The sequence below is a fragment of the Lysinibacillus sp. NPDC094177 genome (assembly GCF_050279145.1).
Taxonomy (GTDB): domain Bacteria; phylum Bacillota; class Bacilli; order Bacillales_A; family Planococcaceae; genus Lysinibacillus.
In genome coordinates this window covers 346029-403699 of the sequence record NZ_JBNNTW010000002.1, presented here as the reverse complement: position 1 = coordinate 403699, position 57671 = coordinate 346029, and the positions used below count along the sequence as shown (strand labels likewise).

The following is a 57671-nucleotide window of genomic DNA, read 5'->3' as shown; positions in this document are numbered from 1 at the left end:
GCATATTTACAACTAACTGCACTGCCTCATCAAATAATTCATCCGTTTCTTCTAAAATTGTATCTTCCTCAGTCGGAATCATTTCCTCCTGATACTGTGCCTTTTGCTGTTCTATAACAAAGTTTACAACTGACTCAACTTCTTGATCTGATAAAAAAGCACCTTGCACACGTTTTGGTTTAGATGCACCGGCAGGTAAAAACAGCATATCTCCTCGACCGAGTAAACGTTCTGCTCCACCCATATCTAATATCGTTCTAGAATCGATTGCTGACGACACTGCAAAGGCAATGCGCGAAGGAATATTCGCTTTAATAACACCTGTCAACACATCTACACTTGGTCGTTGAGTTGCGATTATTAAATGAATCCCTGCTGCACGTGCCATTTGTGCTAAACGTGTAATAGAATCCTCTACATCACTTGAGGCTACCATCATTAAGTCCGCTAACTCGTCTACAATTACCACAATATAAGGTAATTTAGGATGTTTTTCATCCGTCTGCTCATTGACTTTTTGTACATGACCATTGTAGCCTTCGATATTACGAGTACCTGTATGAGAAAATAGATCATAGCGGCGTTCCATTTCTGCCACAACTTTCTTCAGTGCTTGAGACGCTTTACGTGCATCCGTAACAACTGGTGCTAGTAGATGAGGAATCCCGTTGTAAACATTTAATTCCACCATTTTCGGGTCGATCATCATCAACTTTACCTCATGTGGTTTTGTACGCATTAGGATAGATACGACAATACCATTTATACACACACTTTTCCCACTACCTGTTGAACCTGCAACAAGTAAATGCGGCATTTTATTGAGCTCAGCAAGTACTGCCTGCCCAGTAATATCACGACCAAATGCGACTTGCAATAATGCTTCTGGTTTTGCACCGTCTTTAGCCTCTAACACTTCCCGTAGTGTAACAATAGCTACTTCACTATTCGGTACCTCAATGCCAATCGCTGACTTTCCAGGAATAGGTGCTTCCATACGAATATCCTTCGCAGCAAGTGCTAAGGCAAGATCATCCTGTAAGTTTACAATTTTACTTACTTTCACACCTATATCTGGTAGTATTTCATATTTCGTTACAGCTGGGCCTAAATGAACCTGCGTTACTTTTGCCTTTACACCAAAGCTTTGCAAAGTTTGCTCTAGCTTTTTCGCATTTGCCTGTATTACAGAATATTCGCCACTTTGGTCATGCTGTGGAGGTAATTGTAATAGATTGAAAGAAGGAAGTTGATAATCTGCATTTTCTACAGCATCTGTGCCTTCAATATAGACATCATCAACAATCTCGCCATGTTCAATATCTTCATTTTCAACAGCTGCAAATGCTTCTCGTTCATGAGACACATTTTGAGTAAAGGCAGAGATGATTGGTTCATGAGAAACCTCTTCTTCCTCTTGTACCTCAGGCTCCTGATCGACAGCTGCAATTTCATCTTTGCTTTCTACTTTTGAACGACGATTTTTAGCTTTCTTTGGCATACTCTTTTTCTTATCACGATGTTTCTTTTGCCATTTGCCAAAAAGGTCGGGCATTTTTTCCGCTAAATATGGAACAAGCGCCTTTCCTGTTACTAAAATTAATCCGATAAAGAAAATAACCCATGCAACAACCTTTGCACCCGTTGCCTCAAATAATACATGAAGAGCACTAAATAACAGTGCACCTATCATACCGCCGCCAAGTGCATTACTTCTATTGATGATACCATCAGTACTAATTAAAATTCTCCAAGATTCTCGCAAAACAGAGTCTGATAATAAACCACCGGATTTTGACAATTGCTCAAAAAGAATGCCATGACTAAAAATTGTTAAACTCATAACAATTAGGAGCATACCTAATATTAGACGATCATAAATGCTTACTTTTTTCCGACCAATCATCAGTAACAACGCAACAAATATAAGCATAAATGGCACAGCAAAATGTAAATTTCCTAAAAGAAACATTGCTATTGTTTCTAGAATACGGCCTATCATACCATATTCAAAAATCATAATAACCGCAAACGCAATTAAGATAAGCCCTAATATTTCATACATAAGCGGATGCATTTCTTTCTTTTCTGTAGTCGTTTTTCCTTTAGTGACTTTTCTTTTTTTACTAGTCGCCATCTATTTCACCTTCTTTTGTAATCCATTCTTTATATGTAGCGAATAATAACATGTAGAACTTGATTATTTCAAAAAAAGACTCCTCACCAAAACGTGGGGTTGATTTCCGTTCCGACTGGGCGCTTTCCTGGGGGCGTCCAGCCTCCACTCCAATCAACTTATTATACATGGCATATGTTTTACCAAATGACATCCACAACTTTTGGTGATGAGCCTACACACGGCGTATATCACAATAAGTGTCATCTCTAACTTTCTGGATTGAGCTAAAAAAGGATTTTCCACCGTTTACATTCGGTTAGAAAATCCTTTTTCATTCAACGATGTTCTTTCGTTTTTAATATTCCATAATGATTGGGATAATCATTGGGCGGCGCTTCGTTTTTTGGAATAAATAAGTATTCAGTGTATCTCGAATTTCTTGTTTAATATTTGTCCATTCAAATGTATCTTTACCAACGTATTTTTCAATAACATTTTTTGCAATATCAGAAGCTTCCACCATTAATTCTTCTGATTCGCGTACATATACGAAACCACGCGATAAAATTTCTGGACCAGATGCAATTTTCTTTTGAGCACGGTTTAATGTTACGACAACAATGAAAATACCATCTTGCGATAATAGCTTACGATCGCGAAGTACTATGTTACCTACATCGCCAACACCAATGCCGTCTATTAATACATTACCAGCTTGTACACGGCCACTCATTCGCATTTTACCATTTTTATATTCTACAATATCCCCTTTATCGGCGATAAAAATTTGTGATTTTTGCATACCTAGCTGTTGAGCAAGTTTAGAGTGAGCAATAAGCATGCGGTACTCACCTTGCACTGGGATAAAGTACTTTGGTTGCATTAAGTTTAGCATTAACTTTAAGTCCTCTTGGCTACCGTGACCCGACACATGTACATTTTTGCTAGATGTTAGAATCTCAGCTCCCGCTTTTGCGATAGAGTTCATCGTATTAGCCATCTGCACTTCCATACCAGGAGACGGTGTAAAAGTAATTAATACTGTGTCGTTTTTCTTAATTTTAATGTCTCGGTGATGTTTGCGGACGATTTTTTCTAACGCATCAAGTGGCTCCCCTTTATTACCTGTAGTAATAATAATAATCTCATCATCTTGATACTTTTGCATTTCTGAAATAGGGATGATTGAATCTTCATCTACTGTTAAGTAACCTAGCTGTACACCTAAATCCACAGCTTTTTCTAAAGGTTTTCCTACAATGACTACTTTACGGAATGACTTTTGAGCTTGTGAAAATACTTGTTGAATACGAATAAAATTCGATGCATATACAGCAACTAAAATACGACCTGGTGCTGAATGGAATGTTTTTGATAATTGCTCTTCAATCACAATCTCAGATGTCGTATAACCTGGTCGCTCAGCTTCACACGACTCAGATAACAGCATAAATACGCCTTCTTCCCCTAGCTGAGCCATCTTTGCTAAATCAGGTTTAAATTTTCCTGTCGCTGATTGATCGAATTTAAACTCACCCGTATGAACAATTGCTCCTTCAGATGTATGGAACACTACCCCTAACGAATCGGGAATACTATGTGTTGTATGGAAGAATGTCACATACGTTGAGTTGAAATTCATACGACTACGGTTCGTAACCTCAAAGAATTTCACCTGATGTGGTGCAGGCAATTCCTTTAAATGTTCCTTTGCAAGTGCAATTGTTAATTTTGATCCGTACACTGGTGCTTTCACTTTTTGTAATACATAGGCTATCGAGCCAATTGCATCTTCATGACCATGTGTTAAGAAAATCCCTTTTACACGATCTTTATTTTCTTCTAAATACGCAATATCTGGAATTACAATATCAATGCCCAGCATTTCATCTTCTGGGAACATTAATCCACTATCCACCACAAATAGCTCATCGTCAATTTCTACTACGTACATTGCTTTTCCAATTTCGCCCACGCCACCAAGTGGGATGATGCGAATTAATTCATTTTTCTTTTTCGTCAATTTGTTTCCTCCTAAAAAATATCCCGAACAGCAACCACTTAAGATTTATTATACGGTTTGCAAAGCTTTTGCACAAATTAAAAATACATCTTTCATGATGGAAACAGAAATTTATTTCTAATTTTATTACTAATAGATGGAAAGAAGGTTGAGTATGTGGCATTGTAAAAGGTCTAATTTTTGTCTTTTATTAAGCGACGTAGCTTTTTGGGATTGGATATATCGCCTTTTGTAATCCATTCTCTGTAAGGTTGTTCTAGCGCCTGAGCGGATTTCCGCCTTACCTGATCAGCTTTTTTCCTACCCGAGGGGGCCTCCTTCCAGGGCAACGGTCTTATTCTTCTATATTTCTTACAAAAGAAAAAAGACCGTAAACAAACTAAAATTTCTCACGTTTGTTTACGGTCTGAGGATTTAACTAAAGGTACTTATTTTTCTAAAGCTTCTCGCTTTTTCTTGATACGTATCCCAAATTCGGTCAAAGTTTGCTTTTTCTTCATCTGTCATTTCCATCATTGGCAGACGAACATTAAGTGTATCAAAGCCTAATTTGGTCATCGCGTATTTTACAGGCGATGGATTTGGCTGAGCGAACAGCGCACGTACAAGTGGTAATAATGCTCGGTGAATTTTGGCCGCTAGCTCGTGATTTCCTTCTTCAAACGCTTTAATCATTAATTGCATATCATTACCAACAACATGGGCAGCCACAGAAATAACACCTGCTCCGCCGATTGCTAGTAGTGGAAGTGTTAAACCATCATCCCCACTATATACTAAGAAATTATCTTCTGAATCAACATTCTCAATAACATCGCCCATTTGATCTAAATTGCCGCTCGCTTCTTTAATCCATGCAATATTAGGAATTTTACTTAAAGCGACGGAAGTTTCATAGGCAACATTGACACCTGTACGTCCTGGCACATTATAAAGCATGACAGGTAAACTTGTTTCTTTAGCAATTGTTTCAAAGTGCGCAAAAATACCGCGTTGATTTGGCTTATTATAATACGGTGCTACAAGCATGATACCATCTGCACCATTTTCTTCAGCCTTGTGCGTCATTGCAATAGAGTAAGCAGTTTCGTTATCCCCAGTACCTGCAATTACGGGTACACGACCTGCTACTTTTTCTACTGTAAAGCGTACAACTTCAATTTTTTCTTCTGTGGACATAGTTGGGTTTTCAGAGGTTGTGCCACATGCGACAATACAATCTGTACCATTATCAATCAAATGATTAATAATACGTTCTAGTTCTGGATAATTAATCGTGCCATCTTCTTTGAACGGCGTAATCATTGCCGTTCCAATTCGACCTAAATTCATCCTTACACCCCTCTTATAGTAAGTTATCCTCCAGCATTGCTTCTGCAATTTGAATAGAGTTTAATGCAGCGCCTTTTAAAAGATTGTCAGAAACGATCCATAGGTGGAATCCTTTTTTATTGTCTAAATCTTGACGGATACGTCCTACATAAGTAGCATCTTCCCCTTCTGCATAGATAGGCATTGGGTAAGTTTGTGTTGCGATATCATCTTGTAATACTACACCTGGTGCACTGCGTAATACTTCAAAAATCTCTTGTACCGTTGCATCTTTTTTTACTTCAATATAAACAGATTCAGAGTGTCCTGAAACGACTGGCACGCGAACACAAGTTGCCGCTACGTTTAGCTCTGGTGCATGCATGATTTTTTTCGTTTCATTAATCATTTTCATTTCTTCGTATGTAAAGCCATTGTCTGTAAATTTATCAATTTGTGGAATGACATTACGTGCGATTGGGTAATGACGTTTGTCGCTACCAGAAGGTAATATATTTGCTTCTACATCCTTACCTGCATCCCAGTTTACACTTTGTGCCTTTAATTCCTGAATAGCAGAAATACCTGCACCTGAAACGGCTTGGTATGTTGATACAATAATTTTAGTTAAGCCAAATGCGTTACGAATAGGTTCAAGTGCAGCCATCATTTGAATCGTAGAGCAGTTTGGATTCGCAATGATCCCTTTATGCTTAGCAAGATCGCCACGATTTACTTCAGGAACAACTAGCGGTACGTCTGGATCCATGCGGAAATGGCTCGTATTATCGATAACTACTGCACCGCGTTTTGCCGCTTCTGGCGCCAGCACCGCTGATACCGAACCACCCGCTGAGAATAAAGCGACATTGACGCCTTCAAAAGCTTCAGGTGTCGCTTCTTCAATTGTATATGTTTTACCATTAAATTCGATTGGTTTTCCTGCTGAACGTGCAGAAGCTAAAAACTTAATATCTCCGATTGGAAAATTCCGCTTAATTAGTTGCTCCATCATTTTTGTGCCAACTGCTCCTGTTGCTCCAACAACCGCAACTGTTAACTGCTTTGTCATCTGTCATCTCTCCTTGAATACAAGTTCCATAATGTGTGCTATTGTATCATAAAAATACTGAAAATTGTGTGTAATTCATGAATTATTTAAAATATTGTACTAACAGCGGTTGTAATTGCTTTTTCTCAGTAATTGCTTCATGAACAGTTGCGACCATTTGATCGAAATCAGCAATCAAAGAATTTGGCTTTGAATGTGGTGAGTCCTGCCCAAATGGAATAAAATAAATGTTTTTAGCATTAAGCAACCTCATAATATTCATACCATTTAAGCCAAGAGCATCATTTGTTGATATGCCTAAGACAACAGGTGAACCGTTACGTAATGTTGCCTTAGCAGCCATTAATACCGGACTATCGGTTGCTGCATTAGCAAATTTACTTATACTATTACCTGTCATCGGTGCTATTACCATCGCATCCAGTGGATTGGATGGTCCGAATGGTTCTGCCTCTTTAATAGAAGAAATAACCTTTTCTCCTGTTAATTCCTCTATTTTTGCAATCCACTCCTCCCCCGTACCAAAACGCGTAGCCGCATGTAAAACGGAGTGCGTAATTATTGGAATAACTGTTGCTCCTGCATCTATAAAGTTTTGAATTTTAGGTACTACATCCTCATACGTACAGTGGGAGGCTGTAATACCTAAACCAATTCGTTTCCCCGTTAGCAATTTTCTTCCTCCTCTATTGCCTTGCACAATATTGTAGCTGCATCATGTGCAAAGTATTTCCCAGGTAATGATGGTAATAGCACATATGTTTGTAATTGTTCAGCGTCTATATCTAAACAGCCAGGTTCTGAAGCCAAATCATAAAGTACTGCTGGGACATGCTCTTGGAATGATTCTGTAATCCATTTAGCTGGAATCGTATTGATAAAAATCCCATCATTAATTGACCATTGGCGATCATCTAAATTCGTTGCTTTATAACCATATGCCTTTGCTTCACTCACTTGTACAACCGAACGCGCTACTATATGGACATTAGCGCCCATCTTGACGAGTAAAGATGCGAGCATTTTGGCTGTGCGTCCAAAACCTGCGATAGTAAAGTTTTGTCCGTAAATACATTTTTGCTCGAGTCCGTAAAACGTGGCGATAAATCCCTCCGCTGTTAATCTCGCGTTTTGCCAAATGAAAGATTCTTGTTGTAAATAGCAATTCGTTTCATTTCTCTCAAGCAATTGCTTCCAATGCATAGTCAAACGCCCTGTATAAAACTTAACTTGAGATATCCCATAAAGCTGTTCCACTTCAATTTTTAGTGGAAGAATAGGAAGAATAATTCTATTTGGTTGGAATTCCAATACAAGCTTATTTAACTCTTCATTCCAAACAGATGTTCTTTTATAAAATACTGTTCTCGATGGGCTTCTTAGCATAGTAGCTAATTCCTTTAACCTTAGATCCTCACCGATAACAAGCCATTTTTCATTTTCCAAAAGCTCACCTCACTGTAAAAATTCTGACTGTACCGTAGTTGTTTTGTTAAATAAAATCCGATCTTCACCAATTAGTATAATTTCATGCCAAGGTATCATTTCACTAACTTTCACTTTCTTTTTTTGGAATGGCAATTTATCTTTAACAATCTCAAAACCATGAATCTTTCCTGTTTGCACATCTAATAGACATTCCGTATGTGCCAATATACCAAAATGTACGCCACCCTCAACTTGAATTAACTCTTTATCCACCATCTCTGATAGTAGCATGCCTCATCTCCCTCCTTGAACCGTTACCCCAATATATGCCGAGTTTTTGCAATTCGTGACCCTTACCCAAAGTATGAAAATATTGCATTTAACAACCCAACCGTATATAGTGTATATATACAGTTGTGCGAGGTGAGAAATTTATGCATATCCATTTAAGCAACGCCAGTGATAAACCCATTTATGAGCAAATAACCGTACAGCTTAAGGAAGCGATACTAGCCAATAAGTTACAGGCAGGCGACGCACTACCATCTATTCGTGCACTTGCAAAGGATTTAAAAATTAGCGTTATGACAACAAAACGTGCTTATGCTGATTTAGAGAGGGATGGATTTATTGAAACGGTAGCTGGGAAAGGAAGCTTTGTTACAGAACGAAATCAAGATTTTCTACGCGAGGAATTATTGCGTCAAGTTGAAGAACATATGCAAAAAGCAGTGAAAACGGCCAAAACTGCGAGAATGACAAAAGAGGATTTACAGGAGTTACTTTCATTAATTTTGGAGGAGGACAACTAAATGAATGCTATTGAAGTTCATGATTTACAGAAAAGCTTTGAAGGGTTTTCTCTTAATGATGTAAGTTTTTCAGTACCTCAAGGCACTGTCATGGGTTTTGTAGGAGAAAACGGTGCTGGGAAGTCTACTACAATTAAATGCATACTTAATTTACTCAAAAAAGAATATGGCGAAATTTTGCTATTTGGTAAGGATGTTGTCGAACATGAATTATCGATAAAAAACGACATCGGTGTGGTTTTTGACGATTTACATGTGCCTGAAACACTTAATGCGACGCAACTCGACAAAATTATGAAAAAAGTTTTTAAAACATGGGACTCAGGCTATTATTTTGAGCGATTAGCACAATTTAAAGTTCCGGAGAGGAAGAAGGTTAAAGAGTTATCCCGAGGAATGAGGATGAAGCTGTCCATTGCATTAGCCATGTCGCATCATCCAAAGCTGTTAATTTTAGACGAACCAACGAGTGGACTAGATCCGATTATACGTGATGAAATTCTTGATTTATTTTTAACGTTTATGCATGATGAAACACATAGCATTCTATTTTCTTCTCATATAACAAGTGATTTAGAAAAGATAGCTGACTATATAACATTCATTCATAATGGGGAAATTTTATTTAGTGAAGGTAAAGACGTGCTGCTCTATGAGTACGGAATATTTAAAGGCAATAAAGAGGAAGTAAGTGCAATACCAGAACATGCCATTATAAGAAAACGTAATGGAGCCTTTGGTATAGAAGCCTTAGTTCTAAAAAATGAAGTAAATGAGGTATTTCCCGTTGAGAAGCCTTCTATAGAGGATATTATGCTATTTTATGTGAAAGGTAGTGTTTGATTATGGCAGGTCTCATCTTAAAAGATTTAATGTCGATTCAACGTCAAATAAAAGCACAGGCATTCCTGTTGATTTTCTTCCTATTTATATCAATTTTTATGCAACAAAGTTTAATACTCTTTACACTTATTATATTTATCGTGACCTTTCAAGCTATAACTGCTCTTACTTATGATGAACAAAGCGACTGGGATAAATATGCAAATACTTTGCCCATTTCAAAAGGGGACATAATACTTAGTAAATATGTACTTAGTGTCCTTCTTATGCTTTTTGGGCTTATCCTCGCACTACCGATTGTATTTATCATTCATCGTTTTACGAATACCTGGGCATCAGCAGAGTTTTTTCTAACATTTAATCTCCTTGTGACATTAGCCTTTTGTATGCTAGCACTATTATTACCGATCTACATTAAATTTGGTTCTATAAAGGGCAGAATGTTTCTTATTGCTATTTGCTTCATACCTAGTATCTTATTTAATCTTCTAAAAGAGTATTTACCAGATATCACATTAACATTATCTAACTTAAAACAGTATATGTTTTTTGCTCCTTTTGCCGGACTTTTAATCTTATGGCTGTCCTCTCTCATTTCAATCGCAATATATCAACGTAAAGAATTCTAGTAGGGACGGAGACAATGCAGGATTTACTTTTACAAAGAATAATGGTGCAAAAATGGTCCGTTCTTTGTATATAGCAAGAGAGGTCATTTGAATAGGGAAAGTATTATGTCAATGAGATTAAGGTGTCCTAATCAATTATACCTCGGCATAATTGCGTCTGGAATCAGCTTTGTGCTCGCACAAAGCACTCCTTTCCGATTCCGTGACATCCGCCGGAGGCTTTAACTTCTTTCAGCGGATGTTCGGACACTAGCTGAGCATTTATCTCACACCTATAGAGGTGGGGGATAAATGATGAAAGAAGTTAAATTTCGATAAAACGAGCGGGGAAATTCTCTTGTTTTTTCCAAGTTCATTGATTTGGCGAAGCATATTATCTTTTGGCACAACAATATCGTAAATCGCCATATATGGACTTAAATTAAGGGTTTCTTGAATTGAAATCATCGGGGGCACCACCTGCACATTAATTCTTTTATTATAAAGGAAAGCGTGACTAAAATAATAGTATGATACATTGCGTTGTTTGGAGAAGCATCGCTCGACTCCTGCGGGAAAGCGAGACAGACGAGACCCCGCACGAAGCGAAGGAGGAGGCTCGGCGCTCGCCCGCGGAAAGCGAGCGTAATGCTTCGGAAAACAACAGTAGAGTCACAGTGCCAAATGAAAAAAGCGAGGTATTCAACGATTTAATCGTTGAATACCTCGCAATGTGAGAAGATATGGACTTTTTCAGTGCCCTCCCTATTTAGGGCAACCTTTTTTAAGCTTCTGGGCCGATAATTGAAATGGCTGGCTCAGCTTTCATGATTTTTGCTATTAAGCGATCGATGGATTCCATTGATACTGCATCGATTGACGCTAATACTTCATCAACTGAACGATGTTTACGATGCACTAACTCACTTGTACCGTTGCGATTCATACGAGCGCCTGTCCCTTCTAGACCGAGTACAAAACTACCCTTAAGCTGTTCCTTCGCATTTATAAGTTCTTCCTCTGTCACGCCACCTGCTACGATATCAAGTAATGTCGCATCAATTGTATGTTGAAGCTGTGATAATTGCTGACGACTTGTACTACCATAAATCGTAAATGCTCCAACATCAGCATAACAAGATTGGTAAGAAAATATTGAATATGCTAAACCACGTTCTTCGCGTACTTCTTGGAACAAACGAGAGCTCATATTACCACCAATAATATTATTAAGTGCAATAAAGCTATACATATCCGGATCCTTTACACCAATTGCTGGATAAGACATGGCTAAATGCGCTTGCTCTGTATCGCGAGTTTTTGAAATCTCTCCTGGATAAAAATGAGGTTTCGAAAGCACAGGCTCAACTGCAAGTGGAGATGGCTGATATTGGCCAAATAAGTCTTCAATTGTTTGCATGAGCTTTGCAGAAATATTTCCCGCTATTGAAATAACAACTGATTCTGGACCATAATGTTTAGCCATATAGTTACGTATCATATCTGCTGTAAATGTTTTTAAAGTAGCCGCAGTTCCTAGTATTGGGCGACCAAGTGCATCGTTTGGATACATGACTCCCCATAGCTTTTCATGAACATCGTCATCAGGTGCGTCTTCACTCATTAATATTTCCTCTAGTACAACTTGTCTTTCTTTCTCTAATTCTTCTTTTGCAAACGTAGAATTAAAGAACATATCTGCTAATATTGTGACTGCAAGCTCAGCATGATGGTCTAAAACCTTTGCATAATAACAAGTGTTTTCCTTAGATGTAAAGGCATTTAACTCTCCACCAATTCGGTCAAATTCTTCAGCAATTTGGCGAGCTGTTCGAGTTTTTGTCCCTTTAAAAAGCATATGTTCTATAAAATGAGTAATGCCATTTTCCTCAGGTAACTCATAACGAGATCCTGCATTAACAAAAATGCCTAGCGCAACCGATCTTACATGATCGATTTGCTCAGACACAATACGCACACCATTCTGACATGTATGTACTTGTACCAAAAAATCTCCCCCAATTTTTTCTCTGGTTCTACAACAAAGATGGATATTCCACAAATACTATAGAACTAGATTCCTTATATTTGATTTAAAAAAGGCTGCGCATTATACGCAGCCTTTTCTACAATTTATTATTTATCTTGCTCAGCGCGTTCTTTTTCCTCTTGGATCACTACTTTACGAGATAAATTCACACGACCTTGCTTGTCAATTTCAATAACTTTTACAAGTAATTGATCGCCAAGTTTTAATACATCTTCAACTTGTTTTGTACGTTCCTCTTGAATTTCAGAGATGTGAAGTAAGCCATCTTTACCTGGGAATATTTCACAGAACGCACCGAATTTTTCAATACGTTTAACTGTTGATAAGTAATACTCGCCAACTTTTGCTTCACGTACGATGTCTTCGATAATTTGTTTTGCACGAGCATTCATTTCTTCATCTGCAGAAGAGATGTAAATTGTACCATCTTGCTCAGTATCAATTTTTACGCCAGTTTCTTCAATAATTTTGTTAATTTGTTTACCGCCTGGTCCGATAACATCGCGAATTTTATCAGGATTAATTTTCACGATTACAATTTTCGGTGCAAATGCAGATAATTTTTCACGTGGTTCTGCAAGAGTAGCAAGCATTGATTCTAAAATGTGCATACGGCCAATTTTAGCTTGTGTTAATGCTTCTTCTAAAATATTGCGTGATAAACCATCAATTTTAATGTCCATTTGTAGTGCTGTTACACCTTTAGCTGTACCTGCAACTTTAAAGTCCATATCTCCAAGGTGGTCTTCCATACCTTGAATATCAGTTAAAATAGAGTAATGTTCGCCTTTTTTAATAAGACCCATTGCAATACCTGCTACAGGTGCCTTTAATGGAACACCAGCATCCATCATCGCTAACGTTGAAGCACAGATAGAAGCTTGAGATGTAGAACCGTTTGATTCAAGTACTTCCGATACACAACGGATTGTATATGGGAATACAGATTCATCCGGAATAACCGCGTCAAGAGCACGCTCTCCTAGTGCACCATGACCGATTTCACGACGACCTGGTCCACGAATTGGGCCTGTTTCCCCTACAGAGAATTGCGGGAAGTTATAGTGATGCATAAAACGTTTTGATTCTTCTACACCTAAACCGTCGATAATTTGTACATCACCAAGTGCACCTAATGTACAAATAGAAAGGGCTTGTGTTTGTCCACGCGTAAATAATGCTGAACCGTGAGTACGTTGTAATAAGCCTGTTTCAGAAGAAAGTGGACGGATTTCGTCTAATTTACGACCATCTGGACGAACTTTATCTTCTGTAATCTGACGACGTACTTCGTCTTTAACCATTTTATCTAGAATTGTATAAACTTGCTTCATTGTTACTTCATCCGCTTCTTGCTCTTCATAAGAAGCAATAACACGGTCTTTTACCGCTTGAATAGCCTCATCACGTGCATGTTTTTCTGCAGTTTGAATGGCATCATGCATGTCTGACTCACAAGCTGCTTTTATATCTGCTTGAATCGCTTCATCAATTTCAAATAATGTTACTGGTAATTTTTCTTTCCCTACTTCTGCAACAATTTGCTCTTGGAAAGCAATAATTTTTTTGATTTCTTCATGACCGAACATAATGGCTTCTAGCATTACTTCTTCAGGCACTTCTAGAGCACCTGCTTCAACCATGTTGATAGCATCTTTGTTACCTGCTACAGATAAATGGATTGTTGATTGTTTGGATTGTTCGACTGTTGGGTTCACGATAAATTCACCGTCAATATAGCCAACTTGTACACCTGCAATCGGTCCGTCGAATGGAATATCCGAAATAGCTAACGCTAATGAAGAACCAACCATTGCAGCCATTTCAGACGTGCAATCCGGATCGTTAGACATAACCATCGAAATCACTTGTACTTCATTACGGAACCCGTCTGGGAACATCGGACGAATTGGACGGTCAATTAAGCGGCTTGCTAGTATTGCTTTTTCAGATGGACGTCCTTCACGTTTAATAAAGCCACCAGGAATTTTACCTGCTGCATATAAACGTTCTTCATAGTTTACTGTTAATGGGAAGAAATCAAGTGGTTTCGGTGATTTTGACATTGTTGCTGTTGAGAGCACAGAAGTATCACCATAGCGTACTAATACGGCTCCATTTGCTTGTTTTGCTAACTGTCCAACTTCAATTACAAGTTGACGGCCAGCCCATTCATAGGAATAGACTTTCTTTTCGTTCATTCAATGAACCCCTCTCTATTATAAAAACACTTACTTCGTCTGTATGTACTAATAGTAAGTGTACCAAAAATGCTTGTTCTATGCTAAATATTTCATGAAATAATAATACATTTAAATTCAGTTATTGCCAATTTATTTAGGATTTATTTCTGTATTTTATTGAAACAGTGTTTTTTAACTTGAATTAATAATAGAACTATTAAATGCTTGTTTTCTCAACAGTAAAGCTTACTGTCTTCTTTAATGTTTATAAACATAAAGAAAAAGCGGGATTAATCCCGCTTTTCGATTGACAATTAGCGACGTAAGCCTAAACGAGTGATTAGTTCACGGTAACGTTGTACGTCAGTTTCACGAAGATATTTTAATAAGTGACGACGACGACCTACCATTTTAAGAAGACCACGCTCAGAGTGGAAATCTTTTTTGTGTGTACGTAAGTGAGCATTTAGAGCGTTAATTTCCTCTGTTAATACTGCAACTTGTACTTCTGGAGAACCAGTGTCACTTTCGTGAGTACGGTACTCAGCAATAATTTCGTTTTTACGTTCTTTTGAAATAGCCATTTGTATGGACCTCCTAAATAATTGTTAATCCCCATTAGCACAGTAAACGTTGGAGTCATCGATATACCGAGCTAAGGTTAAGCATATTATGCACTTATGAATGTTACCATAAATCAAAAGCTCAAGCAAGCGTTAACGTAAGTGCCTATTCATAGGTTAAAGCAGATTTAGGCTCATCACTAAAACTTGGGGTTGATTCCGTTCCGACTGGGGAGCGACCGATGGGGCAACAGGATGTTTGTCACGAAGGCGTTATCACAGGACGTGATGCTCTTAGCCTTCGTTCCTCTATAGCGCTCCAGGGTCTTATCTGTGACGCTGATTCCCAAGGAATCGCCCAGCCTCCACTCCAATCAACCTATGTCTGTGGAAAAGCGTAACGTCAGCAACAACATAATGTTGCTCACTCAGTCGTTGCCACAAAACTTTACTTTATCTGAATTTAACATTGCTTCATTTGAGATTTACTGTTGAAACATTTTAAAATATTCAATTGCTTCTTGTTTATCCTTTTCGATTTGTGCTTTCAATGCTTCAATACCATCGAATTTTCGTTCACTTCTTATACGTTTATACCAAGCGACATGCACTTCTTCACCGTAGATATTTTTTTCGAAGTTTAGTATATGGACTTCGATGGATAATTGCTTGTCATTTGGATCTTTAAATGTTGGTTTATAACCTACATTACAAACTCCATCATACCAGTTATTTTGAACAAGTAATCGAACCGCATACACACCGCTCGCGGGGATATAAGTACCCTCTAACGCTTGGACATTTGCAGTTGGGAAACCTATTGTACGTCCTCGTTTATCACCATGTACAACGATACCAGTAATTTCAAATGGTCGTCCTAGAAGGAGTCTTGCTTCTTCCATATCTCCCTCTTGCAAAAGCTTACGGATACGTGTAGAGCTAATTTTTTCGATATCGTCGGTTTTCTTTTCAACAACCGTTACACCGTAATCTCCATTACTCAATGCACGCATATCTTCCATTGTACCTTTACCAAATGCACCAAAAGAATAATCAAAGCCAGCTGTAACATGCTGAATGTTCAACTCACGAATAAATGTATCAATAAATGCATCCGGTGAAAGCTTTGCAAAATCAGATGTGAAATGTACAACAAATGCTGTATCAACACCCTGTTCTTCAAAAAGCTGCAATTTTTGCTGTAATAACGTTATATAAAATACCTTTTCGTTACGTCCGCCAAGCACTAATGAAGGATGTGGATCGAATGTCATAACAGCTGTTGGAATTTGACGCTTGTCTCCTTCTTCCTTCGCTGCCTTAATAACCGCCTGATGCCCTCTATGTACACCATCAAAAAAGCCAAGTGCTAATGAATACGGCTGCATGCTTTCTCGTTGCTGTAGTTGGTGTGGGTATTTTAAATGAATGACCTCCATACAAAAAATCCTCCTACTCTATCGTCGGAAACATCTTATGTGGCTTCATAAACCCTTCCTTTGTAGGATGGGCATGATAGACCGCAATTGCTTTCCCACTGATTCCAAAAACAATTTTATCATGTATCTTTAATAATGCATCTGCGGGAAGCACTTGTCCATTGAAAATTTCTTTTTCATTAGCAGAAGTTATCTCAATATATGGATAATCTGTTAGTGCATACTCAACTGGTAAAATGCATGTATCAATTTGTTCAGCTTCCATCAGCTCAGCAACTTGTGCCAACGTAAAGCAATTTTCTTGTGTAAATGTACCTGAAGCTGTGCGTACGAGCTCTTTCATATGCGCAGGATAGCCAAGTGCCGCTCCGATTTGCACAGCTAGTGTTCGAATATACGTCCCTTTACTACATGCTATACGTACAGGGAATGTAATTTCTTGTCCTTCATATATTTCTACATCATCTAGTAGCTCTAATGCATAAATAGTAACTTGACGTGTAGGTCTTTCGACAAATTCGCCTTTTCGAGCATATTCATAGAGACGTTTACCATTTACTTTGACAGCTGAAAACATCGGTGGCGTTTGCTGAATAACACCTGTTAACGAGGCTAAAACTTCTTGCAATTGAGTACGTGTGAACTTTTTATTTGTACTATCTTGCTCAACCGTTTCTCCTTCTGCGTCCTCAGTTGTCGTTGTACGGCCAATCGAAATAACAGCTTCATAGGTTTTTCCTGCATCGGTTAAATATTCTGCGATGCGTGTTGCTTGACCAATACAAATGGGAAGAACCCCCTCAACACCTGGATCAAGTGTCCCTGTATGCCCAACTTTTTTGGTACGTAAAATTTTTCGTAATTTAAAGACGCAATCATGACTTGTCATGCCACGTTCCTTCCAAAGCGGTAAAATACCGTTCATAAATTTCCTCCTAAAATCAATTCATTTTTAGCATCATAACCAATTTTGCCTCGGCATAATTGCGTCCGGAATCAGCTTTGTGCTTAGGCTTGCATGACCGTTGCACTTACGTTACAAAAGACATTTTGATAGATTTACATAATCTTCTGTTGCGTTTCCTATGAATGTAAAAAGTCTGCCTGCATGAACATGCATATGGCAGACTTTTTTAGTTAAGCTTATTCTTCGTGTAAACCACGTAGCAATGAATCAATACGGTTCCCATATTCAATCGATGAATCAAATTCAAAGATTAATTCTGGTGTACGACGTAAACGGATTCGTGAACCGATTTCTGAGCGAATGAAACCAGAAGCCTTTAATAAAGCTTTTAGTGTTTCCTCTTTTTCACGTTCATTGCCTAGAGTTGTAATATAAATTGTCGCTTGCTGTAAATCACCTGTTACCTCAACACCAGTAACAGTAACAAAACCAACACGCGGATCTTTTATTTTACGTCCAATAATATCACCAAGTTCTTTTTTCATTTGCTCAGCGACACGGTTTGAGCGTAGAGACATAGTTTGTCACCTCAATTTCGATGTACAGAAAGTTGTGTCCTCACTTGCACTTATATTTACATGCAAGGTATGGCTAAATCATACAACACAACTTCTAATGTTACTTATAAATAGTCTCGCCACACATTTAGCTGTTCCCAAGATGGATTTGACTGTAAGTAGTGAAGCGCGTGATTAATTTCACGCTCGGCTGCTTCTTTTGAAGAAGAAACAGCAACAAGCGCCAATTTCGTACGCTGCCATACATTTTGATGATCAATTTCCGCAATGGATACATTAAATTTTTGCTTAGTGCGTGTAAGCATACGCTGTAGTACAGCACGTTTTTCCTTCAACGAATGGGCAGTTTGAATCATGAATTCAACCTCTGCATAAACAATCATTATGCACGTTTAACTTCTTCCATAATATAGGCTTCAATAATGTCGCCTTCTTTAATATCGTTGAAGTTTGTAATTGTAATACCACATTCGTAACCTTTTGCAACTTCTTTTACTTCATCTTTGAAACGTTTTAGTGTATCTAATTCACCTTCAAAAATTACTACGTTTTCACGGATTATACGTACGCCAGAATCACGAGTTACTTTACCTTCTGTTACGTATGAACCAGCAATAGTACCAACTTTTGATACTTTAATTGTTTGTCGAACTTCTGCTTGACCAATAATTTTCTCGACGAATTCTGGATCAAGCATACCTTTCATTGCTTGTTCAATTTCCTCGATTACTTTATAGATAATACGGTGTAGACGAATATCTACGCCCTCTTCTTCTGCTGCACGTTTTGCATTGACATCTGGACGAACATTGAAACCAATAACAATTGCATTTGAAGCCGCAGCAAGAGAAATATCTGATTCTGTAATCGCCCCAGCGCCAGTGTGAATAATTTTCACGTTTACGCCTTCAACATCAATTTTCATTAATGATGCAGCCATAGCTTCTACAGTACCTTGAACGTCAGCTTTAACAATTAAGTTTAGCTCTTTCATTTCTCCTTGACTCATTTGTTCGAATAAGTTATCAAGAGTTACGCGTTGTTTTTCTGAACGTTGTGCTTGAATCGCTGACATTGCACGAGTTTCACCAACTTGGCGTGCTGTTTTTTCATCTTCAAAGACAACGAAACGGTCACCAGCTTGTGGTACTTCATTTAAACCTGTGATTTCTACTGGCGTTGATGGTCCAGCTTCTTTCACGCGACGTCCTTTATCGTTCACCATAGCACGTACACGTCCGTAAGTATGGCCAACAACAATTGGGTCCCCAACTTTTAATGTTCCATCTTGTACTAAAAGAGTTGCTACAGAGCCTCGACCTTTATCTAGCTGTGCTTCAATTACTGTACCCAGTGCTAAACGGTCAGGGTTTGCTTTCAATTCTCCAACTTCAGCGACAAGAAGAATCATTTCTAATAATGTGTCAATGCCTTCACCTTTTAACGCAGAAATTGGTACGAAAATAGTCTCGCCGCCCCAAGCTTCAGGAACTAGGCCATGCTCTGTTAATTCTTGCATCACACGGTCTGGATTAGCTGAAGGTTTATCCATTTTATTGACTGCAACGATAATTGGTACTTCTGCTGCTTTCGCGTGGTTAATCGCTTCTACTGTTTGTGGCATAACACCATCATCAGCAGCTACTACTAAAATCGTTAAATCCGTTACTTTCGCACCACGCGCACGCATAGTTGTAAACGCAGCGTGTCCTGGAGTATCTAGGAACGTAATTTTTTTGTCGCCTTCAGTTACTTGATATGCACCGATATGCTGAGTAATACCTCCAGCCTCTCCAGCCGTAACTTTTGTATTGCGAATAGAATCTAATAATGTAGTTTTACCATGGTCAACGTGCCCCATAATTGTCACTACAGGTGGACGTTCTGATAAGTCCGCCTCGTTAACTTCTTCTGTTTGTTCGAAGTGTGTTTCTAAATCCGTAATATCTACACGAATTTCTTCTTCAACTTCTACACCATAGTCTGCGCAAATTAGTTCAATTGCATCCTTATCTAATTCTTGGTTAATTGTTGCCATTACACCAAGCATAAATAATTTTTTGATAATTTCTGATGGCTCACGGTGTAATTTTTTTGCTAATTCCGCTACAGAAAGTGATTCAACAAAAGTAATTTTTTCTGGTAATTCCTTTTGTTTCACTGGTAGACTTGGTTGGTGTGTTTTTGGATGGCGACGTTTCCCGCCATGAATTCCTGGTTTTGGACGTTGGTTGTACCCGCCTCCACCTCTACGATTATTATTATTATTATTATTGTTATTATTATTATTTGTCATATTTCGATTTTGATTACCTTTTGTATTCTTAGATTTTTCGTTAGACGAATTTGAGTTTTGATGCGTTTGTTGCTGATTATTTGTTTTAGGCTTAGAAGTAGCAGATTGTTGCTTTTGCCCTTCTTGCTGTTTCACCGATTGCTGTGGTTTTTGTTGGCCATTAGATTGTGGTTTTTGCGATACGTTTTGAGTAGGTTTCTTCACTGCTTTAAATGTTTGGTTTAACTTTGCCACAATGTCTTTTTCTAACATAGACATATGGTTTGTTACACTCAAATTTAATTTATTTAGTGCTTCAATAACCTCTTTACTCGTTTTATTCACTTGTTTCGCATATTCATGAACTCTGATTTTGGTCATCTGCTCACCCCCGATTATTTTTCGTTGAGTAGACTAGACAATTTGCTTGCAAAACCTTTATCGGTAATAGCTAAAGCCACTCGGGCCTCCTTACCTGTAGCATGTCCTAGATCATAACGATCACCAATTACATGATACTCAACGTTGTAATACGTGCATTTATCTTGAATTTTTTTGCTAGAGTTTTTAGAAGCATCGTTTGCAAGCAGTACTAGCTTAGCATTACCATTGCGGACTTCCTTTACTACTAACTCTTCTCCTGAAATCACTTTACGGGCTCTTGCCGCTATTCCAAGCAAATTATGCACTGCTTGATTGATCATATAATAGACTCCCTACGAATCAACAAAATAAGTTCCTCGTAGATTTCTTCAGGGATTTTTACATCAAGTTGGTGCCCTAAAACATTTTTCTTACGGGCGATTTCAATCGCCTTCTCCGATTTAGAGACATAGGCACCACGTCCGGGCTTTTTCCCGGAGATATCAACACTTACCTCGCCCTCTTTCGAACGAACGACACGAATCATTTCTTTCTTTGGTAGCATTTCTCCAGTAGCTACACATTTTCGAAGAGGTACCTTTTTATTAATAGCCATAAGAATCACCTTTCCTCTCTGAAGCTTGTCGTAAGAGGTGGACTAGCATGCGCTACATTGGCATAAACTCGGATTTACATTAAATCCACAGAATTTTCCATTGTAGGCTCTGCCATTATTCAGTTGGCGCAGCCCAACGCCCACTGAATAATGGCAGCTAACTAGTCACACGGGCTTTCTTACTTATTCTTCGTCGTCTTGATATAAGTCAACTGCCACATCATCAAAATCACTTTCTTCATCCTCAGCAGGTATGAAAGTGCTTGTAGCAGATGGATAAATACCTAACTCACGAGCATCTGTTTCACTCTTAATATCAATTTTCCAGCCAGTTAGCTTGGCAGCTAAACGTGCATTTTGACCACGTTTACCAATTGCCAGTGATAATTGATAGTCTGGAACAACAACCGTAGTAGATTTTTCTTCTTCATTTACTTGAACATCTAAAACTTTTGATGGGCTAAGAGCATTTGCTACAAATACGACTGGATCTTCTGACCATTCAACGATATCGATTTTTTCGCCGTTTAATTCATTTACAATTGTTTGCACACGAGCACCTTTTGCCCCTACACATGAACCTACTGGATCTACCTCTTCGTTATGTGCATGAACAGAGATCTTAGAACGATCTCCTGCTTCACGAGCAATTGATTTAATTTCTACAATACCTTCATAAATTTCAGGTACTTCCATTTCAAATAAGCGGCGTAATAAACCCGGATGTGTACGTGAAACAATAACTTGCGGTCCGCGTGTTGTACGTTCAACCTTTGTAATATAGACCTTGATGCGATCATGTGGACGATACGTTTCACCTTGAATTTGTTCGTTTTGTGGTAATGCAGCCTCTACTTTTCCTAGACCTACATAAATATTGCGAGCATCTAGACGCTCAACTACACCCGTTACGATATCATCTTCACGGTCCACATATTGTTCGTAAATTATACCGCGTTCTGCTTCGCGTACACGTTGTGTAACAACTTGTTTCGCTGTCTGTGCAGCAATACGACCAAAGTTTCGAGGCGTCACTTCCTGCTCAACCACATCATCCAGTTGATATGCAGGGTTGATAGCCTTGGCATCTTCTAAAGAGATTTGTAAACGATCGTCCTCTACTTCTTCAACAACATCTTTACGTGAAAAAACACGAATAGAGCCCTTATCTAAATTTAAGTCAACACGAACATTTTGTGCTTGATTGAAGTTGCGTTTGTAAGCTGTAACTAATGCCGCTTCTATTGCTTCAATTAACACATCTCTTGAAATTCCTTTTTGTTCTTCTAGCGCATTTAGCGCATCTAACAAATCACTACTCATTTTTGTTTTCACTCCTAAATATGCATTATGCTTAAAAATCGATGGCAAGTCGTGCCAATGCGATTTTTTCTTGTTCAATTGTTACTGTAATTTTACGCGTTTTAATGCGTACTTCCATCACTAATGTATGTTCATCATATGACGTTAAGTAGCCTTGGAATTCCTTCATGTCCTTGATGGGCTCATAGGTTTTAACATAAATAAATTTGCCAATCGCTTTTTCAAAATCAGTATCTTTTTTTAATGGACGTTCTGCTCCAGGTGAAGAAACTTCTAAATAATAGTTTTGTGTAATTGGATCATTTTCATCCAATAGCAAACTTAGTCGTTCACTAACTTGAGCACATTGTTCAATGTCAATTCCACCTTCAGGTGTATCCACATAAACACGTAAAAACCAGTTACGTCCTTCTTTTACGAACTCGACATCTACAAGCTCAAGATTCAACTCTTCAACAATCGGTTTAGCGAGCTCTTCAATTAAAGATGGTACTTTGCTCATTGTTTCCTCCTGTATCTATCTAATTCTGGCGTAATAAAACAGAAATTCCACCAGTAGCTTTGGTGAAATTTAACGGTCTTACCTGCTGTTAGTCAAAAATTTGTTTTGCTACGGTATAACAACAGAAAAGAGCGGGAAGGTCCCACTCTTTTGCTGGAAAAATATCAACAAATTATTACCATAAGGATAGCATAGTTTACAGCACAATGCAAATTTCCTTATTCTAGACATCTATTTGGTATGGCCATAATTGTGTCTGGAAATTGAAAGTTGTGCTAAATTTGGCTCATCACCGTAACGTGAAGTTGATTTCCGTTCCGGCCGGGCGCATTCCCGTGGGCGCCCAGCTTTTAACTTTAATTTACTTATATACAACAGATAAGTTATTCGTTATTGATTAAGACGCCTTTAGACTTACCTTCATATTTTAGAAAAGCGATAACTGATTAGCATCAGGCATTCCTTCTAAACACCCTAATTGATCCATGTATTCTATTAATGTTTTGGATACTCGACCTCGTTGCTGTAAATCTTCTTTCGATAAAAATTCTCCGTCCTCACGCGCTGCCACAATTTGTTTAGCAACGTTCGTACCAAGTCCAGGAATCGCATCAAATGGTGGAATTAAAGAGTTCCCATCAATGATAAATTCACTAGCCTGTGAACGATATAAGTCCACCTTCTGGAAGCTCATACCGCGCTCACACATTTCAAGTGCTAGTTCCATTACAGTTAATAGGTTTTTTTCTTTTGTTGAAGCATCCAAGCCCTTCATATTGATTTCATCAATTTTTGCACGAATCATTTGCGGACCCTGTACCATGGCAATTAAATCAAAATCATCTGCACGGACTGTGAAATACGCTGCATAATAAAGAATCGGGAAATGCACCTTAAACCATGCAATACGAACTGCCATTAGCACGTAAGCTGCAGCATGGGCTTTCGGGAACATATATTTAATCTTCTTACATGATTCGATATACCAGCCTGGTACATTATTCGCTAGCATATCCGCTTCGAATTCTTCAGATAAACCTTTCCCTTTACGCACGGACTCCATAATTTTAAACGCCAGTGACGGTTCTAGCCCTTGATAAATTAAATACACCATAATATCGTCACGACAGCCAATTACTTCTTTCAGCACACATGTACCATTTTGAATTAACTCTTGCGCGTTACCGAGCCATACGTCTGTTCCGTGTGAAAGTCCTGAAATTTGTACGAGCTCTGAGAATGTTGATGGCTTTGTATCTTCAAGCATTTGGCGTACAAAGCGGGTACCGAACTCAGGAATGCCAAGTGTTCCAGTCTTACAGCCAATTTGTTTTTCTGTTACGCCTAAAGATTCAGGGGAACTAAAGATTTTCATAACGACTGGATCATCTGTTGGAATAGTTTTTGGATCTATTCCTGATAAATCCTGTAACATCCGAATCACAGTCGGATCATCGTGCCCAAGAATATCAAGCTTTAAAATATTATCGTGAATGGAATGGAAATCAAAGTGCGTTGTACGCCATTCTGCATCCTGTGCATCCGCAGGAAATTGCACTGGTGAGAAGTCGAAAATATCCATATAGTCTGGTACTACGATAATCCCCCCAGGGTGCTGTCCTGTTGTACGTTTTACACCTGTACAGCCTTGCACTAATCGATCTACCTCAGCACCGCGGAAATGTAGGTTGTTATCATTTGCATAGCCCTTTACATAGCCATACGCTGTTTTTTCTGCGACTGTACCGATTGTCCCGGCACGATATACATAATCTTCACCGAATAGTACCTTCGTGTAGTTATGAGCTTGTGGTTGATATTCCCCAGAAAAGTTCAAATCGATATCAGGTACCTTATCTCCTTTAAAGCCAAGGAACGTTTCGAATGGGATATCCTGACCATCCTTTTTATATGGTGTTCCACATTCTGAACAATCTTTATTTGGTAAGTCATAGCCTGAGCTTACTGAACCATCATCAAAAAACTCGGAATGCTTACAATTTGGACAAATATAATGTGGTGGAAGTGGATTTACTTCAGTAATCTCCATAAAGGTCGCCACTAATGAAGATCCAACAGATCCACGGGAACCTACTAAATAGCCATCAGCTAATGATTTTTTCACAAGCTTTGCAGAAATTAAATAAATTACTCCGAAACCATGGCCTAAAATCGACTTTAATTCCTTTTCAATTCGGGCCTTCACGATTTCTGGTAGCTCTTCTCCGTATATACTATGTGCCATTTCATAGGTTAAATTTGTGACCTCATCATCTGAGCCTTCAATTTTTGGTGTATATAAATCATCTTTAATTGGCTTAACATCACCAATCATATCTGCAACTTTTTGAGAGTTAGTGACAACTACTTCCTTCGCAAGATCCGGTCCTAAAAAATCAAATTCTTTAAGCATTTCATCAGTCGTTCTAAAATGAACTTCAGGTAGCTTTGATCTATTTAAGATGTTGGCACCACCTTGAGAGCCAATTAGTATTTGTCTAAACATTCCATCTGTCGGATCCAAGTAATGGACATTACCGGTTGCTACAACTGGTTTATCCATCTTCTTCCCTAGCTTTACTAACTTGCGAATAATATCTTCAAGTGTCCATTCATCACGTATGACATTGCGCTCAATTAACGGTGCATACACTGCCTTTGGTTGAACTTCTATATAGTCATAGAATCTCGCAACTTGCTCTGCTTCCTCTGGGGATTTATTCATCATCGTCTCAAACAATTCACCATTACTACAACCTGATCCGACTAATAAACCTTCTCTATATTGCTCTAGGACCGCTCGTGTTACACGAGGAACACGATAGAAAGTTTTTGTATGGGAGTGGGTGACTAATTTAAATAAATTTTTAAGTCCAGCATTATCTACTGCTAATATCGTACAGTGCATTGGTCGTCCTTTTTTATAAGCATCCCCACCACCAATATGCTTATTAAAGTCGTCGTGATATTTGATATCTAATTCATCTGCATCTTTTAACAGCTGTAAAAGTAAGTAACCCGTAGCCTCAGTATCATAAATAGCTCGGTGATGCTGGGTTAATTCAATATTGAATTTTTTACAAAGTGTATTTAAACGATGGTTTTTCATCGTTGGATAAAGCATTCTGGCCAGCTCCAACGTGTCAATAACTGGATGAATCGTTCCTTCTAGCCCGAACTTTTTATAGCCTGTATATAGAAAGCCCATATCAAACGATGCATTATGGGCTACTACTATGCCATCTCCGATAAATGCATGGAACTCCTTAATGACTTGCTCCACTTCTGGTGCGTTACGTACCATATCATCTGTAATACCTGTCAGTTCAATGGTCGTTGCCGAAAGTGGATGATGTGGATTTGCAAAGCTTTCGTATTTGTCTATAACATTTCCATCTTGAATTTTAACCGCAGCAAGCTCAATGATAGTATCGTAAGCAGTAGAGAGACCTGTCGTCTCTACGTCAAACACGACATAGGTAGTATCAGCTAATAATCGGTGCTCAGGTGCATAAGCAATCGGTACACCATCATCAACTAAATTAGCTTCCAAGCCATAAATAACTTTTATCCCATGCTTTTTCCCCGCTGAATAAGCCTCTGGGAAGGATTGTACAACAGCATGGTCGGTAATAGCCACGGCTGGATGACCCCACTTTGCAGCCTGCGCAACAAGTCTATCAACTGGTGTCACAGCGTCCATTGTGCTCATTGGTGTATGCAAGTGCAATTCAACTCGTTTTTCTCCCTCTGGCGCCTTATCCTGTCGTGTTTCTTTTTTGATTTCATTGATATCATTTGCCATAACGATTAAATCACGAATGAATGTGTCAGTTTGTACGGAGCCACGGACTTTTACCCACATACCCTTTTTCAAATGTTGCATAAGTTCCGCATCATCATTATCACGTGAGAACATTTTTACAACGATAGAATCCGTATAGTCGGTAATTTTAATTTGTAATAAAGAGCGACCACTTTTCAGCTCCCTAATTTCCGTATCAAAAACAAAACCTTCTATGATAACACGGCGTTCTTCCTCAACAATGCGTTTAATTTCCATTGTTTCATCGTCTTTAATTAACATACCAAGCTGGAATGGACGGTCACCAAGGTTCGCAAGAGCTGGATTTTCTTTCTTCTCTTTCTCACGTTTTTGGTAATCTTGTATCGCTTGCTGGGATAAAGCTGCCTCCTCTAAACGCTTCTGTTCTATGAAAGCTTCCTGTGCCGCAATCATTTCTTCCGATTGATCTTGAAGAACAAAGTCTATCACAATATGTGGAAAGCCGAATTGACTATAGCTTTCGGAAAGCTTTTCTGCATACTTTGTTTTCAGCATCATAAATTCCATTTCTTGCATGCAAGATAAAGTGATTTTTTGCCCATTCCACATAGGCATTTGCGATGCTAGACAATGTTTTAAAGGTGGCGCCATCTCATCTATTTGTTCTACTACTGTTAGCCAATATTGTTGGACAAGTTCTTCCGTAACATTTTTCTCTACCGTATCAAAAGTTGTGTGGATTTGAGCGATAGATGAAAATTTTTCAGTCAAACGAGTACGAAAAAGTTGGTATAGTGGAAAAGGAAGTACATCTCGTAATTTAATAGAAAAATTCCATAGCCTGTTCTTTTTGTGTACAGTTAGTCGTGATAATTCACCTTCCTCAAAGAAGGACATATACACATCATCTGTTAACTCTAGTTGTTGCAAGAGCATTTGAAACCTCGTTCTTGCTTCTTGTTGCTGTTCCAATCTATTGACACCTACTTTCAAAAAGAGGCAGTCTTAAAGCCCCTTGTTTTATTTCCTCATCAACGTTTACGAATCAAAGAAAAAATTCGCTCCCTTTCCGCGGGCGACCGTCAAGCCTCACAAATCCTAAACATCTATGAATTCATGCTTGGCTCGCTGTCCCCGAGAAGTGGCGCGAATCTTTTATCTATTTAATGCCATTTTCATCCTTTTTGGGACAAGCATTTCTAAAGGAAATTAATTTTGACGGAAGAATTCGTTTAAGCGATCAATGACCTCTTCTTTTTTCCATTCGAACGTTTCACCTGTTTGACGGAATTTCACTTCAACAATACCTTCAGTTGCTTTTTTACCTACTGTTACACGGACAGGTAAGCCAATTAAATCAGCATCCGCGAATTTAACCCCAGCGCGCTCAGCACGATCATCAAATAGCACATCATAACGGTATGATTTTAATAAGCCATATAACTCATCAGCTAATGCAACCTGTGTTTCATCCTTTGTATTAACAGGTACAACATGGATATCATAAGGAGCTAATTGTGTTGGCCAAACAAAACCATTTTCATCTTGGAAATGCTCTGCAACAGCAGCTAAAATACGTGATACACCAATACCATAGCATCCCATGATAAATGGCTGTGCCTTACCTTGCTCGTCTAAGAATGTACCATTCATTTTTGCAGAGTAAGTTGTTCCTAATTTGAAAATATGACCAACTTCGATACCTTCTGCAAATTTGATAATACCTTGTCCATCTGGAGATGGATCACCCTCTTGAATAAAACGAATATCTAAGTATTCATTCACTGCAAAATCACGCTCAGGATTAACGTTTACTAAATGGAAATCATCTTCGTTTGCACCGGCTACACCGTTACGAATAGATTTAATAGCATTGTCAGCTACTACTTTTACGTCTACTGGTAATTTAACAGGACCAATTGAACCAACACCGCAGCCTAATAAATCACGGATTGCCGCTTCACTAGCAAGCTCAACAGACCCAGCATCAAGCGCATTTTTCAATTTAATATCGTTAATTTCGTGATCTCCACGAGCCAGAACTACAACCAATTCACCGTCAACATCAAACACTAATGATTTAATGACATTTGAAGGTTCAACATTTAAGAAAGCTGATACTTCTTCGATTGTTTTTTGGTCTGGTGTTGTCACCTTTTCAAGCTCTTTTAATGCTTCATCTGATGGTTGATAGTCTGCAATAACTTCTGCCATTTCGATGTTTGCAGCATAATTAGATGTGTCAGAGTATGCAATTGTATCTTCCCCAATTTCAGAAAGTACCATAAATTCATGTGTACCTTTCCCACCTATTGAGCCGGCATCGGCAATAACTGCACGATAGTTTAAACCTAAACGAGAGAAAATATTTGAATAGGCACGATACATATCATCATATGTTTCATCTAAACTTTCACGTGATGCATGGAAAGAGTATGCATCTTTCATAATAAACTCTCTGCCTCGTAGTAAACCAAAGCGAGGTCGTTTTTCATCACGGAATTTAGTTTGAATTTGATAAAGTGTTAGCGGTAATTTTTTATATGATTTAATTTCATCGCGTACTAAAGTTGTGATCACTTCTTCATGAGTTGGCCCTAATGCAAAATCACGATCATGACGGTCCTTTAAACGCATTAATTCTGGACCATATTTTTCCCAGCGGCCTGATTCCTGCCAAAGTTCCGCAGATTGTAATGAAGGCATTAAAAGCTCAATTGAATTGATTGCTTCCATCTCTTCACGAATAATATTTTCTATTTTTGTTAACACACGTTTTGCAAGCGGTAAATACGAGTATACCCCACTTGTATTTTGACGAATAAACCCTGCACGTAGTAATTGTTTATGTGATTTTACCTCTGCATCAGCAGGTATTTCACGTAGCGTTGGGATAAATGTTTTACTTTGCTTCATTCAGTGTTCCACCTTTTTTAATAGATAAGTTTTATACTCTAATTAGCATAAACAAATTTAGCTTTGAACGCAATGTTTCAAAAGAATTGCGCTCAAAGCTATGTTTTTTCAATCAATTTTCACCTTGGCGTAATTGCCAGGGCTTCTTCTAAATATTGTTTTTCTTGAAAAACTTAACTTAACTCATTTGGTTAAAAGAAAAATCTTTGTATATCGTTCCATGTAACTACGACCATTAAGATCATCAATAGTACGATACCTACAAAATGCACAAGACCCTCTTTTTGACGATCAATTGGTTTACCTCTTACTGCTTCGAAGCCAAAGAATAATAGACGACCACCGTCAAGTGCAGGAAGCGGTAGTAAGTTCATAATTCCAAGGTTAATACTTAACATCGCAGCCCAATTCATTAAATTTATGAATCCATATTGAGCTACCTGCTCTGTCGCTTTATAAATTCCTACTGGACCTGATAGAGCATCTATAGTAAACTTACCAGTAATTAACATTCCGAGCAATTCAAATATTCGAGCAGTCATATTATAGGTTTCTTGAGCGCCATAAACAACAGCTTTTAATGGATTAAATTCACGCGGACTCTCATACTTTACACCAATTTGACCATGTTTTTCATCATTTTGTACTATTTCTTTAACCGTCATATTTAGGTTAACTTGCTTACCATTTCGATCAACTGTTACAGTGATATTTTCACCTGGGTGATCTTGTACAAAAGTAGCTAAATCTTGCCATTTTTCAACTACTTGTCCGTCGATAGCAGTTACTCTATCGCCTGCAAGCATCCCTGCTTGTGCAGCTGGATCATTTTCTACTACTTCTGTAATGATTGGTTCATACGTAGGTACACCATGAATTAATCCAATTAGCAAATAAATAACAAACGCTAATATAAAGTTAAATAATGGGCCTGCAAAGATTGTCATAGCTCGTTGACCGACTGTTTTAGCGTTAAATTGACGATCATACGGTGCAATTAACGTTTCTTTACCGTTTTCTACGAGAATACAATCTCTCGCAACACTATAACGAACTAATTTTTCTTCTTCATCATAGCCTTCAACAAACAATTCCTTTTCTAAATCGGCACGCTCAACTTCTAAAAATAATAAATCTGGTAACTGCTTATTATTTTGATTAAAGATAAGTTTCTTCACAACATTATCCTCATCTACAATAAGCCCCACTCGGTAGCCCGGCTGTAAGTCGGTGTCATCCATGTCCTCACCAGCCATACGAACGTAACCACCAATCGGCAATAAACGAATCGTATAGATTGTTTCACCATGTGTTTTCCCATAAATTTTTGGTCCCATACCGATTGCGAATTCTCGAACCATAATTCCTGCTCGTTTCGCAAACAAGAAGTGACCAAATTCATGGAAGAATACAAGTAGGCCAAATATTAAAATAAATGCAATAGCTGTTTGCATAATACCCCACCTTTAAAAGCGAATAGTTATCGATATCTTCTCTTTTTATTTTACCATGTCTAACACTGTTTTTCTTGTTTCACTGTCCACATGCAAAATTGTTTGCAAATCTGGCACTACTATGTTGTTATGTGCTTGCATTACACGCTCAATCGTTTCATCAATTTCAAGGAATGTTATTTTCCCTTGTAAAAATGCCGCAACTGCCGCTTCATTCGCTGCATTCATTGCTGTTAAAATTGTACCGCCTGTGCGCCCAGCCTCATATGCTAGTCGCAATGCTGGATAACGTTCAAAATTCATTTCTTTAAAATGTAACTGACCAATTTGTGCTAAATTAAGTCGTTGTCCATTATGCAGTGGCATACGATCAGGGTAGCTTAATGCATATTGGATAGGTACACGCATGTCCGGCGTACCTAGCTGTGCAATGACACTAGTATCATGATACTCAACTAGGGAGTGAATAATACTTTCTCTATGCAAAAGTACATCAATTTTTTCATAAGGCATATTAAATAAGACATGTGCTTCAATGACTTCAAGTCCTTTATTCATCATTGTAGCTGAATCTATCGTAATTTTCGCACCCATTGACCAGTTTGGGTGATTTAGTGCATCTGCAACCGTAACATGCTTTAATTCCTCACGTGTTTTGTCACGGAAGCTACCACCAGAAGCTGTAATAATTAAACGTTCAATATTTTTCGGATTCTCACCATTCATCGATTGGAAAATCGCAGAATGTTCACTATCAACCGGTAAAATGGTTGCATTGTATCTCTTGGCCTCTGCCATCACTAAATGTCCAGCGGTCACAAGTGTTTCTTTATTGGCAATAGCAATTGTTTTGCCCATGCGAATTGCAGCTAATGTCGATTCTAGTCCAACACTTCCAAGAACCGCATTTACAAGCACTGTCGAATCAGGATGTGTAGCGACCTCTACAAGCCCTTTCGCGCCAAACGTAAAGTGTACTTGTGGATATTCCTTAGCAAGCATAATTGCATCTTCTTCTAATTGAACAGATACAAGCTCTGGCTTTAAAGTTTCAATCATTTCACGAGTTTTTTCGATATTTTTTCCTGAAGAAAATGCCACTAAATGAAAGACATCGCGTTGTTCTTTTAAAATATCATAGGTTTGCCAACCGATTGAACCAGTTGCACCAAGTAAACTAATTTTTTTCACGACAAATTGTCCCCTTTTTCTATCTCAGCAAATGATATAGCACGATTATTATCACTCTGTTTAGAGGAAAATGCTATTGTTATGACACATCACCATAACATAGAGTTGATTTCGGTTCTGACTGAACGCTATTGTTCCTAGTTACCAAAAAGATGTAAAAAATGTAGTAAAGGCACGACGAATAATAGACTATCAAAGCGATCTAAAATACCGCCATGCCCAGGTAAAATATTGCCTGAATCCTTTACGTCAAAATGACGCTTGATAGCCGATTCCACTAAATCGCCCATTTGACCAATAATTGACGCAAAGATTGTGATGAAAATAAGTGAGACATAACCATTCGCAAATGGATAAATTGCCTGCATCCCTACAGCAAAGATTACTGCAATGACAATCCCCCCAATAAAACCTTCCACGGTCTTCTTCGGTGAAATTTCAGGCCATAACTTATTTTTCCCTAGTTTTCTTCCAACAAAATAGGCACCTGAGTCAGTTGTCCAAACTACAAGTAAACAATATACAACAAACTCTAAACCATAACTTCGTGTTTCGATTAAGTAATGGAAGCCTAACCCTACATAAAACGCACCTAATAAAATAAAAGCAACTTCATCGAATGTAATTTTATTTTTTACAAGTACTACGTATATGAGCAATAGCATCATTAGACCATACACAACCATTAAATCGGAGGAATAGCCAATTGCATCTACTACCTTATTCGACCAGTTCGTTGGTATTACAAGTAATATTAATGTTAGTAACCCTAAAAATCCAGGTATTGAAAAAAGTGAAATACCTTTCATTTTTAGTATTTCATAAAAACCGACAACAGCCATTGCAAGCACAAGTATTGTAAATGGCACTTTTCCATAAATAACAAATGGAATAAATAGCGCTGCTGCAATTATTGCTGTGATAATTCGTTGTTTCAAGTTGTTTCTTCTCCCTTCAACCCACCGTAACGGCGATTACGTTTCTGGTAGTTTTCCACCGCTTCCAGTAAGTTTTCCTTACTAAAATCTGGCCACAATGTATCTGTAAACCAAAATTCTGTATAGGCGAGCTGCCATAACATAAAGTTGCTTAATCGCACTTCTCCGCTTGTACGAATTAATAAATCTGGCTCTGGCAGATGAGCTGTCATTAAATGAGATGTCAAGCATTCTTCTGTTATGTCTTGCATCGTTAATTGACCGTCCTGCACCTTTTGAAGCATTGTTTTCATGGCACTAACCATTTCCGAACGACTTCCATAATTCAGAGCAAAATTTAAAATTAATCCTGTATTATGTTTCGTCTCCTCCATTGCCTCATACAACGCTTTTTGCGTATGTGCTGGTAATAAAGATGGATCTCCAATCATTTCAACGCGTACATTGCGTTCCATCATTTCAGGTAAAAAGGAACCTAAAAATTCTACAGGTAAACGCATTAGGAAATCGACCTCTGGTTTTGGTCGCTTCCAATTTTCTGTAGAGAACGCGTACACCGTTAAAACTTTAATCCCTAAATCTGACGCAAATCTAGTTACCTTTCGTACCGTCTTCATACCTTCATGGTGCCCAGCAACACGTGGCATGGCACGTTTCTTTGCCCAACGTCCATTTCCGTCCATAATAATCGCTACATGGGCAGGAATCGGCTCGTTTTTAGCAAGGGCAACACGTTCCTCCAATGATAGTGAATCCATTTTTATTTGTTTACCTAATAGCTTTTTAAACATGCTAACTCCCCCACTACAACTAATCGGACGTATACTAACCTATCATAACAAACAAAAGCGCTTTTTGTCTTTTTTTTCCCTCTAAATTGACTATGTATGAACTAGCTTGTTTTAGAACTATACACATTTTAGGCTTATCACCATAACTTGTCGGAATGAAAATTAACTTTTCTTAAGACATTCCCAACTTTCGGTAATGCACTCTTTTATAAAGAAGGGCTTCTAAAGCTTTTATCACGCCCATTAAACTTTAGGTTAAAAGGGGTGATTCCCTTATTTCGTTCAATCTTCTATAATATATTTCGCTTCACTTAAAGAACAGTTCCTCTTAATCTTAAAAGAAAGCAAAAATAGATGAAAGATATTTTCTCTAAAACAATTAAAATTTAGTGTATGCTTTTACATAATAATTTAATAGTAAAGAGAAAAGACGTCCTGTTATTTATAGGACGCCTTCATCTCATCAAAAAGTTCCATCATAGGTATGCAAAATGAATTGCTTACACTTCTAGAATTTCTTTTTCTTTATCTTTCGTTACCTGATCTACTTTTACAATGAATTCATCCGTTAATTTTTGAATATCTTCACCGTAGCCACGTAGATCATCTTCTGTGATTTCGCCAGCTTTTTCAAGTTTTTTCAGATCATCATTGGCATCGCGACGAACATTACGCACAGCGATTTTTGCATCCTCTGCTTCTTTTTTCACTTGCTTCACAAGATCTTTACGACGTTCTTCTGTTAAAGCAGGAATCATTAAACGAATGACAGATCCATCATTTGTTGGAGTAATACCAATATCTGATTTCATAATTGCTTTTTCGATTTCACCTAAAATTGTTTTATCGTAAGGTGTAATAACTAATAAACGTGCTTCTGGTACCGAAACACCTCCAAGCTGATTAATCGGTGTTGGTGCACCATAATAATCAACCGTAATGCGATCTAATAGAGAAGCATTTGCACGGCCTGCACGGATTGAAGCTAGTTCACGTGAAAAAGCGGCAATTGTTTTGTTCATTTTTTCTTTAGCTTGTTCTAAAACTTGTTTAGCCATTATACATTCCTCCTAACAACTGTTCCAATTTTCTCGCCTTGTACGGCACGTTTAATATTACCTGGTTCCATAATCGAGAAGACAATTAGTGGAATATCGTTATCCATACATAAAGTAGAAGCTGTTGAATCCATTACTTGTAAGCCTTGTTGGATAACGTCTAAGTATGTGAGTGTATCATATTTAACGGCAGTTGCATCTACTTTCGGATCTGCAGAATAAACACCATCTACATTATTTTTTGCCATTAAAATCGCATCTGCGTCGATTTCAGCTGCTCGTAATGCAGCTGTAGTATCAGTAGAGAAGAATGGGTTACCTGTACCTGCTGCAAAAATTACTACACGTTTTTTCTCTAGATGACGAACTGCTTTACGGCGGATATATGGCTCTGCTACTTGTGTCATAACAATAGAAGATTGCACACGCGTTTCAATCCCTAATTTCTCTAGTGCATCTTGTAACGCTAAAGAGTTCATAACCGTTGCTAGCATACCCATATAGTCGGCTGCCGCACGATCCATTCCCATTTCGCTACCGATTTTTCCACGCCATATATTACCGCCACCTACAACAACAGCAACTTCTACATCAAGATCTACTACTTCTTTTACTTCTTCTGCAACAGCCTTGATTATTTTTGGTGATAAACCGAAGCCCGCTTCTCCAGCTAACGCTTCACCACTTAATTTGATAACTACTCGTTTATATTGTGGCACACTCATTGTAAACCTCCGTCAGACTTTATTTAAAACATCTCTATTCCTTTTCCATTATAGTATAAATAACAATAATTGCTAGTTACGAATACGGCAGAATAGGAAATTATATGGCTCATCACCATAACGTGTGGTTGATTTTCCGTTCCGGCTGGGCGCTTTCCTAAGGACGTTCAGCCTTTACTCTAATCAACTTATATACATAGCATGCATTTTAACAAATGACATCAACAACTTTTGGTGATGAACCAATTATATCTTTTTTCCGCTCTTTTCGGAAAAATAGGGAACACGCTATGTTGTGTTCCCCATTTTTTGTCTAGAAAATCTAGATATTATTTGATTAGGATCAAATACAAGCTAAATTAGTTACCTTTAACTTGGCTCATTACTTCTTCAGCAAAGTTATCTTCACGTTTTTCAATACCTTCACCTACAGCGTAACGTACGAAGCCATTTACTGAACCGCCAGTTGAAGCAACGAAGTCACGTACTTTTTGATCAGAGTTTTTAACGAATGTTTGGTCAAGTAAGCAAACATCTTCGAAGTATTTACCAAGACGACCTTCAACCATTTTTGCTACGATGTTTTCTGGTTTACCTTCGTTAAGAGCTTGTTCAGTTAATACTTTACGCTCACGTTCAACCTCTTCTGCAGAAACTTCGTCACGAGAAACATAAGTTGGGTTAATAGCTGCGATGTGCATAGCAACATCTTTTGCAGCAGATGCATCTGTAGAACCTTCTAAAGTTACTAATACACCAATACGGCCACCCATGTGTAGGTAAGAACCGAATGCATCTGCATCAGTTTTTGTTTTCACTTCGAAACGACGAAGAGTAATTTTTTCACCGATTGTTGCAATTGCTGTTGAAATTTGGTCAACAACTTTTACACCTTCAGCATTTGCAATCTCTAATGCAGCTTCAACTGTTGCAGGTTTAGCAGCAAGTAATTGTTCAGCTAATGAAGCAACTAATACTTGGAATTTATCGTTTTTAGAAACGAAGTCAGTTTCAGCGTTTACTTCAAGGATAATTGCTTCGTTACCATTTTCTAAAATGTAAGTTGTACCTTCAGCAGCGATACGGTCAGCTTTTTTAGCAGCTGAAGAAAGACCTTTTTCACGTAGGAAATCGATTGCAGCATCTATATCGCCATCAGTTTGTACTAACGCTTTTTTACAATCCATCATTCCAGCGCCAGTTTTTTCGCGTAATTCTTTTACTAATTGTGCAGTAATGTTTGCCATTTAGTGTTTCCTCCTCAAATTGGTTGTGCAAATTTTAGTGATAGGTTCTAAAAAAGGTGATAAGGGTTTTGAGCCACTTATCACCTTTTTGTAAACGTGAATTACTCAGCAGCAGCTTCTACAGCTGGAGCTTCCTCTTCACCTTGTTTTGACTCGATTAAAGCGTCAGCCATTTTAGCAGTTAAAAGTTTAACAGCGCGAATAGCATCATCATTAGCAGGAATTACGTAGTCGATTTCATCTGGATCACAGTTTGTATCAACAATACCTACTAGAGGGATGTTTAATTTAATAGCTTCTGCAACAGCAATACGCTCTTTACGTGGGTCAACCACGAACATTACGTCTGGAAGTGCGTGCATATCACGGATACCGCCTAAGAATTTGATTAGACGTTCGTGTTCTTTTTTAAGTTGGATTACTTCTTTTTTAGGTAGAACTTCGAAAGTTCCATCTTCTTCCATTTTTTCGATTGCTTTCATACGTGCAACACGTTTTTGAATAGTACCGAAGTTTGTAAGAGTACCACCTAACCAACGTTGGTTGATGTAGTAGTTGCCTGAACGTTCAGCTTCATCTTTGATCGCTTCTTGTGCTTGTTTTTTCGTACCAACGAAAAGAACTTTACCACCGTCTTGACCAACTTGACGCATGAAGTCATAAGCTTCCTCTAATTTTTTAACAGTTTTTTGTAAGTCGATGATGTAGATCCCGTTACGCTCAACGAAGATATATTTCTTCATTTTTGGGTTCCAACGACGAGTTTGGTGACCGAAATGTACACCAGCTTCAAGTAATTGTTTCATAGAAATTACTGACATGTGTATTTCCTCCTAGTATGTTTGGTTTTTATCCTCCGCATTTATCACTTGCAACAAGCTACCCTAAAAACTTAGAGCACCACTTACTGCATTAAAATGCGTGTGTATTAATAACACCATTTGCAACTATATCATAGCTTTATCCCATTCGCAACTGTTTTAATGATGAAATTTCAATAAAAGCTCGATTTCTGTTTTTCCTTTTTGAAGCTGCTTTGCAATTTCTTCCGGTGTTTTACCTTGTTTCGCTAATTCAACAACTTGTTGTTCCATTGTTAATGGTTTAGCTTCTTCCTTTTTGGTTGTATCAGTTGGTTGCTGGGCAGAATGTACTACCTTAGCTTCAGTTTTTGCCTTAGTTTGCTGCTGACGTGAATACGCATTAGCTACGATGTTTTTAGGCACATAAATACGCGTTTCATTATCTAAATTATTAGAACCGTCTACAGGACTTTCTTCCTTTGTCAGAGAATGCAGTTGCTCCTGTTCCTTTTGTCTCACAATCTGCTCTCCCTGTTTCACAGCATTCATTTGAGTTTCAGACTTTGAAGCTCTTTGCAGCTCTTGAATTAGGCGATCATTTTCATCTTTCATATCAGCTAAATAGACACTGATGGTGTCATCCATTTCACGCATTAAACGCTCCTGTTTTTTTTCTAAGTCCTTAAATTTTGCTAGCTTCGTATTTAATATGATAAGGAAATAAAATGAAAGTAGCTGTAAAAAAAATAGAACCGCAATTAGTATGGTTGTCATAGTAATCTCCTATCCACTAAAATCCACGAAATTTCCTTTAAACGGATGCTGTGCCTGCTTTTCTTGCTTCTCGTTATCCTTGTTTTTCTTTTTTCGAGTACCTTTTATATACTCGCCACCTGCTTCTTCATCTTCACTAATCTCATCCATACCCTCTGAAGTATTCACAACTTTTTGCTTGCGTTCGGTTTCTTTTTTTAACGCTTCATTTGCATGTGCTTGCTGAGCCAAAGTTTGTTGATGTGCCTGATCAGCCATTTTTCCTGCTTCAAATGTTTTTGGAATAGCTATTTGTAATTCGACACCTTTTAAACTCATGTGACTCCCTCCTTCAATGATGTGTATAAAGGATTATTATGCATTAATCATTTCATTGGATAATAATTTCCGTAGCTTTAACAGCGCCTTAGAGTGGATTTGTGAAATACGTGATGTTGATAATTCAAGCATTTCTCCAATTTCTGTTAATGTTAATTCCTCAGTATAAAATAAACTAAGCACCAGCTGCTCCTTATCATTGAGCTTTTGGATATTTTCCGCTAAATCACCTAGTAGTTCTGACTTAACGACAGCTTGCTCAGGAGTTTTAGTCGTATCATCGCGAATAACAAATGACTTTCCTTCAGTTTCATCTTGATCTTGCTGCTCATTAATGGAAAGTACATTTGAAAAGAAGTGCTCCTGTACAGTTTGGTAAACTTCCTCCACAGGTAAAGCCATATGTTCCGCAAGTTCCTCAGGTGTTACATGACGCATATATTTTTGTTCTAACTGCTCAATCTGTGCATCTAATTTTTTTGCTTTCTCACGTGCTGAACGTGGCAACCAATCTTCCTTACGTAAACCATCAATAATTGCCCCTCTAACTCTAAAAGAAGCATATGTATCAAATTTCAAGTCTCTCTTAATATCAAATTTATTCAACGCGTCAAAAAGACCGACCATACCTAAGCTCGTTAAATCGTCTCGCGATACACTCTTTGGTAAGCTCGCACCAATGCGTTGTACATGATAAGATACTAGGGAGATATATTTTTTTATTAGTAAATCACCAGCATCTGGATCACGTTCATTTATCCAGCGGTTCCACAGCTTTTGTTCATCGTTCAGAATTGGTTGTGTCATGTAATCCACCTCTCTTAAGAAAAACGCATTTACGCGCCTGTTTGCCACTGTCTTATATTCCCTTTTTGTTTTTTAAGTTCACTCGTTGAGGGTAACAAAGCGCCACTAGCTATGATCCTCTAACATAAAACCAATGTAATTCTTTCCTATATTATAACAAGAATCGACTATAATTTCATTTGTTTCTCCTACTCTATCACAGATTCTTTAAATTTATGTGTCGGACATTTTTTAGTTTGGATTTAGTCCAAGTTCACTAAGACACCATAAAATTAAAAATATACAAGAATTAAGATATCTATAAAAAAAGAGCCGCTACTCGCGACTCCTATTTTTAAGCATTATTTAATTGCGGATCATCCTCACGATTCATCATTGTGCGTACAACTTGAGCAATTTCTTCTGAGTTTTCATCTTGAAACTCAACGGTAGAGTTGGCCGTCGGTGTTTCTTGATTGTCTTCCTCGCGATTGTCGGATTCATTTTCTTCATGATCACCTTCACCGACTTCTGCATCGCCCTCAGGTGTGAATAAAACGTAGGCAATTAAAAATCTAACAAGATACATGACGAAAAACACAATTATTCCCGCCACAAATGACCCTATGATAATTCGTAGTGGTGTATAAGGTTTTAGAAATGTACTAAAAAAATATATAGAAAAGGCAATTAACGCTCCCCATAGGTTATAAAAAATAGAACCAAACATTATATTTCGCTCACTCCTTGGTTAACCGTTCGAATATGTAATGTAGTCGTCGCAGGATCAAATTCAATTGTTCTACCACTATTACCGCCCGTGTCTTCGGCAACTAAACGAATTCCATGACGCTTCAGCTCATGCTTTACAGCTTCTACATTACGTGGGCCGATGCGCATGGAGTCTTTATCTGAAGTAAATTGAAACATCTGCGCACCACCCGCAATTTTTGCCTTTAGCTTGAATTTTTGAACGCCTTCTAACTTTAATAAGTCAATCATTGCCGCAACACCTGTATCAGCAAATTTAGCCACATTTATTGACTCTTGTCTACCTAAACTCGAATCTGGCAACATCACATGTATTAAACCGGCAATTTTTTTTGATTCATCATATAAAATAACACCTACACAAGATCCAAGACCTGATGTTCTTATCGTATTTGGTAACTTTACTACATCCATTTGTGCAATTCCAACTTTTATAACTTGCCCATTACCACTGTTTAGCATCATCTACGAAACTCCTAATGCTTTAAAAATAGCATCAAATGAGTCTGGATCTGGTAATAAGAAGAAATGGCCTCTTACTGTTTCCTGATCCTCTACACCGTCTTCAAAAATGGATGTGTTTATGACGATAACATTATCGCTAACGTGTGATAATTCAATCAAACCAATACTAATAATGGCACCAAACATGTCGACACTGAGTCCTGGCACAGTTGGATAAATTTTTAAATTTGTAAAGTCCGATAATGCCGATAAATAAGAACCAGATAAAATATTACCCATTTCCTGCATAGCTGATAAACCTAACTCTGAAACAGGTCGTTTTCTAAAGTCGAATGATTCATCGAATATGAGACGACGAATAAAACGATTTGCTTGTTCAATTGGCAGGATAAAGAACATACTACCTTCAGCATCACCTTCAATGCGTAGATAGATGCCAACTACGACATTTTCAGATCCACCAGCAAGCTCCATCATGTCATTAAATGACACCATTTCAACTTTTGGTACTCGCATATCAATTTTTTTTCCAAGTAAATTGGAAAGTGCTGTCGCAGCATGCGCAGCACCTATATTACCGATTTCTTTCAATACATCTAAATGTAGTGATGTAATCTTTTGATTAAATGTCATTATCGATCCCTACTTTAGTGGATTTAGTACTTTCTCTAAATGCAATAAAATTAATAATCGTTTATCTATTTTAGCCACACCTGAAATAAACTCTTCTTCCAGTGAGCCTACTACTTCTGGCTGTGGTTCAATTGCGTTAGCTGGGATATCTAACACATCATTTGCAGAGTCTACAACGAAGCCTACTTCCATATCCTCTAATGAAATAATGATAATACGTGTTGTTTCTTCATGCTCAGAGACAGGTAATTCAAAACGTTCACGTAAATCCACAATTGGTGTTACGACACCGCGAAGGTTAATAACACCTTTTACATATTTCTCCGTTTTCGGTACACGTGTAATATGCATTAGTTTTTCAATCCCTTGTACATGTGACACTGGAATTGCATATTCTTTATCTGCTAATTGAAAAACAATTACTTTAATACTTTCTTGTTCCACTGCGTTTGTCATTGTTTACACCTCTCTTATTCATTCACCTTATTTAATAAGTGCGTTACAATCCACAATTAAGGCCACTTTCCCGTTACCTAAAATTGTTGCACCTGAAATTGCAAAGATATTCGTTAAGTAATTTCCTAATGATTTCAGAACAATTTCTTGTTGGCCAATGAATGAATCTACAACTAAACCAGCAAGCTTCTCACCTTTTCGAACGATGACCACTGAATGGAATTCGTCATCCTGTGGTTCTTTGCGAGGTACCTCAAAGATTTCTTCTAAGAATACTAGTGGTACTACTTTGCCACGGAAGTCGATTACTTTTTGATTATGCGCATTCATTATTTCTGATGAACGGATAATTGAAGTTTCAATAATTGATGAAAGTGGAATTGCATAAATCTCTTTTTCGATTTCTACTAACATTACAGAAATAATCGATAATGTCAGTGGTAATTGAATCGAGAATACTGAGCCTACATCTTGTGTAGATTCAATTGAAATATTTCCACCCAATGATTCTATTGTTGTTTTAACAACGTCTAATCCAACGCCTCGTCCAGATACGTCAGAAATAACATCTGCCGTCGAGAACCCAGAAGCTAAAATAAGTTCATTGATTTGCTTATCTGACATTGAATATGATTGTTCCTGAGTAACAATACCTTTAGAAATAGCTTTCGCTAGTACTTTTTCACGGTTAATACCAGCTCCATCATCTTCAATTTCAATAAAGACATAGTTACCACTGTGATAAGCACGTAGTACAACTGTTCCTTCTTCCGGCTTACCTTTTGCAAGACGAGCTGTAGGATTTTCAATACCGTGGTCAACAGAATTACGAATTAAATGAACAAGTGGATCCCCAATTTCATCAATTACTGTACGATCTAATTCTGTTTCAGCACCAATAATTTCAAGGTTAATTTTCTTGTTTAAATCACGAGATAACTGACGAATCATTTTCGGGAAGCGATTGAATACTGTTTCTACAGGAACCATACGCATTGTTAAAATAATTGTTTGTAAGTCACCCATGACGCGGCTCATGCGCTCTACTGTTTCGTTTAACTCTCCATGGTTAACCTCAGTTGAAATAGACTGTAGTCGTCCTCGATCTATAACAAGCTCTTCAAATAAGTTCATTAATATATCAAGTCGCTCGATATTAACACGAATTGTTTTATTACCAACAGGAGCATGGCTTTTATCAGCCTTGGCAGGAGCTGCTTCTTTTTCAGGTTTAGGTGCTGCAGTATTTTTTTCAGGTACTGTAACAGGTTTAGCCTCCGACTCTATCGTTGCTGTTGCTGTTGCTGTTGCTGTTGCTGTTGCTGCTACTTCTTGAATTGCTTGTTCTTTTTCACTAAATTGCTTTTGTTCGATAGCTGTAACAATCACTTCTTCGACTTCTGAAACTTTCATAATCTTTTTCTGCATATCCTCAGCAGATTCTTTTGTTACGAAAGCTACGTAAAATTGTTGATCGAACTGTTCGTCTTCAAGCTTTTCTACAGATGGACTTGATTTAATAACATCCCCATCTTTTTCTAATATTTCAAACACCATGAATACACGCGCGGCTTTTAACAGACAGTCCTCACGTAATTTCACTGAAATTTCGAATGCATTGAAACCTTGTTCAGCAGATTGTGAAATAACTGTTTGTTCAAAGCCGTCATACTCTAACACACTTGCTACAGCAGTAGCTGGTTTCCCAATAGTTGCGACAACTACTTCTTCAACTTCTGAAACTTTCATAATCTTGTTCTTCATATCTTCAGCAGATTCTTTTGTTACGATAGCTACGTAAAATTGTTGATCGAACTGTTCGTCTTCAAGCTTTTCTACAGATGGACTTGATTTAATAACTTCCCCATCTTTTTCTAATATTTCAAACACCATGAATACACGCGCGGCTTTTAACAGACAGTCCTCACGTAATTTCACTGAAATTTCGAATGCATTGAAACCTTGTTCAGCAGATTGTGAAATAACTGTTTGTTCAAAGCCGTCATACTCTAACATACTTGCTACAGCAGTAACTGGTGTCTCAGTAGTTGCTACTACTTCAGGAATCGCATACTCACCTAATTCAATACGCTTTAATTGAGCAACAGTTGAAGTTACATCACGTTTTCCATCTCCGCCATTTGCAATGTCCATCACCATTTCTTCTAGATGGTCAACAGACTCGAAGACAACATCTAAAATTTCAGGAGATACATGGATTTTCTCATTTCGGATCGCATCCAACACATTTTCCATTTTATGAGTTAAATCTGCTAAATCTTCAAAGCCCATTGTCGCAGACATACCTTTTAATGTATGTGCTGAGCGGAAAATTTCTCCGACAATCGCCAAATCGTCTGGATTTTTTTCTAGTTCTAATAAATGTTCACTACACGCTTGTAAATGGTCTTTACTTTCTTCGATAAACATCTCTAAATATTGATTGACTTCCATAAGAGGACACCCCTTTAAGGCAAATATTTCATTATTGTTTGTGCAATATCATCTACATCTGCTACTTCATCGACAAGCTGGGTTTCCACTGCTGCTTTCGGCATACCATACACTATACAAGTTTCAGCTGACTCAGCGATTGCAATCACATTACCAGTACTTTTTAGTGCTTTTAGTCCGTTTGTGCCATCATGGCCCATACCTGTCATAATAACTGCCACTTTATCAAAATCTTTAAATTGGCTCACATCTTCAAACATCACATCTACAGAAGGGCGATGTCCAGATCTAGGTGGTTCATTATTATCAAGGACAATGCCAAAGGAGGTACCTACTTTCCTAAGTTTTACATGATACCCACCAGGTGCAATATACGCCACTCCGTTTTGAAGAATATCTCCTTGCTCAGCTTCCTTTACGGTAATCTCACTCAATTGATCCAGACGAGAAGCAAGAGATTTTGTAAATCCTGCTGGCATATGCTGGACAATTAAAATTGGTGCTTGAATTGATTTTGGGATTTTTGTAATTACTTCTTGTAAGGCTCTTGGTCCTCCAGTAGAAGTCCCAATCAGTACAATTTTTCGACCTACTTTACTCCATTCCACATGTGGCTTTGATAGTTCTACCTTTGTCGGAAAGACATTGACAGGAGTAGCCACCCTGCTTTCACTAAGTGATTCTCTTCTAATTGTACTCACTTTTAATGCCTGTTCTTGTTGTCTTTTACTACCAGAAGGTTTCTTTAATTTTGAAATAGGTACCAATGATGCTTGTTCAACCTTGTGGACAAGTTCGGTTTGGATTTTATGTAAATCAAGAGAAATTGTTCCGCTCGGCTTCGCGACAAAATCTACTGCCCCAAGTTCAATTGCTGATAAGGCATTTTCTGCTCCTCGTTGAGTTGTACTAGAGAGCATAACAACAGGTACTGGACATATAGTCATAATTTCTTTTAAAGCATCAAGCCCATTCATTTCAGGCATCTCAATATCCATTGTCACAACTGTTGGCTGCAATGTTTGAATCTTTTTTATCGCATCTTTCCCATTTCGTGCTGTTCCAACTACTTCAACCTTCGAGTTGCCAACAAAAAAGTCACTAATTAGCTTTCTCATAAAAGCAGAATCATCAACAACTAATAGCTTGCTTTTATGTAAAAAGTCCAATTAATCACGTCCTTTCGAAAAAATACTTCTTAATTTAGTTAAGAATTTACCCGCTGACTGGTCATGTGCATGAACTTCCTCCGCACGGTGTTCCATAAAACGCGCCACTATAAGTTGAAGTGTCTTTGAAATAAGTGCGTCTGGATAAGCAAGTGAAAATGGTACTTGCTCACGCACAGCCTTACGCACAACAGAATCTTCAGGTAATGAGCCTAATATCGTAACCTCTTTGTCCAAAAAACGTTTCATCGTAAGCTTGAGTCGTTCATTGGTTTCCATTCCTTCTTCTTTACTATAAGCTCGGTTACAAAGTATATAAAATTGCTTGTCCGCATCTCGCATATGAATATATTTCATCATTGAATATGCATCTGTTATAGAAGTTGGCTCTGCTGTTGATAAAACAATGATTTCATCAATAGAGGTTAGTAAATCTAGTGACCAGTTAGTAGCTCCTGCTCCCATATCAAATAAGATGTAATCAAAGCTTTTTTGAAGCTGCTCAAATGCTTGAATGAGTCGTTCAAACATTACCTCTGACCATTCTAAGACACCCGACATACCGGATCCCCCTGCAATATACTTTAAATCGTAAGGTCCTTCAAATATTACTTCATCCAGTAACTTATTTCCTTCCAAGTAATCTTTTAAACTATAAGAAACATTTTTTCCAATTAAAATATTGATATTGCCCATGCCAATATCCATATCAACAATTACAACTTTTTTCCCTTTATTGGCTAATGTAGTTGCAAAATTCATTGAGAAGTTACTTTTACCGACCCCGCCTTTGCCACTTACAACCGCTATAGCCCTACCTAATTCGCCCTGCTGTTTCAACATTTTCAAGCGTAATGCTTCAGCTTGGTCTCTCATTTTTCTTCACCTTGGAAAAATAAATTTAGTACTACTTCTAGATCAGCTTCCTCAATATCCTCTGGTACTTCTTGACCATCTGTATAGTAAGCAAGTCCTTTATTATATTTAATCATTAAATTGATCATTGTGCCAATAGAATTTGTTTCATCAATCTTTGTAAAAATGAATTTTTCAATTGGTAATTGCTTAAATTGCTCCACAATGTTTGCCATATCCTTTTCTTTCGTTGTCATAGCAAGTACTAAAAAGGACTCTGCTTGATCATCAAATTTTATGAGGCGCTGTAAATCGTCTACATATTTTACCTCTTTATAATTGCGGCCTGCTGTATCTATAAACACTAAATCTAAATGGGCCAATCTTTGGATTGCTTGTTCAAAATCTGTTGCATTATAGGCAATTTCGACAGGAGCCTGCAATAGTCCTGCATACGTTTTTAATTGCTCAATTGCGGCAATTCGGTAAGTATCCGTCGTAATAAATCCTATTTTTTTCTTTTTTTCTAAAACTGCTCTAGCTGCCATTTTAGCAATTGTCGTAGTTTTTCCGACACCCGTTGGCCCTAAAACATTAATGTATTTTTTTTCATAGGATATTCCCCCAACTGGGAGATCCTCTAGCTCTTTGCGCAATAAATTTTTGGTAATCATCTTACATTGAGAAAAATTGATTTCTGACGCTTCTCTGAAATGCGTAAAAAGCTCATCACCAACCGTTGTGATGAGCTCCTCACTTAGCTCCTGCTGTCTTAAGTATTCAATGAAGGGTAAGAGTTCATCAGGATATTGATCTCGGATAGTCTTCTTATGCATGGAATGCATTAAAGATTTTAAATCTGCAATTTCCTTCATCAAATCTTCAGAAATGCCAGTTTCCTCGTGTAAGGGCGCATCATTCTGTGGCTGTACTTGGTGTATTTTAGCTTGCACAGCATTCGTAATCTCTTGTAACCTTGCATTTTCTTTTTTAGGTGTTGTTATATGTGAAGCTGCGGGTGCTGGAGCCACATTACTTGGCTCCATTGAATCAATCCCTGCAACAACCTCAAAACTTTTCTTTTTAATGATTCCAAAAAATTTTTTTGTAATTACTACTTTTGAATTCAAAATGACAGCGTCCTCACCTAATTCAGCACGAACAAGCTTCATCGCTTCTGGTATGGAGGATGCATAATATTTTTTCATTTTCATTCAACACTCACCACCCCAACACTTTGAATTTCAACCGTAGCGTCAAGTTCATTGTATGATAGAACTGGAATTTGCGGGAAATAACGCTCCGTTAGTTGGCGTAAATATATACGAACTGCTGGAGAGCATAAGATAATAGCAGATTGTTCCATAAAGGAAACGCGTTCTACTTCTGCAGCAATGGTCTCCAAGATCGTTTGAGAATCTTGTGGGTCCATCGCTAAGTAATTTCCGTGATCAGTTTGTTGAATACTATCAGCAATCATTTTCTCAACTCTACCCGAAACAGTTATAACTTTCAACGATGAGTTATCCCCTACATATTGAGATGTGATCTGGCGCGCCAATGCTTGACGGACATACTCAGTTAATATATCGGTATCGCTCGTTAATTTTGCATAGTCTGCTAGCGTCTCAAAAATAATTGGTAGGTTTCTAACTGAAACATTTTCTCGTAAAAGTTTACCCAGTACTTTTTGAATTTCTCCTGTTGATAACGGTGTAGGTGTCAATTCTTCTACTAAAATTGGATGCGTTTCGCGTAAATGATCGATTAACTGCTTCGTCTCTTGACGACCAAGTAATTCATAAGCATTCGCACGAATCATTTCCGTTAAGTGAGTTGACACGACGCTCGGTGGGTCAACAACTGTGTAACCGAACATTTCGGCATCCTCTTTAACTTGCTCAGTAATCCACTTTGCAGGTAGGCCAAATGATGGTTCAACTGTGTCAATACCTTCGATAGAATCATCATCACCTGGACTCATTGCTAAATAATGATCAAGTAGAAGTTCACCTCGTGCCATTTCGTTACCCTTTATTTTAATTCGATATTCATTTGGTTGTAACTGAATATTATCTCGAATACGGACAACAGGAATGACAATCCCTAATTCTAATGCTAACTGACGACGTATCATAATGACTCGATCTAATAAATCGCCGCCTTGAGCAGCATCTACTAACGGTATTAAACCATAGCCAAATTCAAACTCAATTGGGTCCACATTTAATAAATTCACAACATTTTCAGGGCTCTTCATGCCATCTGTTGCCACTTCTTCCTCAATTTCAAGTAATTCGTCTTCATCCTCTGGTTTCTTACGATCCATCATATAAGCACCAGTAATTAGTGCAATACCAATTGGAAGTGTAATCCAATTAGGTATTGGCGTAAATAATCCTAGTAAAACAATTGTTCCACCTGCTACATAAAGCAGTTTCGCTTGGGCAAAAAGCTGCCCTGTAATATCTTCGCCAAGACTTCCCTTAGAAGATGCACGTGTTACGACAATCCCTGTCGCTGTAGAGATAAGTAGCGCAGGAATTTGTGAGACAATACCATCCCCAACAGTTAACTTAGAAAAATGATTTGCTGCATCTGCAAATGAAAGACCCATCTGCGCAACACCGATGATGATACCAAATAATAAGTTGATAATAACCATGACCATTGAGGCAATGGCATCCCCTTTTACGAATTTTGTGGCACCATCCATCGCTCCATAAAAGTCCGCTTCGCCCGATACTTTATCTCGTCGCTCACGTGCTTCCCGCTCAGAAATAACTCCTGCATTTAAGTCAGCATCAATACTCATTTGTTTACCTGGCATCGCATCTAGTGTGAAACGTGCTGCTACTTCTGCTACACGCTCCGCTCCTTTTGTAATAACGATAAACTGAATTAACACAAGAATTAAGAATATAACTAAACCGACTAGTACATTTCCGCCGACTACAAAATCACCAAACGTTTCAACTACAGCACCAGCATCACCATTTGCTAAAATGGCACGTGTTGTTGATACGCCTAGTCCTAGTCGGAACAGAGTTAACAATAATATAACTGAGGGAAAAATAGAAAAATCTAACGCTTCCTTCATACTCATTGCTGTTAAAAGTACTATTAATCCTAATGTAATATTAATGACGATTAAGAAACTTAACATCCACGGAGGAAGAGGAATGACGAGCATCGCAACGATTAAAATAACCGCACCTAAAACCCCTATATCGCGAACTTTCATTTGTGTCCCTCCTACTTAAAAGCTTTAAATTTTCCGCTTAATTCGATAAACATAAGCAAGTACTTCTGCTATTGCTTTGAAAAACTCTTCTGGTACTTGATCGCCGATTTCTACTTGATCATACATTGCTCGTGCTAGTGGTCTATTTTCAACCATAATCACATCATGTTCTTTCGCAATCAGCTTAATTTTTTGAGCGATAAAGTCTGTACCCTTAGCAACGATGCGTGGGGCATCCATATTTTCCTCATCATACTTGAGGGCAATCGCATAGTGAGTTGGGTTTGTTATGACAACATCTGCGCTTGGAATCTCTGACATCATTCGACGCATCGCCATTTCGCGTTGGCGTTGTTTGATTTTCGATTTTATCAGCGGATCTCCCTCACTATTTTTATATTCATCTTTAATATCTTGCTTAGACATTTTAAGATTTTTTTCGTAATCATGTTTTTGATACATCCAGTCTAAAAAGGATATACAAAGTAAAACGAGGGAAGCCGCAATTCCCATCATACCAACAAGCTTACCTACTGTAATAAGAGTCACCCATGGGCTTTTAAAGGATAACGCCAAAACCTCTGGCAAATTTGTCCAAACTATAATAGTCGTAACGCCACCGATGAATCCAATTTTTAATACTGACTTTAAAAGCTCTATAATGGCTTTAACAGAAAATATTTTTTTTAACCCTTTTATTGGGTCCATCTTTTTCAAATCAAACTTCATCGGCTCCATTGTAAATAGAAAGCCAAATTGTATGAAGTTACCTGCCAATGCTCCAACAAAGGCAATTCCCATAATTGGACCAACGATAAAAGCCATTTGCACTAATGTTTCTGTAAATAGGTGCATCACACTATCGATTGTTAGTGTTTCTATACGTATGTTATTAATAAAAGTTTGCCTAAAAAAAGCTAAAACATCGTCTCGCAGTGAACCAGCAAAGAAGAATAAAAAGATAAATACCATGAGCATGACAATCGCACTGGAAATATCCTGACTTTTGACAACCTGCCCTTTTTTTCGAGCATCTTGTCGTTTTTTAGGCGTCGCTCTTTCCGTTTTTTCTCCCGCAAAATACTGTAAATCTAGATCCAGCAGTAGCAACATTTTACCCACCACCTAAAATAGCCATTAAATCACGCATAGCATAAATCATAATTGTAATAAGCTTTTGAATAACTTGAACCATTACAGCCATCATTGTGAATAACACTAGAAAACTAACACCGATTTTAATAGGAAAACCAACAACAAAAATATTTAATTGTGGTACCGTTTTCGCTGTGATTCCTAGCGCCAAGTCGACTAAAAATAAAGTTGCTACGACAGGAGCAGCCATTTGAAAGGCAATAGCAAAAACTGCCGTAAATGTTTTGATAATAAACTCTATATAATTGTCATTTGCGAAATTAGGAAATCCTTGATCCATCGGTAAGAATTGATAACTATAATAAATTCCATCGAGAATCATATGATGTCCATTTATAGCTAGTAGAAAAAGTATTGCTAGCATATTAAAAAATTGTCCTATCAATGGACTTTGTGCACCTGTTTGCGGGTCAATAATATTGGCAATGGCAAAACCCATTTGAAAATCTATAAAGCTTCCGGCAATCTGAACTGCCGACATGATGATATAGGCTACTAGACCGAGTAACAGTCCAACGAGCGCCTCTTTCATCACTAAAAGTATGTAATCACCATTAAATGCAAATGGCTCGACGTCAATTGTGTAATACATCATCCAAGCTAAAACTAATGCGAGAGTTATTTTGACTTGTGGTGGTATCGTTCTATACGAGAAAAAAGGCACAGTGACAAAAAATGCCGATACGCGCACAAGTACTAATAAGAAAACCGTAAAATGCGGGATTAATTCATTCATCTACTCACCCTATATAACGCGTTAAATTCTCAAAAATGTCTCTCGCATAGCTAGTCACTTGTGATAACATCCATGGACCGAAAAATACGATAGCAGCTAATACAGCGATGATTTTTGGAACGAATGCTAAAGTTTGCTCTTGAATCGATGTTGTTGCCTGAAAAATACTTACCGCTAAACCAGTGATTAAAGCAACTAATAGTAGCGGACCGCTTGTTAGAAGGATAATCATAATGGCACGCTCTGCAATTGAAATTACCAATTCACCTGTCATACTGTATCATCCCCTAAAAACTTTGTAGTAATGATTTCATCACAAGATACCAACCATCAACGAGTACAAATAATAAAATCTTAAACGGCAATGAAATCATAACCGGTGGTAACATCATCATCCCCATCGACATTAGAGTACTTGCTACAATCATGTCGATTACTAGGAATGGAATAAAAATCATAAAGCCAATTTGAAACGCTGTTTTAATCTCACTCAATGCGAAAGCAGGTACTAACATTGTAAGGGGAATTTCTTCTACAGACGCTGGCTTTTCTGCCTTATTATACTTTAAAAATAAATCAAGATCCTTTTGCCTTGTTTGCTTACTCATAAACTCTTTAAACGGCACACTGGCACGATCATACGCTTCTTCAATTCCGATTTTCTCAGAAAATAATGGCTGCAATGCCTCTTTATTGACCTCTTGAAATGTTGGCGCCATGATAAAGAAAGTTAAAAACAAAGAAAGACCTACAATGACCTGGTTCGGTGGCATTTGCTGTGTCGCCAACGCGGTACGAACAAACGAAAGCACTATAACAATTCGTGTAAACGATGTCATCAAAATTAAAATACTCGGTGCCAGTGATAGAACTGTTAACAACAGAAGAAGCTTTACAGCGCTAGAGACATTTGTCGGATCGCTGTTGGAAAAAACACTGATTACATCATTCATTTATCATCATTCTCCTTTTGCTTCCATTTCTCCAGTTCCTCACTGCGCTCCTGTTTAATTTCGGAAATTTTTTTTTCAAATAGCTCACCAAAAGAGTTTTGTTTTTGCTGTGTTGGTGAACTCTTACTATTTTTTCTCTTAAACTTAGAAAATACTTCTGCAATATACGGTGATGTTGCTGCAAGATCTTGTCGTTCATTATAAAGTGCTAAAAGTGTTGCAATTTCATCAGGATCAGTAATTTCACGTAACAGCTGGACATTCTCACCGACACCAACTAAATATAGTGTTTTACCTACTTGTAATAGTTGTACTGACTTTTGAGCACCTAACGATAAACCGCCTAAATTTTGTACTAATTGATTACGTTGAAAGTTTAAATTCCTTTTATTTAAAAACTTCATTAATCCATAAAATAAAACTACAACAAAAATAAGCGCCAAAACCATTTTTATGTATTCCCATGCAGATATGTCTCCAGCTGCTTGCAGATTTGAATCTTGCTTAGCAGCTGGAGTATTATCTTCATTACAATCTCCTTTATTAATGCAGTCGTTTACACTATTCGTATCAGAGGCTGCATACACAGAAGTCGCTGTAGGGTACAAAAACAGGAAGGATACAAGAAATGCGAAAATCATCGTTAGACGAAATGATTTTAACATTTTCATTCGATCATCCTAGAGCTTTTTGAATCGCTTCAATTACACGATCAGCTTGGAAAGGTTTAACAATAAAGTCTTTCGCACCAGCTTGAATTGCATCGATTACCATTGCTTGTTGTCCCATTGCTGAACACATAATTACAGTTGCATTTGGATCTGAACCCTTAATTGCTTTAAGAGCAGCAATACCGTCCATTTCTGGCATTGTTATATCCATTGTTACTAAATCTGGTTTTAATTCGTTGTACTTTTCAACAGCCTGTAAACCATCAGCTGCCTCCCCTACAACTTCAAACCCATTTTTCGATAAAATATCCTTGATCATCATGCGCATGAATGCAGCATCATCTACAATCAAAATTCTTTTAGACATGGTTAACTCCTCCAATTGAAACTATCTTAAATTATTTAAACGCTCTGCTTGACTTAAAACATCTGTAATGCGGACACCGAAGTTTTCATCGATAACAACGACTTCACCTTTAGCGATTAAACGGCTATTAACTAAAATATCAACTGGTTCACCAGCTAATTTATCTAGTTCAATAATCGAACCACTTGATAGTTCTAATATCTCTTTAACAGAACGCTTTGTACGTCCTAACTCTACAGTAACTTGCAATGGAATATCAAGTAGCATATTTAAATTTCTAGCTTCAGATTGCGAGATAACATTTGGATCAAAACTAGCAAACTGTGCTTGTTGAACATTGACCGGTTGAATTGGTCTTGTTGCTTGAGGAATCTGTTGTTGCTCTTGATACATTGGTTGCTGCACAGGCATAGCCTGCTGATTATATACTGGTTGAGCAGGCGGTGGTGTTACCGGTGCTTGTGTTTGTACAGGCGGCGGTGCTACTGGCGCTTCAGGTGCTATTGTTGCAGCCACAGGTTCCTCGATTGATTCTGTTTCTCCTAATAGAGATTTTACAATGTTTTGACTAAATTTCAGCGGTAATAATTGCATTAGGTTGGAATCAATTAAATTACCAATTCTCAATCTGAAGGATACTTTTACAAGTAAATCATCTTCAGGAATATTTTCTCGCCCTTCATTTTGAGAAATATTCATTAAATCAATAGTCGGTGGAGAAATATCCACTTTTTTGTTAAATACTGTCGACATTGAAGTAGCCGCAGAACCCATCATTTGATTCATAGCTTCTTGAACAGCACTTAGCTGAATTTCACCTAAGTCAGGTTTCGGATTTAAGCCATCTCCACCTAACATTAAATCAGCAATAATCGCTGCATCGGATTGTTTAATAACAAGTAAATTCATACCTGTTAACCCAATTGTATATTCAACCTGCACGGCAACATAAGGATGAGGAAATTCCTCTTCTAATTTATTACGGTTAATCATTGAAATACTTGGGGTAGTAATATCTACTTTTTGACCTAATAACGCTGAAAGGGCAGTAGCAGAGCTACCAAAAGAAATATTACCTACCTCACCTAATGCATCTTGGGCAAAGGAATCTAGGTAATCCTCTACTCGTATATCATTCATATCCTCATTTGTAGAAGCTTCAGTGCCGCTGTTTTTATCTTCCAACGTTTCGCCCCTTAATAACGCTTCAATTTCTTCTTGGGAGAGCATTTCATCACTCATCTTCGTCTCCTCCTTTCAAAGGGTCGATAATCTGGATTGCTAATTTTTTGCCTTTCTTTCCTGGTTGAACTGTAAATTTCGGTAAAGTTCCTACTTTTAATAGTAGTGGATCTTCAATTTTTTGTCCTAATTGAATGACATCCCCAATTTGCATTGTGAGGAAATCCTCAATGGTAATGTCTGTAATACCTAGTTCAACGGTAAGAGGTAATTGTGCTTGTTTCACACGTGTTTCAAGCATTTTTGTTTGCTCTGGAGACATCTCTTTTGTATTTGTCTGCATCCAGTAACGAACAGAAAGATTTGGAACAATTGGCTCCAATACAACATGCGGAATACAAATATTAATCATACCGCTTGTCTCACCGATTATCGTATTTAAAGAAATAACGACAACCGTTTCATTTGGTGAAATCATTTGTAAAAATTGAGGGTTGACCTCAAGCTCTACTAAAATTGGATCAATTTCCGCAACATTTTCCCATGCCTCGCGTAAATTGTCGAATGAACGTTCAAAAAGGTTTGTCATAATTTTAGTTTCAATTTCTGTTAAGTTATCCACATTACTATGACTCGCCCCACTACCGCCCATTAAACGATCTAACATCGAGTAGGCAATGTTCGGGTTTATTTCCATCAATATATTACCATCTAATGGCGGCACTTCAAACACATTAATGAGTGTCATATTCGGAATCGAACGTACAAACTCTTCAAATGGTATTTGGTCCACTGATGCAACAGTAATCTGCACATAGCTTCTCAGCTGTGCAGAAAAGAAGGTTGTCAGTAATCGTGCAAAATTTTCATGTATTCGGGTCAAACTTCGGATTTGATCTTTTGAGAAACGCAGCGCTCGTTTAAAGTCATACACTTTAACCTTGCGTCCCTCGTCCTCTTTTTTTATGTCATCAGCTGACATTTCCCCAGTTGATATTGCGGAAAGCAGCGCATCTATCTCTGATTGAGATAACACATCTCCTGCCATTTGCCCACCTCCGTTTCAAGCAGTTTCTTTATTATTGGGTGATGAAGGAGGTAAAATAAATTTCCTGAACTTCTCCCTCTTGCATCAATTCATTTAATCGTGTTTTTAATGATTTTTGGAAAATTTGTTTACCTTGTTTACCTTCTAAATCTTTTTGCTCCATCTCAGAAAGCTCTTGGATAACAATGTTTTTCACTTGGAAATCACGCTTCGTTAACTCAGCAGCAGCATCTTTATTTGTTGTTTGAATTTTTAACGACATGCGTACAATTTTGTTATCAGCTAGATTTGTAGTAATTTCTGGAACTTCTACTGAAGATGCTACAATTTCATCAATGGTTGGCTCAAGAGAACCTGCTGGCTTATTAAATTGAGTAAACAATACAAAGCAAATAACCCCGATAAGTATGATTGCTACTAGTACGATGATAATCATCGTTAACATTTTGTTATTCTTCATTTTCTTCACCTCGTAGATGCGGGTTTGATAGTATTTGTATATTTTTATAAAAGGCTGTTACCTTTTGTCGCACCTCATCTTCACTCTGTAAAACAATGATTTTGGTTCCAGTCGTTAATGTTATAGTCGTATCTGGAAAAGATTCGACCGTTTCTATGTATAAAGCATTTAATGTAAATGCTTTGCCATTTAGACGTGTTAGTTCAATCATTGAAATAGGGCCGGGTCTAGCAAGAGAGCCGGCCCGACCCTCCCTCATATGAAATTATGTTTTTAGTTTTGAGCACTTTGTAATCTTAACCGGTATTTCTTTACCTACATATTAAGTATATATCTCATACTAAAATCTACTTATTCAAATCTAGCGTTTTAAATTAACAAGCTCTTGAAGAATTTCATCAGAAGTTGTGATAATACGTGTATTTGCTTGGAAACCACGTTGCGCCACAATCATCTCAGTAAATTCTTCTGATAAGTCAACGTTAGACATTTCTACCTTTCCTGGAGCAATACTACCCATACCTGCCACAGTACCTACTTGTGCATACGCTACGCCTGAGTTTGTTGTTTGTTGATAGTAATTGCCGCCAACTTTAGCAAGACCACCAGCATTCGGGAATTTAGCCATTATCAATTGTCCAGCCCACTGTAGATCACCATTTAAATCTGTATAAGTAACCGTACCATCAGCTCCAATGTTTACTTGTTTAGCTGTTGGCGGAATACGAATAGGTCCTACAGTACCTTCAGCAGGTGTTAATTCCCCTTGATCATCAAATAAATTAGCACCTTCATCACCAGATGCTTTTGGTCCATCTGCCGCTAAAATACCTGTATCATCCTTCTCGATAACAATATCTGAGCCAGCAGTTGTACCAACTAAATATTTCCCATCGCCATTTACTAAGTAGCCATTGTTATCCATGTAGAAAATACCGTTACGAGTAAATAATGTGTTATTGAAACCTTCTTCACCAATAAAACCGGTAGTTTCGTCTGGAGCGCCATTAGCATCAGCAACCATAAAGAAGCCTTCACCTTCAATACCTAAATCTAATCCACGTCCTGTTTGCTGTAAGGATCCGCCACCATGGATAGTATCGATAGTAGCTAATTGTGAACCTAAACCTACTTGTTGTGGGTTTACACCTCCACGCGTCGCAGTAGACCCAGATGCACCTGCTTGTGTTTGAGACATTAAATCTTTAAAATTAACACGCCCCTTTTTAAAACCAACTGTATTAACGTT

Annotated in this window: 56 protein-coding genes (2 of these 56 cut by a window edge); 3 read left to right on the top strand and 53 right to left on the bottom strand. The window is 37.9% G+C overall.

The window, feature by feature from the left end; genetic code table 11:
• From ACQKNC_RS05460 to ACQKNC_RS05430, 7 genes are all read right to left on the bottom strand, one after another.
• Positions 1-2137: the 5' portion of a DNA translocase FtsK gene (locus tag ACQKNC_RS05460; protein ID WP_427423839.1), read on the bottom strand. 152 nt of this gene lie to the left of the window's left edge; only the first 2137 of its 2289 coding nucleotides appear in the window; its start codon is at positions 2135-2137; its stop codon lies beyond the left edge, outside the window.
• A 337-nt stretch (positions 2138-2474) separates the two neighbouring features.
• Positions 2475-4142 (bottom strand): ribonuclease J, encoded by a 1668-nt coding sequence (locus ACQKNC_RS05455; RefSeq protein WP_427423838.1) that lies wholly within the window; start codon positions 4140-4142, stop codon positions 2475-2477.
• A gap of 414 nt (positions 4143-4556) precedes the next feature.
• Positions 4557-5474: a 4-hydroxy-tetrahydrodipicolinate synthase gene (gene dapA, locus ACQKNC_RS05450; RefSeq protein ID WP_427423837.1), complete on the bottom strand. Its 918-nt coding sequence runs from the start codon at positions 5472-5474 to the stop codon at positions 4557-4559.
• A gap of 13 nt (positions 5475-5487) precedes the next feature.
• Entirely contained in the window at positions 5488-6525 is a 1038-nt protein-coding gene (locus tag ACQKNC_RS05445) for an aspartate-semialdehyde dehydrogenase (protein WP_427423836.1), read from the bottom strand.
• Positions 6526-6607: 82 nt separating this feature from the next.
• A complete protein-coding gene (locus ACQKNC_RS05440) occupies positions 6608-7198 on the bottom strand; it encodes a dipicolinate synthase subunit B (RefSeq protein ID WP_427423835.1) in 591 nt (196 codons plus the stop codon).
• Positions 7192-7971 carry an NAD(P)-dependent oxidoreductase gene (locus ACQKNC_RS05435; RefSeq protein WP_427423834.1) on the bottom strand — a complete coding sequence of 260 codons (780 nt, stop codon included), beginning with the start codon at positions 7969-7971 and terminating at the stop codon, positions 7192-7194. The genes ACQKNC_RS05440 and ACQKNC_RS05435 overlap by 7 nt, the downstream gene beginning before the upstream one ends.
• A 9-nt stretch (positions 7972-7980) precedes the next feature.
• The gene (locus ACQKNC_RS05430; RefSeq protein WP_053594254.1) at positions 7981-8244 is read right to left on the bottom strand and encodes a sporulation protein, YlmC/YmxH family; all 264 of its coding nucleotides are present in this window, start codon (positions 8242-8244) and stop codon (positions 7981-7983) included.
• A 143-nt stretch (positions 8245-8387) separates the two neighbouring features.
• Between ACQKNC_RS05430 and ACQKNC_RS05425 the strand changes: the two genes are divergently transcribed.
• Genes ACQKNC_RS05425 through ACQKNC_RS05415 form a run of 3 tightly spaced genes read left to right on the top strand, consistent with a single transcriptional unit; the run spans position 8388 to position 10237 of the window.
• Entirely contained in the window at positions 8388-8765 is a 378-nt protein-coding gene (locus ACQKNC_RS05425) for a GntR family transcriptional regulator (RefSeq protein WP_427423833.1), read from the top strand.
• Positions 8766-9608 (top strand): ABC transporter ATP-binding protein, encoded by an 843-nt coding sequence (locus ACQKNC_RS05420; protein WP_427423832.1) that lies wholly within the window; start codon positions 8766-8768, stop codon positions 9606-9608.
• 2 nt (positions 9609-9610) lie between these two features.
• On the top strand, positions 9611-10237 hold the full coding sequence (locus tag ACQKNC_RS05415; RefSeq protein ID WP_427423831.1) for an ABC-2 transporter permease: 627 nt from the start codon (positions 9611-9613) through the stop codon (positions 10235-10237).
• Positions 10238-10498: 261 nt separating this feature from the next.
• On the opposite strand, the gene ACQKNC_RS05410 is transcribed toward ACQKNC_RS05415, so the two are convergent.
• From ACQKNC_RS05410 to ACQKNC_RS05185, 46 genes are all read right to left on the bottom strand, one after another.
• On the bottom strand, positions 10499-10684 hold the full coding sequence (locus ACQKNC_RS05410) for a hypothetical protein (RefSeq protein ID WP_427423936.1): 186 nt from the start codon (positions 10682-10684) through the stop codon (positions 10499-10501).
• Between the two features lie 316 nt (positions 10685-11000).
• Positions 11001-12224 carry a M16 family metallopeptidase gene (locus ACQKNC_RS05405; protein ID WP_427423830.1) on the bottom strand — a complete coding sequence of 408 codons (1224 nt, stop codon included), beginning with the start codon at positions 12222-12224 and terminating at the stop codon, positions 11001-11003.
• Between the two features lie 128 nt (positions 12225-12352).
• Positions 12353-14467, bottom strand: a complete 2115-nt coding sequence (gene pnp / locus ACQKNC_RS05400) for a polyribonucleotide nucleotidyltransferase (protein WP_427423829.1) — start codon at positions 14465-14467, stop codon at positions 12353-12355.
• Positions 14468-14763: 296 nt separating this feature from the next.
• Positions 14764-15033: a 30S ribosomal protein S15 gene (rpsO, locus tag ACQKNC_RS05395; RefSeq protein WP_053483257.1), complete on the bottom strand. Its 270-nt coding sequence runs from the start codon at positions 15031-15033 to the stop codon at positions 14764-14766.
• A 464-nt stretch (positions 15034-15497) separates the two neighbouring features.
• On the bottom strand, positions 15498-16451 hold the full coding sequence (ribF, locus tag ACQKNC_RS05390) for a riboflavin biosynthesis protein RibF (protein WP_427423828.1): 954 nt from the start codon (positions 16449-16451) through the stop codon (positions 15498-15500).
• A 13-nt stretch (positions 16452-16464) separates the two neighbouring features.
• Positions 16465-17376, bottom strand: a complete 912-nt coding sequence (truB, locus tag ACQKNC_RS05385) for a tRNA pseudouridine(55) synthase TruB (protein ID WP_427423827.1) — start codon at positions 17374-17376, stop codon at positions 16465-16467.
• Positions 17377-17594: 218 nt separating this feature from the next.
• Entirely contained in the window at positions 17595-17936 is a 342-nt protein-coding gene (gene rbfA / locus ACQKNC_RS05380) for a 30S ribosome-binding factor RbfA (RefSeq protein WP_100543905.1), read from the bottom strand.
• A gap of 104 nt (positions 17937-18040) precedes the next feature.
• Positions 18041-18319, bottom strand: a complete 279-nt coding sequence (locus ACQKNC_RS05375; RefSeq protein ID WP_249073091.1) for a DUF503 domain-containing protein — start codon at positions 18317-18319, stop codon at positions 18041-18043.
• Positions 18319-20592 carry a translation initiation factor IF-2 gene (gene infB, locus ACQKNC_RS05370; protein WP_427423826.1) on the bottom strand — a complete coding sequence of 758 codons (2274 nt, stop codon included), beginning with the start codon at positions 20590-20592 and terminating at the stop codon, positions 18319-18321. The genes ACQKNC_RS05375 and infB overlap by 1 nt, the downstream gene beginning before the upstream one ends.
• A 14-nt stretch (positions 20593-20606) precedes the next feature.
• Positions 20607-20915: a YlxQ family RNA-binding protein gene (locus tag ACQKNC_RS05365; RefSeq protein ID WP_053483263.1), complete on the bottom strand. Its 309-nt coding sequence runs from the start codon at positions 20913-20915 to the stop codon at positions 20607-20609.
• Complete coding sequence (gene rnpM, locus ACQKNC_RS05360; RefSeq protein WP_427423825.1) at positions 20912-21190, bottom strand: RNase P modulator RnpM; 279 nt, start codon at positions 21188-21190, stop codon at positions 20912-20914. The genes ACQKNC_RS05365 and rnpM overlap by 4 nt, the downstream gene beginning before the upstream one ends.
• A 183-nt stretch (positions 21191-21373) precedes the next feature.
• The gene (gene nusA, locus ACQKNC_RS05355) at positions 21374-22513 is read right to left on the bottom strand and encodes a transcription termination factor NusA (protein ID WP_427423824.1); all 1140 of its coding nucleotides are present in this window, start codon (positions 22511-22513) and stop codon (positions 21374-21376) included.
• Between the two features lie 31 nt (positions 22514-22544).
• Positions 22545-23015 carry a ribosome maturation factor RimP gene (gene rimP / locus ACQKNC_RS05350; protein ID WP_079560495.1) on the bottom strand — a complete coding sequence of 157 codons (471 nt, stop codon included), beginning with the start codon at positions 23013-23015 and terminating at the stop codon, positions 22545-22547.
• A gap of 427 nt (positions 23016-23442) precedes the next feature.
• A complete protein-coding gene (locus ACQKNC_RS05345; protein WP_427423823.1) occupies positions 23443-27774 on the bottom strand; it encodes a PolC-type DNA polymerase III in 4332 nt (1443 codons plus the stop codon).
• A gap of 237 nt (positions 27775-28011) precedes the next feature.
• Entirely contained in the window at positions 28012-29718 is a 1707-nt protein-coding gene (locus ACQKNC_RS05340; RefSeq protein ID WP_427423822.1) for a proline--tRNA ligase, read from the bottom strand.
• A 191-nt stretch (positions 29719-29909) separates the two neighbouring features.
• Complete coding sequence (gene rseP, locus ACQKNC_RS05335; protein WP_427423821.1) at positions 29910-31172, bottom strand: RIP metalloprotease RseP; 1263 nt, start codon at positions 31170-31172, stop codon at positions 29910-29912.
• A 45-nt stretch (positions 31173-31217) separates the two neighbouring features.
• Positions 31218-32363 carry a 1-deoxy-D-xylulose-5-phosphate reductoisomerase gene (dxr, locus tag ACQKNC_RS05330; RefSeq protein ID WP_427423820.1) on the bottom strand — a complete coding sequence of 382 codons (1146 nt, stop codon included), beginning with the start codon at positions 32361-32363 and terminating at the stop codon, positions 31218-31220.
• A 137-nt stretch (positions 32364-32500) separates the two neighbouring features.
• Positions 32501-33301, bottom strand: a complete 801-nt coding sequence (locus tag ACQKNC_RS05325) for a phosphatidate cytidylyltransferase (protein WP_427423819.1) — start codon at positions 33299-33301, stop codon at positions 32501-32503.
• Positions 33298-34092 (bottom strand): isoprenyl transferase, encoded by a 795-nt coding sequence (locus tag ACQKNC_RS05320; protein WP_427423818.1) that lies wholly within the window; start codon positions 34090-34092, stop codon positions 33298-33300. Before ACQKNC_RS05320 ends, ACQKNC_RS05325 begins: the two co-directional genes overlap by 4 nt.
• A gap of 500 nt (positions 34093-34592) precedes the next feature.
• Positions 34593-35150 carry a ribosome recycling factor gene (gene frr / locus ACQKNC_RS05315; RefSeq protein WP_100543915.1) on the bottom strand — a complete coding sequence of 186 codons (558 nt, stop codon included), beginning with the start codon at positions 35148-35150 and terminating at the stop codon, positions 34593-34595.
• Entirely contained in the window at positions 35150-35875 is a 726-nt protein-coding gene (gene pyrH, locus ACQKNC_RS05310; RefSeq protein ID WP_427423817.1) for a UMP kinase, read from the bottom strand. The genes frr and pyrH overlap by 1 nt, the downstream gene beginning before the upstream one ends.
• A 359-nt stretch (positions 35876-36234) precedes the next feature.
• Positions 36235-37122, bottom strand: a complete 888-nt coding sequence (gene tsf / locus ACQKNC_RS05305; protein WP_427423816.1) for a translation elongation factor Ts — start codon at positions 37120-37122, stop codon at positions 36235-36237.
• A 101-nt stretch (positions 37123-37223) separates the two neighbouring features.
• Positions 37224-37943 carry a 30S ribosomal protein S2 gene (rpsB, locus tag ACQKNC_RS05300; protein ID WP_049668466.1) on the bottom strand — a complete coding sequence of 240 codons (720 nt, stop codon included), beginning with the start codon at positions 37941-37943 and terminating at the stop codon, positions 37224-37226.
• A 159-nt stretch (positions 37944-38102) separates the two neighbouring features.
• Complete coding sequence (locus ACQKNC_RS05295) at positions 38103-38699, bottom strand: hypothetical protein (protein ID WP_427423815.1); 597 nt, start codon at positions 38697-38699, stop codon at positions 38103-38105.
• 9 nt (positions 38700-38708) lie between these two features.
• Positions 38709-39017 (bottom strand): RNA polymerase subunit sigma, encoded by a 309-nt coding sequence (locus ACQKNC_RS05290; protein WP_427423814.1) that lies wholly within the window; start codon positions 39015-39017, stop codon positions 38709-38711.
• Positions 39018-39053: 36 nt separating this feature from the next.
• Positions 39054-39824, bottom strand: coding sequence for a FliA/WhiG family RNA polymerase sigma factor (locus tag ACQKNC_RS05285; RefSeq protein ID WP_427423813.1), 771 nt, complete (start codon positions 39822-39824; stop codon positions 39054-39056).
• Positions 39825-40158: 334 nt separating this feature from the next.
• Positions 40159-40533 carry a hypothetical protein gene (locus tag ACQKNC_RS05280; protein ID WP_427423812.1) on the bottom strand — a complete coding sequence of 125 codons (375 nt, stop codon included), beginning with the start codon at positions 40531-40533 and terminating at the stop codon, positions 40159-40161.
• Positions 40533-41039: a chemotaxis protein CheD gene (locus tag ACQKNC_RS05275; protein ID WP_427423811.1), complete on the bottom strand. Its 507-nt coding sequence runs from the start codon at positions 41037-41039 to the stop codon at positions 40533-40535. The genes ACQKNC_RS05280 and ACQKNC_RS05275 overlap by 1 nt, the downstream gene beginning before the upstream one ends.
• The gene (locus ACQKNC_RS05270; RefSeq protein WP_427423810.1) at positions 41040-41672 is read right to left on the bottom strand and encodes a chemotaxis protein CheC; all 633 of its coding nucleotides are present in this window, start codon (positions 41670-41672) and stop codon (positions 41040-41042) included.
• A gap of 9 nt (positions 41673-41681) precedes the next feature.
• Positions 41682-42128 (bottom strand): chemotaxis protein CheW, encoded by a 447-nt coding sequence (locus ACQKNC_RS05265; protein WP_427423809.1) that lies wholly within the window; start codon positions 42126-42128, stop codon positions 41682-41684.
• Between the two features lie 27 nt (positions 42129-42155).
• The gene (locus ACQKNC_RS05260; RefSeq protein WP_427423808.1) at positions 42156-44582 is read right to left on the bottom strand and encodes a chemotaxis protein CheW; all 2427 of its coding nucleotides are present in this window, start codon (positions 44580-44582) and stop codon (positions 42156-42158) included.
• A gap of 14 nt (positions 44583-44596) precedes the next feature.
• Positions 44597-45751 (bottom strand): protein-glutamate methylesterase/protein-glutamine glutaminase, encoded by a 1155-nt coding sequence (locus tag ACQKNC_RS05255; RefSeq protein WP_427423807.1) that lies wholly within the window; start codon positions 45749-45751, stop codon positions 44597-44599.
• Positions 45752-46627, bottom strand: coding sequence for a MinD/ParA family protein (locus ACQKNC_RS05250; RefSeq protein ID WP_427423806.1), 876 nt, complete (start codon positions 46625-46627; stop codon positions 45752-45754).
• Positions 46624-47820, bottom strand: a complete 1197-nt coding sequence (gene flhF / locus ACQKNC_RS05245) for a flagellar biosynthesis protein FlhF (RefSeq protein WP_427423805.1) — start codon at positions 47818-47820, stop codon at positions 46624-46626. The genes ACQKNC_RS05250 and flhF overlap by 4 nt, the downstream gene beginning before the upstream one ends.
• On the bottom strand, positions 47817-49850 hold the full coding sequence (flhA, locus tag ACQKNC_RS05240) for a flagellar biosynthesis protein FlhA (RefSeq protein WP_427423804.1): 2034 nt from the start codon (positions 49848-49850) through the stop codon (positions 47817-47819). The genes flhF and flhA overlap by 4 nt, the downstream gene beginning before the upstream one ends.
• 24 nt (positions 49851-49874) lie before the next feature.
• The gene (gene flhB / locus ACQKNC_RS05235) at positions 49875-50963 is read right to left on the bottom strand and encodes a flagellar biosynthesis protein FlhB (protein WP_427423803.1); all 1089 of its coding nucleotides are present in this window, start codon (positions 50961-50963) and stop codon (positions 49875-49877) included.
• A 1-nt stretch (position 50964) separates the two neighbouring features.
• Positions 50965-51741 (bottom strand): flagellar biosynthetic protein FliR, encoded by a 777-nt coding sequence (fliR, locus tag ACQKNC_RS05230; RefSeq protein ID WP_427423802.1) that lies wholly within the window; start codon positions 51739-51741, stop codon positions 50965-50967.
• A 4-nt stretch (positions 51742-51745) separates the two neighbouring features.
• The gene (gene fliQ / locus ACQKNC_RS05225) at positions 51746-52015 is read right to left on the bottom strand and encodes a flagellar biosynthesis protein FliQ (RefSeq protein WP_337991288.1); all 270 of its coding nucleotides are present in this window, start codon (positions 52013-52015) and stop codon (positions 51746-51748) included.
• 13 nt (positions 52016-52028) lie between these two features.
• The gene (gene fliP, locus ACQKNC_RS05220) at positions 52029-52694 is read right to left on the bottom strand and encodes a flagellar type III secretion system pore protein FliP (protein WP_427423801.1); all 666 of its coding nucleotides are present in this window, start codon (positions 52692-52694) and stop codon (positions 52029-52031) included.
• Positions 52691-53365: a flagellar biosynthetic protein FliO gene (locus ACQKNC_RS05215; RefSeq protein ID WP_427423800.1), complete on the bottom strand. Its 675-nt coding sequence runs from the start codon at positions 53363-53365 to the stop codon at positions 52691-52693. The genes fliP and ACQKNC_RS05215 overlap by 4 nt, the downstream gene beginning before the upstream one ends.
• Positions 53366-53369: 4 nt before the next feature.
• The gene (locus ACQKNC_RS05210; RefSeq protein WP_049668450.1) at positions 53370-53732 is read right to left on the bottom strand and encodes a response regulator; all 363 of its coding nucleotides are present in this window, start codon (positions 53730-53732) and stop codon (positions 53370-53372) included.
• Between the two features lie 21 nt (positions 53733-53753).
• On the bottom strand, positions 53754-54974 hold the full coding sequence (gene fliY / locus ACQKNC_RS05205) for a flagellar motor switch phosphatase FliY (protein WP_427423799.1): 1221 nt from the start codon (positions 54972-54974) through the stop codon (positions 53754-53756).
• Positions 54967-55962, bottom strand: a complete 996-nt coding sequence (gene fliM / locus ACQKNC_RS05200; RefSeq protein ID WP_427423798.1) for a flagellar motor switch protein FliM — start codon at positions 55960-55962, stop codon at positions 54967-54969. The genes fliY and fliM overlap by 8 nt, the downstream gene beginning before the upstream one ends.
• A 31-nt stretch (positions 55963-55993) precedes the next feature.
• The gene (gene fliL / locus ACQKNC_RS05195) at positions 55994-56422 is read right to left on the bottom strand and encodes a flagellar basal body-associated protein FliL (protein WP_427423797.1); all 429 of its coding nucleotides are present in this window, start codon (positions 56420-56422) and stop codon (positions 55994-55996) included.
• On the bottom strand, positions 56412-56633 hold the full coding sequence (locus ACQKNC_RS05190; protein WP_427423796.1) for a flagellar FlbD family protein: 222 nt from the start codon (positions 56631-56633) through the stop codon (positions 56412-56414). Before ACQKNC_RS05190 ends, fliL begins: the two co-directional genes overlap by 11 nt.
• Before the next feature lie 150 nt (positions 56634-56783).
• Positions 56784-57671: the 3' portion of a flagellar hook-basal body complex protein gene (locus ACQKNC_RS05185; RefSeq protein ID WP_427423795.1), read on the bottom strand. It continues 81 nt past the right edge of the window; only the last 888 of its 969 coding nucleotides appear in the window; the start codon falls outside the window, past its right edge; its stop codon occupies positions 56784-56786.

Bases quoted from the DNA above. Each gene is read 5' to 3' on its own strand.
- ACQKNC_RS05260 (WP_427423808.1), bottom strand. From the start codon at position 44,582: ATGGAAGTCAATCAATATTTAGAGATGTTTATCGAAGAAAGTAAAGAC.
- fliM (WP_427423798.1), bottom strand. From the start codon at position 55,962: ATGGCAGGAGATGTGTTATCTCAATCAGAGATAGATGCGCTGCTTTCC.
- fliR (WP_427423802.1), bottom strand. From the start codon at position 51,741: ATGAATGAATTAATCCCGCATTTTACGGTTTTCTTATTAGTACTTGTG.
- ACQKNC_RS05365 (WP_053483263.1), bottom strand. From the start codon at position 20,915: ATGATCAATCAAGCAGTGCATAATTTGCTTGGAATAGCGGCAAGAGCC.
- ACQKNC_RS05210 (WP_049668450.1), bottom strand. From the start codon at position 53,732: ATGTCTAAAAGAATTTTGATTGTAGATGATGCTGCATTCATGCGCATG.
- ACQKNC_RS05320 (WP_427423818.1), bottom strand. From the start codon at position 34,092: ATGTTTAAAAAGCTATTAGGTAAACAAATAAAAATGGATTCACTATCA.
- rpsO (WP_053483257.1), bottom strand. From the start codon at position 15,033: ATGGCTATTTCAAAAGAACGTAAAAACGAAATTATTGCTGAGTACCGT.
- fliP (WP_427423801.1), bottom strand. From the start codon at position 52,694: ATGAATGATGTAATCAGTGTTTTTTCCAACAGCGATCCGACAAATGTC.
- fliY (WP_427423799.1), bottom strand. From the start codon at position 54,974: ATGAGTGATGAAATGCTCTCCCAAGAAGAAATTGAAGCGTTATTAAGG.
- ACQKNC_RS05425 (WP_427423833.1), top strand. From the start codon at position 8,388: ATGCATATCCATTTAAGCAACGCCAGTGATAAACCCATTTATGAGCAA.
- ACQKNC_RS05410 (WP_427423936.1), bottom strand. From the start codon at position 10,684: ATGATTTCAATTCAAGAAACCCTTAATTTAAGTCCATATATGGCGATT.
- ACQKNC_RS05275 (WP_427423811.1), bottom strand. From the start codon at position 41,039: ATGATGCTAAACAGTGGTAATGGGCAAGTTATAAAAGTTGGAATTGCA.
- dapA (WP_427423837.1), bottom strand. From the start codon at position 5,474: ATGAATTTAGGTCGAATTGGAACGGCAATGATTACGCCGTTCAAAGAA.
- pnp (WP_427423829.1), bottom strand. From the start codon at position 14,467: ATGAACGAAAAGAAAGTCTATTCCTATGAATGGGCTGGCCGTCAACTT.
- rseP (WP_427423821.1), bottom strand. From the start codon at position 31,172: ATGCAAACAGCTATTGCATTTATTTTAATATTTGGCCTACTTGTATTC.
- pyrH (WP_427423817.1), bottom strand. From the start codon at position 35,875: ATGAGTGTGCCACAATATAAACGAGTAGTTATCAAATTAAGTGGTGAA.
- ACQKNC_RS05285 (WP_427423813.1), bottom strand. From the start codon at position 39,824: ATGACACAACCAATTCTGAACGATGAACAAAAGCTGTGGAACCGCTGG.
- nusA (WP_427423824.1), bottom strand. From the start codon at position 22,513: ATGAGTAGTGATTTGTTAGATGCGCTAAATGCGCTAGAAGAACAAAAA.
- rpsB (WP_049668466.1), bottom strand. From the start codon at position 37,943: ATGTCAGTAATTTCTATGAAACAATTACTTGAAGCTGGTGTACATTTC.
- truB (WP_427423827.1), bottom strand. From the start codon at position 17,376: ATGAACGGTATTTTACCGCTTTGGAAGGAACGTGGCATGACAAGTCAT.
- tsf (WP_427423816.1), bottom strand. From the start codon at position 37,122: ATGGCAAACATTACTGCACAATTAGTAAAAGAATTACGCGAAAAAACT.
- ACQKNC_RS05430 (WP_053594254.1), bottom strand. From the start codon at position 8,244: ATGCTACTATCAGAGATGGTGGATAAAGAGTTAATTCAAGTTGAGGGT.
- ACQKNC_RS05270 (WP_427423810.1), bottom strand. From the start codon at position 41,672: ATGACATTTAATCAAAAGATTACATCACTACATTTAGATGTATTGAAA.
- flhB (WP_427423803.1), bottom strand. From the start codon at position 50,963: ATGTTGCTACTGCTGGATCTAGATTTACAGTATTTTGCGGGAGAAAAA.
- ACQKNC_RS05340 (WP_427423822.1), bottom strand. From the start codon at position 29,718: ATGAAGCAAAGTAAAACATTTATCCCAACGCTACGTGAAATACCTGCT.
- rbfA (WP_100543905.1), bottom strand. From the start codon at position 17,936: ATGTCTCTACGCTCAAACCGTGTCGCTGAGCAAATGAAAAAAGAACTT.
- ACQKNC_RS05250 (WP_427423806.1), bottom strand. From the start codon at position 46,627: ATGAGAGACCAAGCTGAAGCATTACGCTTGAAAATGTTGAAACAGCAG.
- infB (WP_427423826.1), bottom strand. From the start codon at position 20,592: ATGACCAAAATCAGAGTTCATGAATATGCGAAACAAGTGAATAAAACG.
- ACQKNC_RS05280 (WP_427423812.1), bottom strand. From the start codon at position 40,533: ATGTTTGGTTCTATTTTTTATAACCTATGGGGAGCGTTAATTGCCTTT.
- ACQKNC_RS05290 (WP_427423814.1), bottom strand. From the start codon at position 39,017: ATGAGTTTAAAAGGTGTCGAATTACAAATAGCTATTCCAAAAACATTT.
- ACQKNC_RS05420 (WP_427423832.1), top strand. From the start codon at position 8,766: ATGAATGCTATTGAAGTTCATGATTTACAGAAAAGCTTTGAAGGGTTT.
- ACQKNC_RS05265 (WP_427423809.1), bottom strand. From the start codon at position 42,128: ATGACAAACGCAGTGGAACAAGAAAGTATTAAAGTAATTGTTTTTCAA.
- ACQKNC_RS05190 (WP_427423796.1), bottom strand. From the start codon at position 56,633: ATGATTGAACTAACACGTCTAAATGGCAAAGCATTTACATTAAATGCT.
- fliQ (WP_337991288.1), bottom strand. From the start codon at position 52,015: ATGACAGGTGAATTGGTAATTTCAATTGCAGAGCGTGCCATTATGATT.
- ACQKNC_RS05295 (WP_427423815.1), bottom strand. From the start codon at position 38,699: ATGACAACCATACTAATTGCGGTTCTATTTTTTTTACAGCTACTTTCA.
- ACQKNC_RS05415 (WP_427423831.1), top strand. From the start codon at position 9,611: ATGGCAGGTCTCATCTTAAAAGATTTAATGTCGATTCAACGTCAAATA.
- ACQKNC_RS05215 (WP_427423800.1), bottom strand. From the start codon at position 53,365: ATGAAAATGTTAAAATCATTTCGTCTAACGATGATTTTCGCATTTCTT.
- flhF (WP_427423805.1), bottom strand. From the start codon at position 47,820: ATGAAAATGAAAAAATATTATGCATCCTCCATACCAGAAGCGATGAAG.
- rnpM (WP_427423825.1), bottom strand. From the start codon at position 21,190: ATGGCTATTAATAAAAAGGTACCTCTTCGAAAATGTGTAGCTACTGGA.
- frr (WP_100543915.1), bottom strand. From the start codon at position 35,150: ATGGCTAAACAAGTTTTAGAACAAGCTAAAGAAAAAATGAACAAAACA.
- ribF (WP_427423828.1), bottom strand. From the start codon at position 16,451: ATGGAGGTCATTCATTTAAAATACCCACACCAACTACAGCAACGAGAA.
- flhA (WP_427423804.1), bottom strand. From the start codon at position 49,850: ATGAAAGTTCGCGATATAGGGGTTTTAGGTGCGGTTATTTTAATCGTT.
- ACQKNC_RS05375 (WP_249073091.1), bottom strand. From the start codon at position 18,319: ATGATTGTTTATGCAGAGGTTGAATTCATGATTCAAACTGCCCATTCG.
- rimP (WP_079560495.1), bottom strand. From the start codon at position 23,015: ATGAGCAAAGTACCATCTTTAATTGAAGAGCTCGCTAAACCGATTGTT.
- ACQKNC_RS05445 (WP_427423836.1), bottom strand. From the start codon at position 6,525: ATGACAAAGCAGTTAACAGTTGCGGTTGTTGGAGCAACAGGAGCAGTT.
- fliL (WP_427423797.1), bottom strand. From the start codon at position 56,422: ATGAAGAATAACAAAATGTTAACGATGATTATCATCGTACTAGTAGCA.